This window comes from Tropicimonas aquimaris (genome assembly GCF_042676185.1).
GTDB lineage: Bacteria > Pseudomonadota > Alphaproteobacteria > Rhodobacterales > Rhodobacteraceae > Tropicimonas > Tropicimonas aquimaris.
The window spans coordinates 55526-112902 of record NZ_JBHTJT010000032.1 but is presented as its reverse complement, the minus strand read 5'-3'; the positions used below and the strand labels follow the sequence as shown (position 1 = coordinate 112902).

49 protein-coding genes and 2 pseudogenes (2 of these 51 running past the window's edge) are annotated in these 57377 nt (G+C 63.8%); 29 read left to right on the top strand and 22 right to left on the bottom strand.

The window, feature by feature from the left end:
• The 5 genes in view from ACFQ2S_RS15745 to ACFQ2S_RS15725 are tightly spaced (at most 35 nt apart) and all read right to left on the bottom strand, a layout consistent with a single transcriptional unit that may run on beyond the window.
• Positions 1-492 carry the 5' portion of an SDR family NAD(P)-dependent oxidoreductase gene (locus ACFQ2S_RS15745; RefSeq protein ID WP_386075882.1) on the bottom strand. It extends 267 nt beyond the left edge of the window, so only the first 492 of its 759 coding nucleotides appear in the window; its start codon is at positions 490-492; the stop codon falls past the left edge of the window.
• Between the two features lie 29 nt (positions 493-521).
• Positions 522-1340, bottom strand: a complete 819-nt coding sequence (locus ACFQ2S_RS15740) for an ABC transporter permease (RefSeq protein ID WP_386075880.1) — start codon at positions 1338-1340, stop codon at positions 522-524.
• 7 nt (positions 1341-1347) lie between these two features.
• Entirely contained in the window at positions 1348-2199 is an 852-nt protein-coding gene (locus ACFQ2S_RS15735) for an ABC transporter permease (protein ID WP_386075878.1), read from the bottom strand.
• A gap of 35 nt (positions 2200-2234) precedes the next feature.
• Entirely contained in the window at positions 2235-3398 is a 1164-nt protein-coding gene (locus ACFQ2S_RS15730; protein ID WP_386075876.1) for an ABC transporter substrate-binding protein, read from the bottom strand.
• Between the two features lie 35 nt (positions 3399-3433).
• Positions 3434-4534, bottom strand: coding sequence for an ABC transporter ATP-binding protein (locus ACFQ2S_RS15725; RefSeq protein WP_386075875.1), 1101 nt, complete (start codon positions 4532-4534; stop codon positions 3434-3436).
• A 148-nt stretch (positions 4535-4682) separates the two neighbouring features.
• Between ACFQ2S_RS15725 and ACFQ2S_RS15720 the strand changes: the two genes are divergently transcribed.
• From ACFQ2S_RS15720 to ACFQ2S_RS15675, 10 genes and pseudogenes are all read left to right on the top strand, one after another.
• On the top strand, positions 4683-5459 hold the full coding sequence (locus tag ACFQ2S_RS15720) for a helix-turn-helix transcriptional regulator (RefSeq protein ID WP_386075874.1): 777 nt from the start codon (positions 4683-4685) through the stop codon (positions 5457-5459).
• 134 nt (positions 5460-5593) lie between these two features.
• Positions 5594-6457 carry an FAD binding domain-containing protein gene (locus tag ACFQ2S_RS15715; RefSeq protein WP_386075872.1) on the top strand — a complete coding sequence of 288 codons (864 nt, stop codon included), beginning with the start codon at positions 5594-5596 and terminating at the stop codon, positions 6455-6457.
• Positions 6454-6936, top strand: a complete 483-nt coding sequence (locus ACFQ2S_RS15710) for a (2Fe-2S)-binding protein (RefSeq protein ID WP_386075871.1) — start codon at positions 6454-6456, stop codon at positions 6934-6936. The genes ACFQ2S_RS15715 and ACFQ2S_RS15710 overlap by 4 nt, the downstream gene beginning before the upstream one ends.
• Entirely contained in the window at positions 6936-9176 is a 2241-nt protein-coding gene (locus ACFQ2S_RS15705) for a xanthine dehydrogenase family protein molybdopterin-binding subunit (RefSeq protein WP_386075870.1), read from the top strand. The genes ACFQ2S_RS15710 and ACFQ2S_RS15705 overlap by 1 nt, the downstream gene beginning before the upstream one ends.
• Positions 9169-9414: a MoaD/ThiS family protein gene (locus ACFQ2S_RS15700; protein WP_386075868.1), complete on the top strand. Its 246-nt coding sequence runs from the start codon at positions 9169-9171 to the stop codon at positions 9412-9414. The genes ACFQ2S_RS15705 and ACFQ2S_RS15700 overlap by 8 nt, the downstream gene beginning before the upstream one ends.
• A 350-nt stretch (positions 9415-9764) precedes the next feature.
• Entirely contained in the window at positions 9765-10472 is a 708-nt protein-coding gene (locus tag ACFQ2S_RS15695) for an IS6 family transposase (protein WP_386075866.1), read from the top strand.
• A 236-nt stretch (positions 10473-10708) separates the two neighbouring features.
• Positions 10709-11417, top strand: a pseudogene (locus tag ACFQ2S_RS15690) (IS6 family transposase).
• Positions 11418-11557: 140 nt separating this feature from the next.
• A complete protein-coding gene (locus ACFQ2S_RS15685; RefSeq protein WP_386075865.1) occupies positions 11558-12925 on the top strand; it encodes an aspartate aminotransferase family protein in 1368 nt (455 codons plus the stop codon).
• A 25-nt stretch (positions 12926-12950) separates the two neighbouring features.
• Complete coding sequence (locus ACFQ2S_RS15680; RefSeq protein WP_386075863.1) at positions 12951-14345, top strand: glutamine synthetase family protein; 1395 nt, start codon at positions 12951-12953, stop codon at positions 14343-14345.
• Positions 14346-14411: 66 nt separating this feature from the next.
• A pseudogene (locus tag ACFQ2S_RS15675) lies at positions 14412-15119 on the top strand (IS6 family transposase).
• Positions 15120-15466: 347 nt separating this feature from the next.
• Here ACFQ2S_RS15675 and ACFQ2S_RS15670 read toward each other — a convergent pair.
• The 7 genes from ACFQ2S_RS15670 to ACFQ2S_RS15640 form a co-directional block, all read right to left on the bottom strand.
• Complete coding sequence (locus tag ACFQ2S_RS15670) at positions 15467-16459, bottom strand: lysylphosphatidylglycerol synthase transmembrane domain-containing protein (protein ID WP_386075861.1); 993 nt, start codon at positions 16457-16459, stop codon at positions 15467-15469.
• A 37-nt stretch (positions 16460-16496) separates the two neighbouring features.
• Positions 16497-17213 carry an acyltransferase gene (locus ACFQ2S_RS15665; RefSeq protein ID WP_386075860.1) on the bottom strand — a complete coding sequence of 239 codons (717 nt, stop codon included), beginning with the start codon at positions 17211-17213 and terminating at the stop codon, positions 16497-16499.
• A gap of 74 nt (positions 17214-17287) precedes the next feature.
• Positions 17288-18274: an NAD-dependent epimerase/dehydratase family protein gene (locus ACFQ2S_RS15660; RefSeq protein ID WP_386075858.1), complete on the bottom strand. Its 987-nt coding sequence runs from the start codon at positions 18272-18274 to the stop codon at positions 17288-17290.
• Between the two features lie 376 nt (positions 18275-18650).
• The gene (locus ACFQ2S_RS15655; RefSeq protein ID WP_386075857.1) at positions 18651-19820 is read right to left on the bottom strand and encodes a M24 family metallopeptidase; all 1170 of its coding nucleotides are present in this window, start codon (positions 19818-19820) and stop codon (positions 18651-18653) included.
• Positions 19810-20769, bottom strand: a complete 960-nt coding sequence (locus ACFQ2S_RS15650; RefSeq protein WP_386075855.1) for a D-2-hydroxyacid dehydrogenase — start codon at positions 20767-20769, stop codon at positions 19810-19812. The genes ACFQ2S_RS15655 and ACFQ2S_RS15650 overlap by 11 nt, the downstream gene beginning before the upstream one ends.
• A 426-nt stretch (positions 20770-21195) precedes the next feature.
• Complete coding sequence (locus ACFQ2S_RS15645; RefSeq protein ID WP_386075854.1) at positions 21196-21780, bottom strand: NADPH-dependent FMN reductase; 585 nt, start codon at positions 21778-21780, stop codon at positions 21196-21198.
• Positions 21777-22475 carry a GntR family transcriptional regulator gene (locus ACFQ2S_RS15640; RefSeq protein WP_386075852.1) on the bottom strand — a complete coding sequence of 233 codons (699 nt, stop codon included), beginning with the start codon at positions 22473-22475 and terminating at the stop codon, positions 21777-21779. The genes ACFQ2S_RS15645 and ACFQ2S_RS15640 overlap by 4 nt, the downstream gene beginning before the upstream one ends.
• Before the next feature lie 172 nt (positions 22476-22647).
• Between ACFQ2S_RS15640 and ACFQ2S_RS15635 the strand changes: the two genes are divergently transcribed.
• The 7 genes from ACFQ2S_RS15635 (at position 22648) to ACFQ2S_RS15605 (ending at position 30914) form a co-directional block, all read left to right on the top strand.
• Positions 22648-23553, top strand: a complete 906-nt coding sequence (locus ACFQ2S_RS15635; RefSeq protein ID WP_386075850.1) for a fumarylacetoacetate hydrolase family protein — start codon at positions 22648-22650, stop codon at positions 23551-23553.
• A complete protein-coding gene (locus ACFQ2S_RS15630; RefSeq protein ID WP_386075848.1) occupies positions 23550-24446 on the top strand; it encodes a VOC family protein in 897 nt (298 codons plus the stop codon). The genes ACFQ2S_RS15635 and ACFQ2S_RS15630 overlap by 4 nt, the downstream gene beginning before the upstream one ends.
• Before the next feature lie 143 nt (positions 24447-24589).
• Entirely contained in the window at positions 24590-25759 is a 1170-nt protein-coding gene (locus ACFQ2S_RS15625) for an extracellular solute-binding protein (protein WP_386075846.1), read from the top strand.
• A gap of 71 nt (positions 25760-25830) precedes the next feature.
• Positions 25831-27609 carry an ABC transporter permease gene (locus ACFQ2S_RS15620; protein ID WP_386075844.1) on the top strand — a complete coding sequence of 593 codons (1779 nt, stop codon included), beginning with the start codon at positions 25831-25833 and terminating at the stop codon, positions 27607-27609.
• The gene (locus ACFQ2S_RS15615; protein ID WP_386075843.1) at positions 27606-28694 is read left to right on the top strand and encodes an ABC transporter ATP-binding protein; all 1089 of its coding nucleotides are present in this window, start codon (positions 27606-27608) and stop codon (positions 28692-28694) included. The genes ACFQ2S_RS15620 and ACFQ2S_RS15615 overlap by 4 nt, the downstream gene beginning before the upstream one ends.
• Entirely contained in the window at positions 28691-30052 is a 1362-nt protein-coding gene (locus tag ACFQ2S_RS15610; protein ID WP_386075841.1) for an MFS transporter, read from the top strand. The genes ACFQ2S_RS15615 and ACFQ2S_RS15610 overlap by 4 nt, the downstream gene beginning before the upstream one ends.
• A 34-nt stretch (positions 30053-30086) precedes the next feature.
• Complete coding sequence (locus ACFQ2S_RS15605; RefSeq protein WP_386075839.1) at positions 30087-30914, top strand: glutathione S-transferase family protein; 828 nt, start codon at positions 30087-30089, stop codon at positions 30912-30914.
• Between the two features lie 195 nt (positions 30915-31109).
• On the opposite strand, the gene ACFQ2S_RS15600 is transcribed toward ACFQ2S_RS15605, so the two are convergent.
• Entirely contained in the window at positions 31110-31748 is a 639-nt protein-coding gene (locus ACFQ2S_RS15600) for a hypothetical protein (RefSeq protein WP_386075838.1), read from the bottom strand.
• Positions 31749-31973: 225 nt separating this feature from the next.
• Between ACFQ2S_RS15600 and ACFQ2S_RS15595 the strand changes: the two genes are divergently transcribed.
• Both ACFQ2S_RS15595 and ACFQ2S_RS15590 read left to right on the top strand, forming a co-directional pair.
• Entirely contained in the window at positions 31974-33155 is a 1182-nt protein-coding gene (locus ACFQ2S_RS15595) for a polysaccharide biosynthesis/export family protein (protein WP_386075837.1), read from the top strand.
• A gap of 256 nt (positions 33156-33411) precedes the next feature.
• The gene (locus ACFQ2S_RS15590) at positions 33412-34101 is read left to right on the top strand and encodes a sugar transferase (protein ID WP_386075835.1); all 690 of its coding nucleotides are present in this window, start codon (positions 33412-33414) and stop codon (positions 34099-34101) included.
• Positions 34102-34146: 45 nt separating this feature from the next.
• Here ACFQ2S_RS15590 and fcl read toward each other — a convergent pair whose 3' ends face one another.
• From fcl to parA, 4 genes are all read right to left on the bottom strand, one after another.
• Entirely contained in the window at positions 34147-35109 is a 963-nt protein-coding gene (fcl, locus tag ACFQ2S_RS15585) for a GDP-L-fucose synthase (protein WP_386075834.1), read from the bottom strand.
• Positions 35110-35119: 10 nt separating this feature from the next.
• Complete coding sequence (gmd, locus tag ACFQ2S_RS15580) at positions 35120-36241, bottom strand: GDP-mannose 4,6-dehydratase (protein WP_386075832.1); 1122 nt, start codon at positions 36239-36241, stop codon at positions 35120-35122.
• Positions 36242-36256: 15 nt separating this feature from the next.
• Positions 36257-36997, bottom strand: coding sequence for a glycosyltransferase family 2 protein (locus tag ACFQ2S_RS15575; RefSeq protein ID WP_386075831.1), 741 nt, complete (start codon positions 36995-36997; stop codon positions 36257-36259).
• Between the two features lie 169 nt (positions 36998-37166).
• Complete coding sequence (gene parA / locus ACFQ2S_RS15570; RefSeq protein ID WP_386075829.1) at positions 37167-37805, bottom strand: ParA family partition ATPase; 639 nt, start codon at positions 37803-37805, stop codon at positions 37167-37169.
• A gap of 260 nt (positions 37806-38065) precedes the next feature.
• On the opposite strand from parA, the gene ACFQ2S_RS15565 reads away from it, so the two are divergent.
• Together ACFQ2S_RS15565 and ACFQ2S_RS15560 are read left to right on the top strand one after the other, a co-directional pair.
• Positions 38066-39943 (top strand): autotransporter assembly complex protein TamA, encoded by a 1878-nt coding sequence (locus ACFQ2S_RS15565; RefSeq protein WP_386075827.1) that lies wholly within the window; start codon positions 38066-38068, stop codon positions 39941-39943.
• Positions 39943-44475, top strand: a complete 4533-nt coding sequence (locus ACFQ2S_RS15560; RefSeq protein ID WP_386075825.1) for a translocation/assembly module TamB domain-containing protein — start codon at positions 39943-39945, stop codon at positions 44473-44475. The genes ACFQ2S_RS15565 and ACFQ2S_RS15560 overlap by 1 nt, the downstream gene beginning before the upstream one ends.
• A 24-nt stretch (positions 44476-44499) precedes the next feature.
• On the opposite strand, the gene uraH is transcribed toward ACFQ2S_RS15560, so the two are convergent.
• Complete coding sequence (uraH, locus tag ACFQ2S_RS15555; RefSeq protein WP_386075824.1) at positions 44500-44853, bottom strand: hydroxyisourate hydrolase; 354 nt, start codon at positions 44851-44853, stop codon at positions 44500-44502.
• A gap of 101 nt (positions 44854-44954) precedes the next feature.
• Here uraH and puuE point away from each other — a divergent pair, with 101 nt between their 5' ends.
• Positions 44955-46373 carry an allantoinase PuuE gene (puuE, locus tag ACFQ2S_RS15550; RefSeq protein WP_386075822.1) on the top strand — a complete coding sequence of 473 codons (1419 nt, stop codon included), beginning with the start codon at positions 44955-44957 and terminating at the stop codon, positions 46371-46373.
• Positions 46370-46861, top strand: coding sequence for an ureidoglycolate lyase (locus ACFQ2S_RS15545; protein ID WP_386075821.1), 492 nt, complete (start codon positions 46370-46372; stop codon positions 46859-46861). Before puuE ends, ACFQ2S_RS15545 begins: the two co-directional genes overlap by 4 nt.
• Positions 46862-46927: 66 nt before the next feature.
• Here the strand turns inward: ACFQ2S_RS15545 and ACFQ2S_RS15540 are convergent, their stop codons facing one another.
• The 3 genes from ACFQ2S_RS15540 to ACFQ2S_RS15530 all read right to left on the bottom strand — a co-directional run bounded on the left by ACFQ2S_RS15540 (position 46928) and on the right by ACFQ2S_RS15530 (position 50340).
• Positions 46928-48376, bottom strand: coding sequence for a TRAP transporter large permease (locus tag ACFQ2S_RS15540; RefSeq protein ID WP_386075819.1), 1449 nt, complete (start codon positions 48374-48376; stop codon positions 46928-46930).
• A gap of 3 nt (positions 48377-48379) precedes the next feature.
• Positions 48380-49180: a TRAP transporter small permease subunit gene (locus tag ACFQ2S_RS15535; protein WP_386075817.1), complete on the bottom strand. Its 801-nt coding sequence runs from the start codon at positions 49178-49180 to the stop codon at positions 48380-48382.
• Positions 49181-49293: 113 nt separating this feature from the next.
• Positions 49294-50340 (bottom strand): TRAP transporter substrate-binding protein, encoded by a 1047-nt coding sequence (locus ACFQ2S_RS15530; protein WP_386075816.1) that lies wholly within the window; start codon positions 50338-50340, stop codon positions 49294-49296.
• Positions 50341-50447: 107 nt separating this feature from the next.
• Between ACFQ2S_RS15530 and ACFQ2S_RS15525 the strand changes: the two genes are divergently transcribed.
• The 5 genes from ACFQ2S_RS15525 to arsB all read left to right on the top strand — a co-directional run bounded on the left by ACFQ2S_RS15525 (position 50448) and on the right by arsB (position 55400).
• The gene (locus ACFQ2S_RS15525; protein WP_386075815.1) at positions 50448-50618 is read left to right on the top strand and encodes a hypothetical protein; all 171 of its coding nucleotides are present in this window, start codon (positions 50448-50450) and stop codon (positions 50616-50618) included.
• Positions 50619-51098: 480 nt separating this feature from the next.
• A complete protein-coding gene (locus ACFQ2S_RS15520; protein ID WP_386075814.1) occupies positions 51099-51956 on the top strand; it encodes an arsenate reductase/protein-tyrosine-phosphatase family protein in 858 nt (285 codons plus the stop codon).
• 96 nt (positions 51957-52052) lie between these two features.
• On the top strand, positions 52053-53063 hold the full coding sequence (locus ACFQ2S_RS15515) for an ArsJ-associated glyceraldehyde-3-phosphate dehydrogenase (RefSeq protein ID WP_386075812.1): 1011 nt from the start codon (positions 52053-52055) through the stop codon (positions 53061-53063).
• On the top strand, positions 53063-54331 hold the full coding sequence (arsJ, locus tag ACFQ2S_RS15510; RefSeq protein ID WP_386075810.1) for an organoarsenical effux MFS transporter ArsJ: 1269 nt from the start codon (positions 53063-53065) through the stop codon (positions 54329-54331). The genes ACFQ2S_RS15515 and arsJ overlap by 1 nt, the downstream gene beginning before the upstream one ends.
• 19 nt (positions 54332-54350) lie before the next feature.
• Complete coding sequence (gene arsB, locus ACFQ2S_RS15505) at positions 54351-55400, top strand: ACR3 family arsenite efflux transporter (RefSeq protein WP_386075808.1); 1050 nt, start codon at positions 54351-54353, stop codon at positions 55398-55400.
• Between the two features lie 525 nt (positions 55401-55925).
• On the opposite strand, the gene ACFQ2S_RS15500 is transcribed toward arsB, so the two are convergent.
• Positions 55926-56261, bottom strand: coding sequence for a hypothetical protein (locus ACFQ2S_RS15500; protein WP_386075807.1), 336 nt, complete (start codon positions 56259-56261; stop codon positions 55926-55928).
• 185 nt (positions 56262-56446) lie between these two features.
• Between ACFQ2S_RS15500 and ACFQ2S_RS15495 the strand changes: the two genes are divergently transcribed.
• A protein-coding gene (locus ACFQ2S_RS15495; protein WP_386075805.1) for an O-antigen ligase family protein crosses the window boundary here: on the top strand, positions 56447-57377 show its 5' portion. It continues 509 nt past the right edge of the window; 931 of the gene's 1440 nt are visible here — the first part of the coding sequence; it begins with the start codon at positions 56447-56449; the stop codon falls past the right edge of the window.

The following is a 57377-nucleotide window of genomic DNA, read 5'->3' as shown; positions in this document are numbered from 1 at the left end:
CATCGCGACGGCGGCGTGCTTGGTCGTGGCGTAGGCGATCATGCCCCGGTCGTACTGGACGCCGGAGTTGGAGGCGGTCACGATAATGCTGCCGCCGCCCTGGGCCTTCATGTGCGGAACCGCCGCCCGCGCCGCGATGAAATGCGCCCGGACGTTGACGGCCCAGGAGGCATCCATCCCCGCAACATCGACCTCTTCCAGGGTGCCTTCCACCTGAAGTCCGGCATGGGAGTGCAGGATATCGAGGCGCCCGAACTCCCGCGCGGCAGCATCGATGGCTGCGGCAAGCGCGTCGTCCTCGGTCACGTCGAGCTGTCGCGCGCCGGCGGCTCCGCCGGCCGCCGAGATCTCGTCCGCGGCCCTGCGCGCCAGTTCGCCATCGCGGTCGGTGACGATGACCCGGGCGCCTTCCCGCGCCATTGCGATGGCGCCCGCCCTGCCAATGCCCGATCCCGCGCCCGTCACGAGCGCGACCTTGGATGAAAGCCGCATGTTTGGCGTCTCCGTCGTCATTGTTCGTTCTAGTCCGGCTTTCTCGTGCCCCGCTGCAGAAGGGCCTGGGCGGCCACAAGCAGCAGCAGCGAGGCCGCCATCACCATCGTTCCGATTGCATTGATCTCCGGGGTCACGCCGCGCCGGATCGACGAGAAGATGTAGATCGGCAGCGTGGTCTCCGATCCGGCAACGAAGAACGCGATGATGAAATCGTCAAAGGAAAACGTGAAGCTCAGCAGGAAACCGGCGAGGATCCCCGGGGCGATCAGTGGCAGGGTCACCTGCCGAAAGGTTCCCCACGGGGTTGCAAACAGATCCGCCGATGCCTCCATCAGCGAACGATCCATGCCCGAGACGCGCGCGCGGACTATGATGATCACCAGAGCCATGGTGAACATCGTGTGAGCGGCGATCAGCGTTCCCATGCCCATCGACAACTGGGGCGGCTGTGCGCCCTCGGGCCACAGGCTGGCTATCATCGGGTTGAACCAGCCGAACACCGTCACCAGTGCGACAAGCGTGGCGATGCCGATGACGATGCCGGGGATCATCACGGCGATGTAGATCAGCGCATCGAAGACTGTGCGGAGCCACCCGGTCACGCCCTGAAGGGCAATCGCAGCCATGGTTCCGAAAACCGAGGCGAGGCAGGCCGTCACGAAGGCGGCGATCAGGCTCGTTTCGAGCGCATCCATCACGAAGGGATTGCTCAGTGCCTTGCCATACCACTGGGTCGAGAAGCCGGTGAACTCGCTGGCATGCCGACCGGCGTTGAAGCTGAACAGCGCGATCACGCCGATCGGGACATAAAGGAAGAGATAGACGCAGAGGGCGTAGATACGCATCGGGGCCTCACATCAGGGAAACATCGTCGCGCTGGCCGCCCAGGCGCGAGATGAATCTCATGTAGAGTGTGACGGTGATCAGCATGATGATCACCAGTGTCATGGCCACCGCCGAGCCGTAGGCCCAGTTGCGCGACTGTAGGAAGAGGTCCACCAGGGCATTGCCGACGAAGAAGACCTTTCCGCCCCCCAGGATTGCCGGGATCAGGAACTCGCCCATGAGCAGGATGAAGACCAGCATGCAGCCGGTCGCGATGCCGGGGATCGACAGTGGTAGCGTGACCTGGAGGAAAGTGCGCCAGGGCGTCGATCCGAGGTCGTCGGAGGCCTCCAGCAGCCGCTTGTCGAGCTTGTCGAGGCTTACGAAGATGGGGAAGACCATGAGCGGCAGGTAGCCGTAGACAATGCCGACCAGCACCGCGAAGGGCGTGTTGATGAGTCGGACGTCGTCGATCCCGATCGAGGCCAGAAGCGCGGGAATGCCGCGGCCGCCAAGAATGAAGATCCAAGCGTAGGACCGGATCAGGATCGAGGTCCAGAACGGCACGATCACCAGGATCAGCAGCGAGGTGCGCCACTTCGGAGCGCAGCGCACCGCTAGGAAGTAGGCGAGAGGGTAGGCGATCAGGAGCGCCGCAAGCGTTCCGAGCGGCGCGAGGATGAGGGTATTCTTGAACGCGGTCCAGCGCGCCGGAAGTTTGGCATATTGCTCGATTGTGAGCGCGGGAACGTACCCGCCGGCCGCGCCACGCTCGCCGAACGAGAAGATGAAGACCACGGTCAGTGGCAGGACCAGCATTACCAGCAGCCACAGACCGGCCGGCGCCAGCAGGAACCCGTTCCTGGCCTTCTGAGTCATGCGGTCTTCATCCCCTCGTCAGGTGTTGGCCGGTCTCAGGCCGACTTGAAGCGGGCGAGCAGTTCGGCCCGGTTCGGATCGGTCAGCGTCGCCGCCGCGCCGAATTCCAGCGCGTCGAGCAGTTCGGCCGCGGGATAAAGGATCGGATCTTCCAGCAGTTCCTTCGGCAGCAGCGCATTCGTGCGGGCATCGGCCGAGGGATAGCCGTGGGCCAGCACTTCCTTCGCGTTGACCTCCGGGTTCAACAGGAAGTCTATCAGCGCGTAGGCGGCGTCCATGTGCGGCGCGCCCTTCGGGATGGCGTAGTAGTCCGACCAGAGCTCGCCGCCTTCCTTGCCCAGGACGAAGGCGATCTCGGGCATGTCGACGTTCAGCTGCTTTCCGTCGCCCGTCCAGCACATCGTCATCCAAGCATCGCCGCTACGCATCGGCGGCTGGTAGTCCGACGAGATCGCGAAGAGGTGCGGCTTTGCGTCAAGCAGCAGCTTCTCGGCATCCGCCAGCTCGTTGGGGTCCACCGAGTTGAAGGAATAGTCAAAGTATTTCAGTGCGTTGCCGATGGTGGTGAGCTGGTAGTCGTGAACCATCGTGCGGCCGGAGAAACCCGCCATGGTCAGGTCCCAGAACTCCTTCCAGGTCGTCGGCGTCGGCGCGCCGTCAAGCTTGCTGGTGTTCACCGCGAAGCCGGTGGTGCCCCAGTTCTTGGGCACGGCGTAAAGCGTGCCATCGACCGAGCCAGCGTCCGAGAAGCGCTGTTCGAAAGAGCCGTCGTCGTAGTTCGGCAGTTTCGCGGTGTCGAGCGGGATGATCAGGTCTTCGCCCACATAGGTGGTGATCGTGTAGTTGGTCGGCACGAAGACGTCCCATCCCGATCCGCCGGCCTGCAGTTTGGCCAGCATCTCCTCGTTCGAGCCAAAGACGTTGACCTGGACGTACGCTCCCGTCGCTTCGGTGAACGCCTCGAAGTTCATCTCGTCGTGGTAGTTGGGCCAGGTAGCGAGGATCACGCGGTCACCGATGTCGCTGGCCGCGAAGGCCGGGCGCGGGCGCAGGCCGGGCACCGCGCTGCCCAGAACGGCGGTCGCCATGCCGAGTCCGGTCACGCCGAGGAAGTGCCGACGCGTTACGGATCCCTTCTGGTAGCGGCGCAGTTCCTCAATGAAACGCTTCTTGGAGATCGTTTCGTTGTCCTTTGTCATCTTGAACCTCTCTCTGTTGCAGGAGTTCGGGATTTTCATTTTTCCAGGATCAGCAGGGAAGCTTCGTCCCAGGAGACAAAGGCCTGCTCACCCTCATTGAACGTTCCCTCGTTCAATTCCGCCTGCCGCGGCACGAGCACCAGGAAATCTCCGAGTGCTTCGTTTCGGGCGAGGTATTCGGTGTGTTCGCCAAGAAAGATCCGGTTCCGGATCGTGACCGGAAGCACCATTTCCGCCGGGGGCGTCGCCCGTGTCAGGGCAATCTGCTCCGGACGAATGCTGACGCATACCTCCTGCCCGCGCTCGATCGGGATCTCGGGCGTTCCGTGAAGTTGCTGCCCGCTGGCCATGCGCACGGTGATGTGCTTCGGAGAGGCATCGGTGACGGTTGCGTCGAAGAAATTGGACGTGCCGACGAACCCTGCCACGTACCGGCTTCGCGGCGTGTCATAGAGATCGCGCGGGGAGCCCACCTGGACGATCCGGCCGCCGTCCATCACACAGACCCGGTCGGACATCGACAGGGCCTCTTCCTGGTCGTGGGTGACCAGAACGAAGGTGATGCCCAGCTGGCGCTGAAGCGTCTGCAGTTCGATCTGCATCTCCTTGCGCAACTTGCGGTCGAGCGCCGCCATCGGTTCGTCCAGCAGCAGAACCTTGGGCTCGTTCACGATGGCGCGGGCCAGGGCCACGCGCTGCTGCTGCCCGCCGGACATTTCCCAGATCCTACGAGACCCGTACCCTTCCAGCCGCACGGTGGCCAAGGCGCGTTCGACCTTTTCGTAGATGACCTGCCGGCCCGGGCGCGGTCGCCGCTGCCGCAGGCCGTAGGCGATGTTGTCGAAGACGTTCAGGTGGGGAAACAGGGCATAGTGCTGGAACACCATGTTGACCGGCCGCCGGTGCGCTTCGAGGTCGTTGACGACCTGCCCGTCGATCAGGACCTGGCCCGCCGTGGGCGACTCGAACCCGGCCAGCAATCGAAGCGCTGTCGTCTTGCCGCATCCCGAGGGACCGAGGAAAGACAGGAACTCTCCCTTCCCAATGGACAGGTTCAGGTCGCTGGCGGCCACCACTTCACCGTACGTCTTGGTCACGTTCCGGAGTTCGGCAATGGACTGCACAGTTTCGCTCATATCGAAACTCATATGCTGCCATATTCCATTTGCTTGTTTTTTTGGCACTCGCAGGCATACCATCCAAACAAGAAAAACTAATCAGATTGTAGAATTGGTGTATATACCACGTTTTTGATATGCCGTTGTGCATAGTCAGGAGGCGCGCATGTACGAATGGGTGGAAGAGGCCGGGCGCATCGTGGCCAGCATCGGGACGGCTGAGTTTCCGTCACAACTGGCGGCCTCGCTCCGGACGGTCGCTCCCTTCGACTACACGGTGGTGTTCGGCTACGCGGGCAGCAAGGCGCCGATCGACCTATTCGACGATTTTCCCAGAAACAAGCGACGCATCTTCGTGGAGGACTATCAGGCGGGCCCTTACGTGCTCGATCCGTTCTTTCTGGCTGCGACCAAGCCGATTGCTCCGGGGCTCTACAGGATGCGCGACATCGCTCCGGACCGGTTCTATCAGGGCGAGTATTTTCGCAGTTACTACGTGCAGACCGGTCTTGCCGAGGAGATCGGGTATTTCATTGATGTCCCCTCCGTCGCTGTCGTTGTCGTGTCGCTGATGCGGGCTGAAAAACCGTTCTCGGCCAAGGAAGTCCGCCACCTTCGTGCACTCTGGCCGCTGATCGGGGCGATGTGCCGGAAACACTGGGCGGAGTATCCGAACTGGTTCGGCGAGACGATGCATCTTCCGCCGCCGGACAGGGAAAGCGTGGACCAGGCGTTCCAGACTTTTGGCGAAGGAACACTGACGCCGCGGGAGCGCGAGGTGGTCGAATACACCCTCAAGGGGCATTCGGCGGATGCTGTCGGCACGATTCTCGGTATTTCCCCGGGAACGGTGCGCATTCATCGGCGCAACATCTACGCGAAACTGAGGATCAACTCGCAAGGGGAGCTGTTCTCCAAGTTCATCGACGAGATCGTCGCCTGATCGCCGTCTGGCGTTCAAGGCACGAGGCGGCTGGGGCCTCGTTCGAAGGGTGTTGGAATCGACCTCTGCCGGAACTAGTGTCCACTGACCCGCAGACGGGTGTCGCGCGCATCAGCCAGACGACGGGAGAAGCAATGCGATATCATACGCCAATAAGTTTCGAAGAAGCATCGGCCATCGCCGCCCAGGCGCCCGGAACGACCAGGTTTCTCGCCGGCGGCACCGACGTGCTGGTGCAGATGCGGTCCGATGTCGTCGAACCCGACGACCTGATCGACATCAAGCACATCCCCGAAAGCGGCGAGATCACCCGCACGGACGACGGAGGCTGGATCATCGGCGCGGCGGTTCCAAGCGCGGTCATGGCGGAAAATGCCGCGCTGTGCGCCGATTGGCCCGGTGTTGTGGAGGGCATGGCACTCGTCGGCTCGACACAGGTGCAGGGGCGCGCGACTCTCGCCGGCAACCTCTGCAACGGCTCGCCGGCGGCGGACTCGGTGCCCGGCATGATCGCAGCCGGTGCGAGCGTCACGCTCCTCGGGCCGAATGGGACCCGCCGCATCGCGGTCGAATCCATTCCCACGGGCCCGGGAAGGACCTGCCTTGATAAGGGCGAGGTGGTCGTGACGATCCACCTGCCGCCGCGCGGTTCAGGGGGCGGCGATGCCTATGAACGTTTCATCCCTCGCACCGAAATGGACATTGCCGTCGTGGGCGTGGCGGTGAACCTGCGGCGTGATGGCGAGGTCATCACTGAAGCGCGGGTGGCTCTTGGGGCGGTTGCGCCGACGGCGCTGCTGGTGCCGGAGGCCGCTGCGGCGCTGGTCGGCAGAAGGCTGGACGGACGGGCCCTCGCAGCCCTCGCCGAAGCCGCCTCGGCCGCCTGCAAGCCGATCGACGACAAGCGCGGAACGATCGAGTTCCGCACCCATGTGGCAGGCGTACTTGCACGGCGCGTCGCGCGCACGGCCTACGATCGCGCGGGGGGCGCAAGATGAGCACAATCCACGTAACGACTTCAGTGAACGGCGACGAGGTCGAATTCCTCTGCGACAGCCGCGAGACGCTTCTGGATGCCCTGCGCGACCGGGTCGGGCTGACCGGCGCCAAGGAGGGCTGCGGCACCGGCGACTGCGGCGCCTGTTCTGTGACGCTGGATGGACGTCTCGTCTGCGCTTGCCTCGTGCTTGCAGCCGAAGCGCAGGGGCGGCAGATCGGCACCGTCGAAGGCATCGCCCCCGACGGCGAGACCCTGCACCCGCTGCAGCGCAAGTTCATCGAGCATGCCGCGCTGCAATGCGGGATCTGCACCCCGGGAATCCTGGTCGCTGCCAAGGCCCTGCTGGAACGCAATCCGGACCCGACCGAGACCGAGGTACGTTACTGGCTGGCGGGAAACCTGTGCCGATGCACCGGCTACGACAAGATCGTGCGCGCCGTGCTCGACGCGGCCGCCGAGATGCGGGAGGACGCGTGATGGCGCTCGACGATCGAAAGCAGAGGTTCACCTATATCGGGACGACCCCGGACCGTCCGGATGGTCTCGACAAGGTCACGGGGCGTGCTCGCTATGGCGCCGACGCCTATGCGCCCGGCATGCTCCACGGCGTCATCGTCCGTTCCCCGCACGCCCACGCGAGGATCCTGAAGATCGACGCCAGCAAGGCGCTGGCTCTCAAGGGCGTGAAGGCCGTGGTCACCCGCGCCGATTTTCCCACGGGCCTGACCGGCGAGGACTGGAACCTGCAGGAAAACGTGATGGCGGGGGAAAAGGCACTCTACGATGGGCACGCGGTGGCGGCCGTGGCCGCGACGTCGCAGCTCATCGCCCGCGACGCGGCCAAGCTGATCGAGGTGGACTACGAGCCGCTCCCCCATGTCACCGACGTGGACGCGGCGATGGAGCCTGGTGCGCCGGTGATCCGCGAGGGCGTGGCGGATTACTCCGTCCCGGAAGGGATGCACCCGAATGTCGCGCGCCGCTACGAATTCGGCCACGGCGATATCGAGGCCGGCTTTGCCGCAGCCGACGAGATTCTGGAGGAGAGCTACCGGACCGAAGCCACCCACCAGGGATATATCGAGCCGCACGCCTGCCTCGCGCAGCTTGGGTCCGACGGCAAGGGCGAGCTGTGGTGCTGCACGCAGGGGCATTGGTTCGTGCGCCGCATGTGCGCGTCGGTTCTGGGGCTTGAGACAAGTCAGCTGCGCGTGACCCCGTCCGAGATCGGTGGCGGTTTCGGCGGCAAGACGACCGTCTTCATCGATCCGGTGGCGCTGGCGCTGTCGCGCAAGGCGGGCAGGCCGGTGAAGATCGTGATGTCTCGCTCCGAAGTTCTGCGGGCCACGGGCCCGACGGCCTCGGCCTCGATGGACATCAGGATCGGCATGAAGCGCAACGGCACGATTACCGCGGCGCAGGGGACCTTCCGGCTGCAAGGGGGCGCCTTCCCCGGCGCACCGACGCCGGAAACCATGCAATGCGCCTTTGCCTGCTACGAGATCCCTGCCGTGTACGAGCTGGGTTATGACGTAATCACCAACCGCCCGAAACAGGCGGCCTACCGGGCACCCGGTGCGCCGATGGGGGCCTTTGCCGCGGAAAGCGCCATCGACGAGCTCTGTCGCCGCATGAACCTCGATCCTCTCGAGGTTCGCCTGAGGAATGCGGTCAAGGAAGGTAGCCGATCGAGCTACGGACCGACGTTTCAGCGAATTGGCCTGGTGGAAACGCTCGAAGCGGCCAGGGCGCACCCGCACTACAGCGCCCCGCTTGGTCCGAACCAGGGGCGCGGCGTGGCCTCGGGCTACTGGTTCAACTGGGGCGGGGAAACTTCCGTGTCGATGGCGGTGTCGGAAGATGGAACCGTGCAGGTCAGCGTCGGTACGCCCGACATTGGTGGATCCCGCGCTTCGATCTCGCTGATGGCGGCCGAAGCGCTCGGGGTTCCCTACGAGAACGTGCGCTGCAACGTCGTCGATACGGGTGCGCTTGGCGTCAACGAGCCGACACATGGGAGCCGCGCAACCTACGCCAGTGGGCTGGCAACGATCGAGGCCGCCCGCGAGATCGCCCGCAAGCTCTGCCGCCGCGCGGCGGACAAGTGGGGGATAGATCCGGAGGCCGTCGTCTGGGAGGACGGGCGCGCGAGGCCTTCGGGGCCCAATGCCGGGCAGTTTCCGCCGATGTCGATTGCCGAGATCGCGGCGGAAATGGGCGAGACCGGGGGGCCGATCTCCGGTCATTTCGAGGCCACACCCAACGGCCATGGTCCGAGCTTCGGAACCCATATCGTTGACGTCGAGGTTGATCCGGAGACCGGGCGAACGACGGTTCTGCGCTACACGGTGGTTCAGGACGCGGGCAAGGCCATTCACCCGGCCTATGTCGAAGGTCAGTTCCAGGGAGGCGCCGCGCAGGGCATCGGCTGGGCGCTCAACGAGGAGTACATCTACGGAGCTAATGGACGGCTGCAGAATCCGGTCTTCCTGGATTATCGCATCCCCGTCGCGTCAGATCTTCCGATGATCGACACCGTGATCGTGGAGGTACCGAACCCTGGCCATCCCTACGGTGTTCGCGGTGTCGGCGAAACCGGGATCACACCGCCGCTTCCGGCGATCGCCAATGCTGTCGCCGGTGCGGCCGGCGTGCGCCTGAGATGTCTGCCCATGACGCCGCCGCGCATCCTTGCGGCGATCCGTTCCCATGGTTGAGGTCAACCTCTGGTCCGGCCTTCGTCCCCTCGCCGATGGGCGTGACCGGGTGGAGGTCGACGCCGGGACTGTCCGGGAAATGCTGGCGGGGCTCGTTGCAGCCTATCCGGGCCTCGAACCGGCGATCTCAGCCGGGGTTTCGGTGGCCATCGACGGCCGTATCGTGACCGGTGGACTGAACGAAGCGGTAGCGCCGGACAGCGAGGTCTTCCTGCTGCAGCGCATCAAGGGCGGCTAGGCACAGGGCAGCTTCGCCACGTTGCCCTGCCTTGAAGGGCGGCCACGCTGTGGCTGGGAACGGCCTTCGTCAACCGTCACCCGCACATGGCGCAACGGCCTTGCGTCGAGGGTCAACGGTGCGTCGTCGAGCGGCAATCCCTCCGGCGCGGAAACCTTTGCGCGGGCCACGGCCCGCCGCTTTCAGAGCACGCTGGGTAACAGAACAACGTCGTCAGGGCGACCGCTGGTGATGTCAGAAGAACCTGGCTTGTGACGGGGCATGGGGCCGACTAGGTGTTCAGTCCCGGCATCGGCGGTGTCAGAGCAACTTGGCTTGCGACGGGGCAGGGGGCTGACTACCTGCCTTGGATGACAAGACCTGACCCGTTCAAGTATTTCAAGACGAGCCGCGAGATCATCCGTCTGGCGGTGATGATGTATGTCCGTTTCCCGCTTTCGCTTCGCAACGTCGAGGATCTGCTGCACGAGCGCGGGATCGAGATCAGCCATGAATCGGTCCGGTTCTGGTGGCAGCGTTTCGCGCCGATGTTCGCCGCCGAGATCCGCCAGAAGCGCGCCGAGCCCCTGCGTTCTGGACCGGAGTGGTATTGGCACCTCGACGAGATGTTCGTGAGGATCAACGGCGTGCGGCACTATTTGTGGCGGGCCGTCGACCAGGAGGGCGAGGTCCTCGAAAGCTTCGTGACGAAGACGCGGGACAAGAAGGCGGCATTGAAATTCTTAAAGAAAACAATGAAGCGCTATGGTCGGCCGCACATCTTCGTCACCGACAAACTTCGGTCCTACGGTGCGGCGCTGAGGGAAGTCGGCGCGGCTGGCCGGCAGGAAACTGGGCGCTGGACCAACAACAGGGTGGAGAATTCACACCTGCCGTTCCGACGACAAGAACGGGCAATGCAACGGTTCCGGCGGATGCGAAGTTTGCAGATGTTCGCCGCCGTCCACGCCTCGGTCTTCAATCATTTCAACTCGGAGCGCAGCTTCTACTCAAGGGCAGATTTCAAGAAGAACCGCGCCGCCGCTCTCGCCGAGTGGCGTCAGCTCGGCGCGGCATAAGGGGCAGGGATCCTGCCCTTGCGGAGACGAGTTCGAATTGGTCTGACACCTCCGCCACTTGCACATTGCAAACCCGAAAACAGGTCCCTCGCGGGGCCTTTTTCTTTATGCGCCAAAGTGGTTTGCAGGGACCATCCGCCCTTCGGAGCCTGGGCAACCCTGCGAAATCGGTCTCCGGAGGTCTTGTCAGATGAACTTGGCTTGAGGCCGGGCAGGGGGCTAGGTAGCGTGCCGGCATGACGAAACGCGACCTTTTCAAATACTTTAAGGCGAGCCGCGAGATCATCCGCCTGGCGGTGATGATGTACGTTCGCTTCCCGCTTTCGCTTCGCAACGTCGAGGATTTGCTCCACGAACGCGGCATCGAGATCAGCCGTGAAGCCGTCCGTTTCTGGTGGCATAGATTTGGCCCGATGTTCACCTCTGAGATCCGCCAGAAACGCGCCGAGCGGCTGCGTTCCGGGCCGCAATGGCGGTGGCATCTGGACGAGATGTTCGTGAAGATCAACGGCGAACGGCACTACTTGTGGCGGGCCGTCGATCGCGAAGGTGAAGTTCTGGAGAGCTTCGTCACCAAGAAGCGTGACCGGAAAGCGGCATTGAAATTCATGAGAAAATCAATGAAACGCTACGGCCGGCCGGAAATCATCTTGACCGACAAGCTTCGGTCGTATGGTGCCGCGATGAGGGAGATCGGCGCGGCGGACCGGCAGGAAAACTGGCCGTTGGCTCAACAATCGGGTGGAGAGATCGCACCTGCCATTCCGACGACGAGAGCGAGCGATGCAACGCTTCCGCCGAATGCAAAGTCTACAGAAATTCGCCGCCGTCCACGCTTCTGCCTTCAACCATTTCAACTCGGAGCGCAGCCTCTCCTCCAGAGCAAACTTTAAGAAGAACCGTGCCGCCGCTCTCGCTGAGTGGCGCAATCTCTGCGTGGCATAAGGGCAAGCTCACTGTCCATTCGGAGACTGGTTCGAATTTGTCTGGCAGCACCCTGGCTATTGCTTCCGCCCCCATCGCCCCGGTAACTGGAGCGGCTGCCATGCGCTCTCTGGCGGCTCCGTCTGTGAAGGAACAGAATCATGTCGCGCACGTCTCTTGCGGGTGTTCCGCGTGGCCGCTTGCAGGCTCTCGAGGCCCGCGAGAAAAGCAGGTTCATCGCAAATCGACCCAGGGCCGCGGAGGCGCTCGCCCGCGGAGCGTGGCCTTTTCTCGACGGGGTGCCGATGCACTGGATGCGCGACTGGCCGATGCCACACCTGCCGCTGGTCTCCCACGCAAAAGGCGCCAGTCTTACGGACATCGATGGCAACCAGCTGCACGACTTCTGCCTGGGCGACACCGGATCGATGTTCGGCCATTCCCCGGAGCCCGTCGCCGAAGCGATCCGCCGGCAGGCCGGAAACGGTCTGACCTACATGCTTCCGACCGAAGATGCGCTGGAAGCGGGGCGTCTGCTGACCGAGCGTTTCGGTCCTTTCCGGTGGCAGATCGCCACGACGGCGACCGACGCCAACCGCTTCTGCATCCGGGTCGCACGCGCTCTGACCGACCGGCCGAAGATCCTGGTGTTCAATGGCTGCTACCATGGCACCGTCGACGACGCGATGGTCGAGCTTGCGGACGGTCGGACCGTGGCGCGCCGGGGCCTCGTCGGGCAGGTCCAGGATCTGACCAGAGGTGCCGTGGCGTGTGAGTTCAACGACCTTGAAGGCGTTGAGACGGCGCTGGCGGCGGGCGACGTTGCGGCGATCCTGACCGAACCCGTGATGACCAACTCGTGCATGGTGTTGCCTGCGCCAGGCTTCCACGAGGGACTGCGAGATCTGTCGCGAAGGTACGGCGCCCTTCTGATCATTGACGAGACGCACACGATCTCCTCGGGGCTGGGTGGCTATACCAATGTCCATGGCCTTGAGCCGGATATGTTTGTGGCCGGCAAATGCGTGGCCGGCGGAATGCCAACGGCCGTCTGGGGCATGACCAATGACCTCGCCGACCGTTTCCACGCCTACGACGAAACCCGGCCGCCGGGGCATTCCGGCATGGGCACGACCCTCTCGGCCAATCCGATGCAGTTTGCCTGCCTGCGTGCGACTCTTTCCGAGGTGATGACAGCGGCCAACTATGCCCACATGGAGGCGGGCGCAGCGCGGCTTTCTGCCGGGCTTCGGGACGCGATCGAGCGGCACGCCGCGCCCTGGCATGTGGTGCGTGTCGGTGCGCGCGTCGAATTCATCTGTGCGCCGGGACCGCTGCGAAATGGCGCCGAGGCGGCACTTGCCCACGAACCCGAGCTGGAAGGCGTGATCCATACAGCCCTTCTGAACCGAGGCTGCCTGATTGCGCCCTTCCACAACATGATGCTGGTCAGCCCGGCCACCACCAACGATCAGATCGACCGCCTCGTCGACGCATTCGACGAGGTTCTGACCGAGTTCTTTGCCTGATCGCACGACACAAGCGAGACACCACATGACCACCACCGCCAGTCCATCGGGATCCATCGTCCAGGAGGCGCGGGATTTCCTTCAGGCGCATCCCGACATCGAAGCCATCGACATCGTGCTGCACGACTCCAATGGGGTTGGCCGCGGAAAGATCATCCGGCGTCACGAGCTGGAATCCTTCTACGAATCCGGGCGCCATCTGCCGATCTCAATCCTCGGACTCGATATCGTCGGCGAGGATGTCGACGAGACCGGCCTGATCTGGGACCACGGCGACAACGACCTGCGCGCCTGGCCGATTCCCGGCACGCTCAAGGCGTTGCATGGCACCCAACCACCACGAGGCGAGGTGTTTATGTCGATGTATGAACTCGACGGACGACCGATGACGTCTGACCCCCGCCACGCTCTGACGCGGCAGGTGGACCTGCTCGCGGACGAAGGGCTACACCCGACTGGCGCGTTCGAGCTCGAATTCTTCCTGCTCTCGAACGAGCGGGGTCAGGACGGTGGGATCAAGCCCGCCGGCGACGTGCTGGATGGGCGCGAAAGCCACAAGACCGAGGTCTACTCGGTGGACCACCTGCATGGCATGTTGCCGCTGTTCTCGGAGATCTACGCCGCCGCGGAGCAGGCCGGGATCAAGGCCGAGACGATGATCTCCGAGTATGCGCCGGGCCAGTACGAACTGACCTTGCACTACCGCACCGACGTGATGCAGGCCGCCGACGACCTGATGCGCCTGAAACGGATCGTTCGCCTCAAGGCGCGGCAGAACGGCATCACCGCCTGTTTCATGGCGAAGCCCTTTGCCGATTTCGCCGGGTCCGGCATGCATTTCCACGTGTCGCTCCGGGACGGCGAGGGCCGGAACGTCTTCGTGGAGCCCGTCGAAGGCGAGTGGTCCGAAACGATCCTGCATGCGATCGGCGGGCTGAGGGCGACGATGGGGGAATCGATGCTGGTCTTTGCGCCGCATGCCAATTCCTGGAGGCGGTTCGCCAGTCAGTCCTATGCGCCGGTCAGCCCAACCTGGGGTTTCAACAATCGCTCGGTCGCCCTGCGAATTCCGGCCGGCAATCCCAACGCGCGGCGGATCGAGCATCGTCCCTCGGGCGTCGACGCGAACCCTTACCTGGTTGCGACGACTGTCCTCGCGGGAATTCGCCACGGTCTGCGTCATCGCGTCGATCCGGGGCCGAGGACGACGGGAAACGGGTATGCGGATGCCCAGGGCGCCCATCCCATTCCGGTCGACTGGCGTTCAGCCATAGAGGAGGCACGGGCCTCGGATTTCCTGAAAGACGCGCTCGGTGAAGACATGCACCGCACGTTCACGGCAATCAAGGCAGCGGAATACGCCCGCGTCGCCGGCACGATCAGCGACGTCGATTTCGACCTCTACCTGCACCGGGTCTGAGGGGCGACAGGTCATGTCAGGGGAACGCGGGTTGCGGTAGGTTAGGGCGCCGATTGGCTTCCCCTGGTGTCGAAACCTGACCCGTTCAAATAGTTCAGGACGAGCCGAGAGATCATCCGGGTGGCGGTGATGATGTACGTGCGTTTCCCACTCTCACTACGGAATGCCGAGGATCTGCTGCACGAGCGCGGGATCGACATCAGCCATGAATCCGTCCGGTTCTGGTGCTATCGTTTCTGCCCGATGTTTGCCGCCGAGATCCGCCAGCGGCGCGCCGAGCGTTTGCGTTCTGGACCGCAGTGGAATTGGCATCTCGACGAGATGTTCGTGAAAATCAACGGCGAGCGCCACTGCCTTTGGCGAGCCGTCGACCACGAAGGAGAGGTTCTCGAAAGCTTCGTGACAAAGTCTCGCGACAAGAAGGCGGCGCTGAAATCCATAAGGAAATCAATTAAGCGCCAAGGCCGGCCAGAAGCCATCGTGACCGACCGGCTTCGATCCTTCGGTGCCGCGCTGAGGGAAATCGGAGCGGCGGATCGACAGGAAACCGGACGTTGGCTCAACAATCGAGTGGAGAATTCGCACCTGCTGTTCCGACGACGGGATCGGGCGATGCAGCGCTTCCGGCGGATGCGAAGTTTGCAGATGTTCGCTGCCGTCCTCGGCTCGGTCTTCAACCATTTCAATTCGGAGCGTAGCCTCTCCCCCAGAGACAACTTCAAGAAGAACCGCGCCGCTGCGCTCGCCGAGTGGCGCAGTCTCTGCGCGGCATAAGGGGCAGACATCCTGCCCTTGGTGAGACTGGTTCGAATTAGTCTGCCAGCACCCCGCGCAAACGTCGATCTGCTCAGAGCGCGCCTCATCGCGCAACCACAGTTATGAAGGTGCATCAACTTTGAGGCAGAGCCACTTTCTCATGCCGGTTCACAGTCTTGTGATGCTGGTCGGCATTACTGCCAATGCGCGGCAGGAGGCCTGCAAGGAGACGGTACTAAAGACAAACTCCACGCCGTAAAGCAGTCACCGGTTTCCCGGTTCAAGCGTCGACGCAAGGCGCCTGACAGCCCCCCTTGCAGGGACGGTGATCGCACGCTCCGCAAGCGCCTTTGGAGACGCGGTCGTCAGGCCTCGCCGGATGTGATCGTGGCGGGCCGCCTGGATTTCCTGAGCATCAAGAAGGTAATGGCGGGCAAGCTGATTAGGGTCTGGATGGCAAAGGAAACCAGTCCGACGGCAACGCTCACGTCGGCCGGGATGCTTGCACTTTGAAACCCAATTACGAGAAGCCATTCACGAATGCCAAAATTCCCCAGCGTGACCGGAACCATCAAAGCGATCAGCATGACGGAAATTGCGAAGATCGCCAGAGAGATTGGCACGGAATAGCCGAAGGCATTGTAAAGGCTTACGAACACGGCAACGCGAAACAAGGTCACCAGTGTCGAGATCAGGACGGCAGGGACAAGGCCGTGGACCAGCATGCCCGGGTGCCGCAGATAGTCGACGACCGCGGCAAGTTTCGATCGCGCGCGTTTCAAAGGCCCGGGCGTCAATGTGCGGATCACGGTATCGGCCGAAACCATCATCAGCGCCGTAACGAACGCCACGGCCGCGACAGCGGCGGCCATTCCCATCGCCACCGCCCAGTTCCCAATAGCGACGGCGCCGAAGGCCGCAACGATCAGCGTCGCGATGGTTGCTGCGTAGCGGTCTATCGCAAGGCTCGACACGACGAGCGCATTCGTGGTCTCGCCCGCCGAGGTGGCGCGAGTTCTGAGAAGGATCCCTCGTGCGATATCCGGGCCGAGCGAGGTCGGGATCAGTGCTCCCAGCCCCATGCCGGCGGACACGACCACCCCGAGCGGAAGCAACTTGGTGCGAAATCCGATCGCTCGCAGGATCTGCCACCACCGCCAGGTGATTGCTGTCCGGGTGCCCACCACGCTCATCGCGGCTGCAAAGATCCATATTGGGTCCATCTGCGGCAGGAGTTGGAACACCTCTTGCCAGTCCACCAAGAATCCGAGCGGCAAAAGCAGGGCGAGCGTTGCGAAAAGTTTCACGGCCTTGCGCGCAAATCCCTTCCTGGCAGGTTTCTGGGCATCTGGGGACACGAATGATCCTTCCAATGAAATGCTTGCCAAGCGATCGCTAGGTGGATGTTTCCGCTTTGGCCTCTTCGGATTCGCCTCGGATCCGTTGCACGCGCGCGGGCACACCGAAGCTGACGGATCTTGGCGGAAGCGTCCGTGCCACGACCGCACCAGCGCCGACGATCGCGTCATCGCCGACCTCCACGCCGCCAAGGACACTAGCGCTTGCGCCGAGCCACACGCCGCGACCGATGCGCGTTCCGCCCATGTCCCGAACGCCCTGCTGGGCAATCGGAACGTCAAGGCGATCCACGTTGTAATTTCCGCCGCCGGCGATGTAGCAGCGAACGCCGATAACCGTGTCCTCGCCGATGCGGACCGCGTTTTGAGCCTCGGCAGCGCCGGTCGACTGGATCACCGTGTACGCCCCGATCCCGCAACGCTCGCCGACGGAAATCGCGCCGTTCTTGCAGGACATCATCACGCCGTGCGAGAGCATGACGTGATCGGCGATGCGCAAACAAGGATCACCAGTAGCGGAGCGCGCGTCGAGAATGCAGTTGTCTCCCAAGACGACCTTGCGGCCAATCTCCATCTTGCCGGGGCACATCAGCGAGATGTTGCTGCCAAAGACGACGCCTTTCCCGCAAGAGGCAAACAATCCGGGCCAGAACAGTTTCCGCAGCACGATGCCGAGCGCACCCGGAAATGGCGCCAACAGCCTGCAGAACTCGAAGTAGATCAGCGACCAGATGGACCCGCTGCCCACGATCATCCGCCGATAGCTCGCAAGTGCGGACGAACCTTCGACGATCTCGCGGTGGGTCTTGCCGTGGCGGTCGGGTGCGGTCATGACGGGATGATGCTGTTGGCGCGGTACCACTCGCCCGTTCGGCGCAGGCCCTCATCAAGCGACACCGAAGCAGTGTAGCCGAAGTCTCGCTGTGCCTTGTCGATGCGGAACGCACGGTTTTGACGGTACCAGTCGACCCGGCGCGGAAAGATTGGCGGTGCGATTCCGAATGGCTTGCAAATGGTTTCGCAAACGTGCCCGGCCACGATCAAAGGTCCAATCGGCATACGACGGATAGTCACATCGCGATCCAGTGCTTTCGCCACACGGGTGATGAGATCGTTGAGCGTCACGTATTCCTTGTCGGCGATCAGGTATGCCTCGTAGGCCCCGACGCCGCTCGGCATGACAGCGATCAGTGCTTCAACGAGGTTGTCGATGTAGACCGGGTGATAGGTTGTCTTCCCATTGCCAAACATCGGAAACGTTCCCGCGGCGACGCGCTTGAAGATCATCGAGAAGCGCTCCGGATCGCCGGGGCCGAAGATCGCGGCAGGCCGGATGATCGTGTACTCGATCCGATCCCGAAATGCCTCCAGGGCGACCTCACCCTCGTATTTCGTCTGTTGGTAATAGTCCGCAGGCGCAATCGGAGCGTCTTCGCCGGCGGGCGGGTTCTCAACATTGCCGTGGACGCCGCAGGTGCTGCAATAAACGAGCTTGCGCACGCCTGCCTTCACCGAGGCCTCCGCGACGATCTCGGTGCCCCGGACATTCACCTCGCGGTATTTCTCGTCCGATGCCCCCACATCACGGAACGCGGCAGCGAGGTGCTGGACGACTTCGCAACCCTCTACGGCCTCTTCAACGCATGCCCGGTCTGTCACGCTGCCGTAGATGATCTTACCGCCTGCGTTCCGGATCGTGTCGTCATCAAGACCGGGCTTGTTGTCCAGCGCGACGACCTCATGACCGTCCTGCAAAAGCCTCATGACCAATGCATGTCCGCTGAAGCCGGTCCCACCCGTTACCAAAATTCTCATATTGTTCCTCAAAATTTACGCGAACCGTCTCGCAGATGAAGACAAGTGAATTTGTCTTTACTATGGAATATCTCCGGACCTGCTGGAAATTGTCGATGGGTCAGGCAGACGCGTCGGTTTGACAATTCCTACATTGCGATTCTTCGCACGGTGCGGTCGTCACCGGGGATTTTTCGGAAAGTCATCCGGAAGCTAGCGGCAAGGCTGAATGGCCTTGGTGCGGCGCAATCCGAACCGGTCCGCCGTCTCATTCAGCGAACGGAGGACAAGAGACGGCGCACAGGCGCCACAAGCCGGAGGATGCAGTTCGGAAGCTGCTGGCGGTCACCGCAGCCTGCCGTGACAGCCCCGGCGCGAGTGAAATGTGGCTGTTCGCCTAGAGTTCGAAGATCCTTTTTTCGGTCATGTGCAGGCAGTCGCTGACGCCGTCGGGCGTCACGATATAGTTGTCGCAGATCACCGCAAAGACACGTCCGTCGTCGTACCCGGGATGGATTGCCAACAGCATTCCCTCCTCAAGCGGTAGCGTCTCGTCGCGGCGGATGAGAGGCCGCTCGACCATTTCGCAGCCCTGTCCATGTGCGTAGAGACGGGTCTCGGGCGGCAGGCCGCGGCTCTGCATCCAAGCGTCGTGCTTCGCGGCAATGGTCGCGGGATCTGCGCCGGGCCGGATCAGCGACAATGTGTGGTCCTGTGCTGCCTTGACGTTGGCGAAGGCCTGCAGCAGGTGGTCATCTGCCTTTCCCAGCACCATGGTCCGCGCGATCTCAAGATAGAGTCCACCGGGACCGCTGGTTTCAATCAGCAGGGACATGTGATCCCCTGCCTTCAGCTCCCGTGTCTGAAATGGCCGGTTCATGAAGCGTGATGGCTCGCCCAGCGGAGACGACAGACCCAGGTGGATGCCTTGGTCGGAGCCGAGCCAACGTCCGACGGCCTCCGCGTGGGCGGCGACATCGCGGTCGGTCTTGCCGGGGCGAATGAAATCGCACACCTCGGCAAACACCTTGTCCTGAAGGGCAGCCGTGGCACGTATCAGATCGATCTCTTCGGCGCTCTTGATCGCCTTGACCCGGTCGAGCGCGTCTGTTGCGTCGATTGTCTCGAACTGCGCATTGAGCCCTTTCACCAGTCCGAAGGGCTGGGCCTGCGGACAGAGAAGCCCGACCCGGGTCGCGCCGGAATCGACGAGCGTTCTCACGGCAAGATCGGTATCGTAGTCGATGCTGTAGCCGACCGAAACAAACGACGGTGTGCCGAGAACCCGGTTCACGCCGCGCGTAGCCGGGGCCATCGGGTCGGTCATCCTGTCTGTCCCGAAGGCACCCATTTCGATCACCGTCATCGGCCGGTCGCGATGGAAGATCACCGTGCGTGGATAGCCGTTGTTGGCTGGTACGTCCGTCAGCCAGCGCACATAGCCGCCCATCCAGTCTTCGCGGGCCTGGGTCACCAGGGCGTCGAGGCCCAGTTCGTCCATCACACCGCGCGTCAGCCGCCAGCGACGCTGCATCTCGGTGTCGGAAATCGGGGAATTAGTCCGCATCGCATCTCCTCACTGCGCCAGTCAGCGCATCCGGGCCGTTTTCCAGATAGGTCCGCATGTTGGTGAGAACCGTGGGAAAACACTGCTCGTGGTAGGTGTCCGCGAAACCGCCAATATGGGGGGTCAGGATCGCGTTTGGCGCTGTCCGGAGCGGATTGTCGGCGGGCAGCGGCTCCTGTTCAAAAACGTCGATGCCAGCGCCTGCGATGCTGCCGCGATGGAGCGCGTCGAGAAGAGCGGCCTCGTCCACGCAACCGCCGCGCGCTATGTTGATCAGGAAGGCCGAGGGCTTCATCGCGTCCAGAACGGACCGCCCGATGATATGCCGGGTTTCTGCCGACAGCGGAACGAGCACAACGAGGAAATCCGCCTCGGCTGCAGCCTGCTCGAGCTGCGCCCGCGGGTAGATCCGATCGACGTGCGGGGCGTTGCCACGGCCGGAAACACCGATCACGCGCATGCCCAGAGTCGAGCAATAAAGGGCCAGCGTCTCGGCGATACTTCCCAGGCCGACGAGACAGACGGTCTTGCCAAGCAGCAGCGGTTGCGGCTCACGGTGCCAGGCGCCGGTCGTCTGCGCCTGCAGCGCCTCGGGCAGGCGCCGTGCCAGCGCCAGCATGAACGTGAGGGCCAATTCCGCCATCTGAGGCCCATGAACACCGCTGCACCTGCTGATCGGGACCGTTACGGGCAGCGCCTGCATCGCCAGCAGGTTGTCGACGCCCGTGCTTAGCGACTGCACCCACTCGAGCCCAGGCATTGCGGCGACGAGTTCGGAGGTCATCTTCGGACCTATGCCGACGAATGCATTGGCATCTCGCGCCAATGCCATCGCGTCCTCCATGGTATGGGCCGCCCGGAACAGGTGCTCGGGGAATGCGTCCGAGAGTTTGTCGACATACCAGTCGGCCCAGTCGGGAAGCTCGTGCTGCACGATGATGGTCTTCATTCTTGACCTTTCAGTTGAGAGGGGCAGGAAGCCGGAACGCGAGCGCCGCGACGGGAAACAGAGCCGCGACCAGGTTCGGAAGAATGGAGGCGAAGAACGTCATCGTCGGCACTTCGGGCACCCCGCGCTGAGGATGAACGGGGGTATGCCGACCGGCGGGGGCATGCGCCGCAACGCGACAGGCACCATGACACTCTCGGCAGAAGCCCGTCGCGCAGCCGCCAGGCTCAGTCCAATCTGGCTCATGATGTCCCCTCCCTTCTGATCGCCTGGCGTGCCCGCCTTGCCGACCGCCGCTCCTCCGGCGGGTTGGTCCGAGGTGCTGCGGGCCTTGGCCCGCCACAATGTGTCCTTTACCCGGGTGCGGTGGCCCCCCGCTGGCGGTTTGCGCTGTTCCTGGGAGTCCGATCCTCGATGCCTTGCATGTCAGACACGCTGCGATCGAAGCGGGGCGAGACCTGTCGCAAGGATCGCCAGTTCCTTCAGAAGCCCGCGCGCCTCCTTTTCGAGCTCGTCGGTGCCCACGAATCTGTCGCCGTCAAGAAACGTCTTCACCATTGGTACGACGACCCCGTTCTTGGTCGGATACATCTTGAGCGCACTGAGAATGGGTTTGGTGAGCTGCGCGGCGCGCAGGCCGCCGGAGCGTCCGCCATAGCTGACGAATCCCGCGGGCTTCAATGCCCATTCCGGCCCCAGATAGGTCAACGCGTTAACCAGGGCAGGTGTCGGCCCGTGATTGTATTCCGGCGCAACGAAAGCAAATCCGTCAGCTGCCGCGACCGAGCGCGCCCAGCGTTTGGTGTGTTCGTGCTGGTATTCCCCAAGCTTCGGATGGCGAGGCTCATCGAACAGGGGCAAGCCGAAATCGCGAATATCGACGAGCCTCGCCTCGACTGTGCCGTCCTCTGCGGCGATCTTGTGAAACCATGTAGCAACCCGATCACCTATGCGTCCGGGCCGCGTGCTGCAAATCACGACGTCGATCGTCGGCCGTTTGTCCTGAGTCAACTTTTCCACGCTCCCACGACGGTCTGAACCAATTGCGCCGTCCGCTGAAAGTGATCCGTCAAGAGCGTCGCGGCCCTGTCGGCATCCCTGTCCAGCGCGGCGGTCATGATCTCATGATGTTCGTCACGCGGGTCGCTGCGGGAAACGCCTGCCAGTCGAGCCAGGCTTCTGTAGCGTTCGGCCGAGTCGTAGAGCTGACTACAGGTTTCGATCAGCCAGTTCGAACCGCAGGCCGATACAAGGGCCTGGTGAAACGACTTGTGAGCGGCGTTCCATGCAGGATCTGGCCCGCGAGAGCCGTCTGCGGCGTCGCGCGGCGTGCGAGAGAGGCGATGACAGCTTAGCAGGACTTGCTCTTCCCATCCCGCGTCGCCGAATTCGATGGACCGCCGAATCCCGAGGTCGTTCATCCAGCAACGCGCCTGCGTGAGATCCTGTAGCTCTGGCACGCTGACCGGCGGAACAAAGAAGCCCCGATTGTCGGTGTGATCCGCCAGGCCCTCCATCGCGAGCCGATTCAGCGCCTCGCGAACCGGGCTCAGCCCTGTGTCGAACTGTGCGCTGAGGTCGCGCACATTGAGCTTGGTGCCCGGTCGCAATGAACCATCGAGAATGCTGCTGCGAAGATCTCCATAGATCACGCTCGTGCGCGTCGTCTTTGGTTCGGGTCCGTCAAGAATCTGTCGCTCGTGCATGTGCCTGATCCGATTTCTGATGAGAGATCTACCTACGATTTTAGAGATAATAAACCATAAAGGGAACGTTTCGACCATTTGATCGATCATTGTTGACATGAATATGGATCATGGATCAAGCTTGCTCCCAGACGGACATTATCCGGTGATCTGGCCTTGGGAGGGGATTGCAATGCGCTTTGCGTGCGTTCGGAATGGCGGAGCGACGGAACCAGGCGTTCTTGACAACGAAGAAATCGTTCTTGTCGGCGATCTTTTCCGGGATCTTACAGCGGTTATCGAGGCCGGGCGGGATGGGCTTGCCGCGGCAGAGCGCGCGTGTCAGGAGGCCGGTCGCAGACGGATACCGGCGGGAACGGCGGAACTCGCCGCTCCAATCAGCCGCTTCAAGCGCGACGTGCTTTGCACCGGCTGGAACTACTGGGATCATTTCGAAGAGGGCAAGGGGCGCCGCGACGGTCAGGACGTGGACAGGCCGGCAGCGCCTACCTTCTTCACCAAGGCGCCGAATGCCATCATCGGACCGTATGACCAGATTGCGTGGGACGAGCGGTGCTCCCGGAAATGGGATTACGAAGCCGAACTGGCGCTGGTGATCGGCACCGCGGGGCGTTCGATCCCGGCAGGCCGGGCGCATGAGCACATCTTTGGCTTCTGCCTGGCAAACGACATCTCTCAGCGCGATATCCAGCGCCGGCACGGCGGGCAATGGATGCGCGGAAAGAGCCCCGACGAGACGACGCCGCTTGGCCCGTTCCTGGTGACTGCGGACGAGATCGAGGATCTGGGAGCGGTAAGGATCGAATGCGAGCTGAACGGCGAGACCATGCAATCCGCTCTCGTGGCGCAGATGGCTTTCGACATTCCCACGCTGATCGCGGAACTCTCCTTCGGAATGACGCTCAATGCCGGCGACGTCCTCCTGACCGGGACGCCCGCCGGCGTTGGCAACGGGCGGACCCCTCCTGTTTTTCTCAAGCCGGGCGACGTTGTCGTGACCCGCGCAACCGGGCTCGGCGAACTCCGCAACACGGTGGTCGAGCGCAATCTTTATGGCGATGCGGAGATCGTGCTTTGACGACAGGGTTTCCGATCTCCGGGATCGTCAGCGTCGATCTCCTGTCCCGGGACCTGGCAAGTCACACGGCCTTCTACCGGGACGTCTGGGGCCTCGAGCCGGTCGATCATCCTGGCGATGCACGTTTCTTTTCGGGAACCGGCGGTGATCCGTTCCTTCTCGCGTTGTTGCCCGCAGACGCACACGGCCTTGCCGCCATCACCTTCCGCTGTGTGTCGGAGGAGGCAATGCTGGATGTCGCCGCGCGGGCGGCGCAGGCGGGATGCACGATATCTGATGGACCGGCCGCCGCCACGCGTCCGGGGGGCGGACGGATGATCGATCTCGGCCTCCCGAGCGGCTGTGTGGTGCGACTTGTCCACGGCGATACCCCGGGCAACCTGCGCCCTGAGCAGATCGACAGGGCCGTCCGCTTGTCGCACGTCAACATCAACACGCGGGATGTCGACGCGCTCGCGGGATTCTACGAAACCGTTCTTGGCTTCCGGCTCAGCGACCGCTCGAAAGCCATGGCCTTCCTGCGGTGCAACAGCGACCATCATGCCGTGGTGCTGGCCGAGGCCCCGGTTGAGGGGCTGAATCACGTCGCCTTTTTGTTGCCGGAACTCGAAGGCGTGATGTTCGCGTCTGGCCGGATGCGCGACCACGGGTTCGAGATCGGTTGGGGGGTCGGGCGTCATGGGCCGGGCAACAATGTCTTCGCCTATTTCGTCGACCCCGAAGGCTACGTGGTCGAACACACCGCCGACATCCTCCAGGTCGACGATTCCTATCGGGTTGGCATGCCCGAGGACTGGACATGGCCTCCGGGCCGGACAGACCGGTGGGGAATTGCGCCGCCGAAGAGCGAAACATGCAAGGCGGCTCAGATCGCCACGGGGTTCGCTGGATAATCGAAGTTCGTGCCGGCCCCAGTCCGGACGGCACGGCAAACAAGGGAAGGAGACGACGGTGGAGGGAGCCCCGAAAGGGCTGAATTGAGACCCGGATCGCGGGCTGACCTCGAGACGGGATGACCCAAGGGAGGAGAATCAATATGACAACTTATTCGAAGTCCAGTTGGCTGAGTTGCTCTGTCGTGGCGCTTGTGGCCATGTCGGCGGCGGCATCGGCACAGATGACCGATGAGGCGCGCGCCTTTCTGTCGGAAAACGGGATCAGCGAAGCACTGATCGAACAGGCGGATGCCAGCACGGCCACCGAACTCGCCGTGCCGGCCGAATGGCTGGAGAAGGCGGCGGCCGAAGGCACGATCGACTTCAGCACGAACGACGCCTCCGAGCATGTCGCGCGGTGGTTGCCTGTGTTCAATGCGCGGTATCCCGACATCGAAATCATTGCGACGGAAACGTCTGGAGCGGCCCGCGCTGTCCAGCCACTTCTTGCCTACAAGGCTGGCCAGCTGGTGCGTCACATCGTGGTCAGCTTCGAGGGATCCCTGCAGGATTACGTCGAGGCCGACGCGCTGGCGGAAATCGACGACCTGCCGGCGTGGGACGGCATTCCTGAAGATCGGCGCGCACCGAATGGCACCTTCTCAGGAATGCAGAACACGACCTGGTGCATGATCTACAACAAGGATCGCGTGAGCGAGGAGGAATTGCCCGCGACCTGGTGGGATCTCGTCTCGGAGGATTCTCCGCTGAAAGGCGGGCGGGTAGGGGCTGCCAACCGGGCGCAACTCTGGACGCTCAATCTCTGGACCCATCCCGACTATGGCCCGGAGCGTATGACCAACGAGTTCCTGCCGGCATTCTTCAGCACGCTCCAGCCGCAACTCCGCGCCGAAGGGGTCGGCGGCATGATCAACCTGCCGCTTGTCGGAGAATTCGACGTCGGTCTGCCGACGCCGAACGACGAGACAGCCGAAATCATGGAAACGGGGGCCCCGGTCGGGTGGCACTGCCCCGAACCGGTCCCGCAGTACTTCAACCTCATTGGAATGTTCCGCGACTCGCCGACCCATTACTCCTCGAAGGTTTTCATCAACTGGCTGCTCAGCCAGGAAGGCCAGTTGGTCCGTCTTGCAGCTGGCGGTGACGGCCCGGTGCACAAGGACCTTCAGATCGAAGGTGCTGCGCCACTGGCCGAAGAATTTGCCGGCAAGGATATCGCCCTCCGGACGTTGGATGGCATGCTGACGGAACTGCCCAAGGTCTACGAGGTCTGGAACCCGATCTGGGCGCAGGCCGGCGGTCCCGAGTGAGGTCGATCTCAGACTTTGAACGGAGCTCCCCGGGCCGATGCCGGCCCGGGGCCACCACACGGAGTTAGCCGATGACCAACATCACAACGAGCACGCCGATGGATGCAGAGCGACCTGCCGGCGCTCCCAAGCGGGACATTATCGGCCGCGTTTTCCCCTGGGCCGTCCTGATCATCCTCGCGGCGTTGGTCATCGCGCCTATCTTCTCGTTGGTTGCGGGTGCATTCAGCCTGTCGCGGTTGCCCAATGAATTCTCCTTCGACAACCTGGGGCTCGCGAATTTCTACGCGGTCTGGGTCGAGCAACGTATCGACAAGGTGATCTGGAACACCGCGATCTACGTTATTGGCGCGACCGTGTTCGGAATCTTCACGGCTGCGGTTCTGGCCTGGCTCGTGGAGCGGTCCGACATGCCGGGCAAGATGTGGATCTATGCCGGCGTGCCCCTTGGCATTGCGGTCCCGGGCATTCTCCACGCCATTGCCTGGGTGCTGCTGCTCAGCCCGCGATCCGGCTTCATCAACCGCGCCTATATGGACATGACAGGCAGCGCGACGCCGCTTTTCGACATCTACACCATGGGCGGACTGATCTTCGCGGAAGGGCTGCGGCTCGTTCCGGTCGCGTTCCTGATGCTGGTGCCTCTCATGCGCAGCATGGATCCTTCGCTGGAGGAGGCCGCTGCGGCGAGCGGCGCCAGCCCGTTGCGTGCAACGCGGCGGATCACCATAGCCTTGCTGCTTCCGGGGATCCTTGCCATCAGCATCTTCCAGGCGATCACTGCAATCGAGAACTTCGAGGTTCCCGGCGTCCTCGGCATGCCCGTCAACCTCCATGTATTCAGCACGCGCGTCTACAACCTGATCGACAACATCGGCACCATCCCGGCGTTCGGGCAAGCCAACGCCGCGGCGGTCTTCTACCTCGCGATCGCGCTTGTAATCTCGTTCCTCTACCTCCGGCTGGTCCGGCATTCGGAGCGCTATTCGATCATTACAGGTAAGGGCTACACGCCTCGTCAGGTGCGACTCGGCCATTGGCGGAAGCCCGCGCTCGCGTTGTCGCTCCTGTTCCTGTTCGTGACCATCGTGCTGCCGTTCCTCGTGTTGCTGTACGTGTCACTCGTGAATTACCTGCGTCCCCCCAGCTGGGAAGCATTCACGAGCTTGACGTTCAAGCACTACATCGCGGTCTTCAATCAGCCTCGGGTCGCCCAGACCTTGTTCAACACGATCTATGTCACCCTCATGTCGGCGACCTGCGTCACCCTCGTGTCGTTCATTGTGGCCTACATCATCGTGCGCACCCGCTTCGCCGGACGCTATGCGCTCGACATGCTGTCCTTCCTGCCGCATTCCATTCCCGGGATCGTGCTGGGGCTCGCCCTCTTCTGGCTTCTGATGCAGTTCGACGCGATCACGGGCGCAAGCACATTCGGCTCGATATACGCCCTCGTGCTGGGCTTCACGATCCTCTTTCTTTCATATGCCGTGCGCGCGATGAGCGTTGCGATGATACAGGTGCATCCCGATCTCGAAGATGCGGCGAAACTTTCCGGCGCACCGCCTTGGCGGATCGCATTGCGGATCTTCGGCCCGCTCCTGCTTCCCACGCTGGTTGGGATCTGGATCTACGTGGCGATGCTGAGCGTTCGGTTCATCAGCTTGCCGCTGATCCTTTCGCAAGGCGGCAGCAACGAGGTGCTGGGAGTCATGATCTGGTCGCTTTGGGACAACGGCAATATCAGCTCGGTAGGAGCCGTCGGGATCATGCTCATGGGATTCATGTTCGCACTCGCTCTGGGCCTGCGCCTGTTCGGGTTTGGTGGTCAACGCGGAGGAGCGCTATGATCAGTATCGAGGATCTTCGGGTCCGCTACGAGTCCGACAGGGGCGTGGTGGATGCGGTCCGAGGGGTCAGCATTTCCGTTGACGCCGGAGAATTCTACACGCTGCTTGGACCGAGCGGATGCGGCAAGACAACCACTCTGCGGTGTCTGGCCGGGCTGGAGCGGCCGACAAGCGGGCGCATCTCGATCGGCAACACGGTTGTCCACGATTCGGATAGGGGGCTGGCGGTGCCCACGCACAAACGTGACATCGGAATGGTGTTTCAGTCCTATGCGATCTGGCCGCACCTGACAGTGTTCGAGAACGTCGCCTTTCCGCTCCGCGAGATGCGTCCCAGGATCGACGAGGCGCAGATCGTGTCGCGGGTCGGGAAGGCGCTGGAACTCGTCCAGCTCTCCGGCTACGAAAGCCGTCCCGCGCCGTTTCTCAGCGGCGGACAGCAGCAACGGTTGGCACTGGCGCGAGCGATCGTGCGGGAGGCGACGGTCGTGCTGTTCGACGAACCCCTGTCGAACCTCGACGCCAAGCTTCGCGCGGAAACACGGCTCGAACTGCGCAACCTCGTTAAGCGGCTAGGCATGACCGCGCTCTACGTCACCCACGACCAGACAGAGGCGCTGACCATGGCCGATCGCGTTGCGGTGATGCGCGATGGCGAGATTGTGCAGGAAGCTTCGCCGGTCGAGATCTACAAACATCCGAATTCGCGCTTCGTGGCCAGCTTCATCGGTCAGTGCAATTTCGCGTCCGGAAAGGTCGGGGCCATTGCAAATGGCGCCGGACCGGGCCGGATAGAGACCGAGTGGGGGCAGATCAGGTTCGCGTCACCCTCCGACGTTCCGGTCGGAAAAGACGTGACGATTGCTGTTCGCCCCGAAAACGTCACGCTGGTTTCTCACGGCTCGGAGGATGCCGCCGCCGGTGAAGTGCTTGAGACGGTTTTTCTGGGTGACTCGGTGGAATGCCGGGTCCGGCTGGGCAATTCGGACATTGTCGCGCGCGTTCACCCCAATCAGCCATTGGGCGTGGGCGACAAGATCGGTGTCGTTGTTCGTCCCGATGACGTTGCGATCCTCAAAGCGTGACCGCAGCGCAGGATCAGCATGAAGGCAGAAAGGCCGCATTGGCGCTCGCCGCCCTGATGTGCGCGGTCAGTGTAACGGTGCTCGAAAGCATGGCTGTCAGTGTCACGTTGCCTGCCATTGCCCGGGACTTCGCGGTCCCGGCCACAGCATCGACCTGGGTCATGGGCTCGGCGCAACTGGTAATCGTTGCGCTGCTTCTGCCAATGGCTTCCCTGGGAGGCGTTGTCGGCTATCGCAAGGTCTACCTCACCTCGCTCGCGGTGTTCGCAACGGCGACCATGGCCTGCATGCTCGCGCCGAACTTTCCGGCATTGGTTGCTGCGCGCGGGCTGCAGGCGATAGGCACCGCCGGCGCCATGAGCCTCGGCCTTGCCCTGCTGCGCACCGTCTGTTCCGATGCGCGCCTGGGGACCGCGATCGGCCTGATGGCCACGACGGTCGCGCTCGCGTCGTCGCTCGGGCCGGCCGTGTCCGGGCTGATCCTTACGGTGGCGAGCTGGCGGGCGGTATTCGGGTTGCTTGTCGTGATGAGCCTGATCGCCCTCGTGGCCGGCAGTATAGCGCTCCCGCGGGTGCCGCCATCAGGCGGAAAATTCGATCTGTTGGGGGCTGTACTGGTAGCCGCATTGTTGACGGCTGCGCTTGTCGTGATCAACGGCCTGGCGAACGGATGGTCCGCGACGGTGCTCCTGTCGGCTGCCGCGATCTTTGCGTTGGCGCTTGTGGCGGTTCTTGCGCGATCGCGCGGCGCTGCGGCCCCAGTCTTCCCGACAGATCTTCTCGCAAGACCCGTTTTCGCGTTGTCGATCGTCGCATCGATCTGCGCTTTCACGGCACAGACCCTCGGGTTCATCCTGCTGCCTTTCTACCTGCTCTACGGCGCCGGGTTCGGTGAATTGCAGATGGCCGTCACGCTCAGCGTCTGGCCGGCCGCAACGGCAATTCTGGCTCCGCTGATCGGCCGCTTCTCTGACCGGTTTCCCGCAGGGCACACAGGGGCGGCAGGTTTGGCGGTTCTGGCGATTGGGTTTCTACTGATCTCCGGTATGGACGCAACGCCGACCGCGGCCAGCATCGCCATCCCCTTCGCGATCTGCGGCATGGGTTTCGCAATATTCCAGACGCCGAACAACCGTTTGATCATGCTGGCCGCGCCACGGGAGCGAAGCGCGGCGGCCAGCGGATCGGTTTCCGTTGCGCGACAATTCGGCCGCGCCGTCGGAACGGCAATCGCCGCGTTCGCGCTGCTGTCGGGACCGACGGCGTCGATCGATGCCATGGCCGCCGCCGCCGCGATCGCGGGCCTAGGCGCCGTTGCAAGCATGAGCCGCACCTGGGTGAGGCGGACTATTTCCTGACGGGAAACGGCCAGATATCAATGGAGAATTTCTGATGCGGAAACTGTATCACGGACCGACCAGCGTATGCTCGCAGAAGGTGCGCGTGGCTCTCGCCGAGATCGGGCTCGACTATGAAAGCCAGATGCTGGATCTGCAAAAGGGCGATCAATTCGCACCGGCATATATGCGTCTGAACCCCGAGGCCGTGGTGCCGACACTGATCGACAGGGATCTTGTCCTGGTGGAGTCGAGCCTGATCGCCGAGTATCTCGACAAGACCTACAATGGCAGCGCGTTCATGCCGGACGACCCCGGGCTTGAAATGCGCGTCCGGCACTGGCTGTTGCGCTGCCTGGCTGTGCATGCCGCAATCAACACGCTCTCCTTCTCGACCTTCATGCGAGACAAGGCTCTGGAGACGAAGTCCCTCAAGGAGATCGAAGCTGCGATCAGCCGGATGCCTGATCCCGTACTCCGCGCCAAGCGACGCGATCTCTACGCAAATGCGTTGAAGTCAGACCACGTTGCGCAAGCCTTGCGACACCTTCTGCGAACATTCGAGGACATGAGCGAGCATATCGGTGGTGGCGCCTGGGTATCGGGCCCCGCTTTCGGCCTCGCCGATATCGGACTCGTTTCCTACATCGACAGGCTGGACAGGCTGGGATTCTCCGGACTCTGGACCGATGACTTCCCTATGATCGCCACCTGGCTCGACGCGATGCGCGCACGAACCAGCTACGCGGTCGCTATTGCGGAATTCATTCCCGAGGCGACGGCGCTGGCACAACGCGCCGGAGGCGCCGTACATTGGCCCATGCTCGCGTTGCGCTGGCGAGAAACCATTGCAGAAAGCGAGCGTAGCACTGCCGCGAGTTGAGCGGTGGCTTGGCGCTCGCTGAGTGGTGCGAGTGGTCAGGGGGAACTGGCGCAGACCAAGCCTCGGCTCCGGCGGACCCGGGGGGCGTCCACGTGACGCCTGTTCATGAAGACCAATTGGATCGTGCATTGCACTGGCGTCCATCGCCGCGTCCCGACGAGGTGAGCCAAGTCCACCGGTGCGCAAGCCCGGCATTCACTCGGCGGTCGGGATGCGGGCCTCGACGGTATCGACGATCTCCGGGAAAGATTCCCTTGCAGCGTCGATCTGCTGGGGCCGGAATGTCAGGACAGTTTCCACGTCTCTTTCGATGCCGGCCCGGATCTGCGGATCGGATACCGCCTCCTCGCTCTGGCCGGCCGCGAAACGCAGCCGTCTGGATGCCAGCGACGAGGAGTAGGGTGCGAGTTCATAGGACAATCTGAACGCCTCGAGCCCGCGTTCAGGCTGCCGCGTGCCGCGCAGGCTCTCGGCAAGCAATTGCCAAGCGTGCGCACTCGCAGGGTTCAGTTCAAGGCTCGCTTCGGCGAGCGAGGCGGCGCGAGCGGTGTGCTCGCGCATCGTGTCCACCGTGATCGTCGACAGGTCTGCCCCCTGCATGAGGGCGTTCGCGATAAAATGCGCCTCCCCGTACCCCATCTGGTAGAGGTATCCTGCGGTGTCGTACATCGTAGCCGTCAGGATCGGGCGCGTGCCACCATAGGGGGCCTCCACGCGCAGCTCCCGGTTGAATGCCGGCGTGTCTCCGAGGGTCGACACGCCTTGCCAGGCGGCAAAGACCAGCACGGCGAGGCTGGCGACGGGGGCGAGGGACAGGGATCGGGAGGCAGGCATCTTCTCGCAGATCTAGCGGTGGGTCGGGCGGTCAGTGGCATAGGTTGTAATGAAGGATACATGACCACGACGCGGCCGAACTCGCAAACGGCTTTTCGCCCTGATTCACGCAGTCCCTTGCCGTGCAAAAATGGCGCACTTGCCGAAGCGTCACTTGGCTGTCACTTGAATTGAGGCAGGCAATTCCCGAGAAATAAACAAAAAACTCAAATTGAGGATATCGAGGTGATTCGGGCAAACGGAATTGTCCTGGCCAGTTGCATCGCGCTGGTCGGATGCGGTGGCGGTGGGCCAAGTTCCCGCGCCATTCTCCACGGAACGGATGTTGTCGTCGGCCGCGCCAAGAACGACGCCGCCGTCAACGATGCTCCCTATGTACTCATCAATGTCGACCGCGGCATCGCCACGTCGGTGACCCACGCCCGGCGCGCCGACGAGGCGCGCGGCTTTCATCCGGTAGGTTCTCCGGCCGGGGTGGTGATCGGCCGGGGCGACGTGCTGGAGATATCCATCGTCAGCACGGCCGAGACAGGCTTCATGGATTTCACCACGGCGTCGATCTCGCCGATCTCCCAGACCACCCTAGTTCCGCAGGAGGTGAGCAGCGACGGCATGGTGCGCGTTCCGCCGCTTGGCAGGATCAAGGCGCAGGGCATGACGGTGCAGCAGTTCGAGAACACCCTCACCCGGATGCTCAGCGATGTGCTGGTCGATCCGGCCGCCATCGTGCGCATCTCGGACCGGCAGAGCGCCAAGGTCTCGGTCGTGGGGCAGGTGGGCGTGCCCGGGAAATACGCGATCGACGAGTCCAACCTGCGGCTACTGGACATGATCTCCGCCGCCGGCGGCCCGGTCGAACGCTCCGAGAACCTGAGCGTCAAGGTCAGCCGCAACGGCGTGACCCAGAGCGCGCTGATGCGCGACGTGCTTTCGAACCCGCATCTCAACATCTACGTCCGCACCAACGACGTCATCGAGGTGGAGACCCCCGAGAACAGGATCACCATCCTCGGCTCGGGCGGGACGAAGAACGCAACGCTTTTGATGAACGAGCCGGACAGCACGGTCGTCGATGTTCTCGGCAATGGCGAGGGGCTTGCCAACCGGCAGGCGGACCGGTCGGGCGTGTTCCTCTATCGGGACGTGCCGACCAGCACGCTGAGCCAGCTCGGGATCGAGACCTATAGGTTCACGGCGCCGACGGTGCCGACCATCTTCCGATTCGATCTGACCCAGCCCGAGTCGCTGTTCGCGGCCAAGTCGTTCGAAGTTGCCGATGGCGACATCCTGTATCTGTCCACCAGCATCAAGGATGCCTTCGAGGCGCTGTCGACCTTCATCCCGGTCCCGGCGGATTACATCGCCGACTGGACGATCGACGGCACCAACGTCATCCTCGCGGACTGACATTGAGATCCCGGCGTCGGGCCCGATACTCGGACCGACCTCGCACAAAAATCAGGCAGTCCCCCGTCCGTTGCATTCGGATGCGGTGGCTGCCCATTCATTTTGCAACAAGTCCACTGTGGTGCGCCGAGGTGTCATTTACCCGTCAACATCGGTTTGCTAACAAAACTCTGAAAATCGTCAACGTATTGCCGGGTTTTAAAGGTTTTTGAGAATCGCCGAGGAAATGCGGCGTTAGGATTATTCGGGGATTTTTATGAGACAGCACGCGGTTGCACTTTCGGTTCCGAGGATCTTCCAGGGTCCCAGCCAGCACTTCTATACCGAAGATCAGACCGACGTTACTCACTGGAGTCTGCGTTTCAAGGTTGGAAAATTCATATTTGACAAAGTGTTGGCCCTCACCGGCATTTCCCTGATGGTGGTCGTCGCGCTTGTTCTCCTGATCCTGAACCCGCTGCTCAACCCGGGGCCGCTGTTCTTCCGGCAGACCCGCATGGGCAAGAACGGCACCGAATTCAGGATGTGGAAGTTCCGGACGATGATTCCCGTCGACGAGTCGCAGATGCGCAAGGCGGACGGGGCCCTGGAACAGGATCGGATCACCCCTCTGGGACAATTCCTGCGGACCTACCGCATCGATGAGCTTCCCAACTTCCTGAACGTGCTGCGCGGCGACATGAGCGTTATCGGGCCGCGCCCGGATTCGGCCTCCCACGCGAAGCACTTCGCCAAGGTCATCCCGCATTACAACTATCGCTTCAAGGTGAAGCCGGGGATCACCGGCCTCGCCCAGATCGAGTCCGGCTATGCCGAGGGGATCGAGGCGACCGAGATCAAGGCGCATTACGACCAGATCTATGTCGAGACGTCCTCCGGGCGGCTGGACCTCTACATCGCCGTGCGCACGATCCTCGTAATGTTGACCGGTTACGGCGCACGCTGACGACCGGAGCGGGCGGCACGTCGCGCCGCCCTTTCGCCTTGCGCCCTAGATCCTGAGGTCGGCCGCGTTCTCCAGGTACCAGTCGTAGGTTTCGCGGATGCCGGCCTCCAGCGCGATCTGGGCTTGCCAGCCCATCTGCGCGAGCCGGGAGACGTCCATCAGCTTGCGCGGCGTTCCGTCCGGCTTGCTGCGGTCGCAGACGATGCGGCCCTGAAACCCTGTGACGCCCGCAACCATCCCCGCCAGATCCGCGATGCTGATGTCCGTCCCGGTGCCGACATTGATGTGGCTCAGCATCGGGTCGGTGTTGGCCGTGTAGGTCTCCCGGTCCAGCCCGAGCACGAAGAGCGAGGCGCGGGCCATGTCGTCGACGTGCAGGAACTCCCGCCGCGGTGTGCCCGACCCCCAGATCACGACCTCTTCCGCACCCTCGCGGGCCGCTTCGTGGAAGCGCCGCATGAGTGCCGGCAGGACGTGGCTGTTGGACGGGTGGAAGTTGTCTCCCGGGCCGTAGAGGTTCGTCGGCATCACGGACCGGTAGTCGACGCCGTATTGCCGGTTGTAGCTCTCGCACAGTTTGATACCCGCGATCTTCGCGATGGCGTAGGGCTCGTTGGTGGGCTCCAGCGTGCCGGTGAGCAGCGCGTCCTCGGCCATCGGCTGCGGCGCCATCTTGGGGTAGATGCAGGAGCTGCCGAGGAACAGCAGCCGGCGCACCCCGGCCTCGTAGGCATGATGGATGATATTGGCCTCCATCATCAGGTTCTGGTAGATGAACTCCGCTGGGTAGGTATTGTTGGCGTGAATGCCGCCGACCTTGGCCGCGGCGAGGATCACCTGATCCGGCGTCTCGTCGCGGAAGAAAGCGCGCACCGCCGCCTGGTCGGTCAGGTCGAGCTCCGCGTGGGTCCGGGTCAGGATCTGCTGCGCCGGCGTGCCGGCCGCCAGCATCTGGCGATGGATGGCAGAGCCGACCATGCCGCGGTGACCGGCGAGAAAGGTCTTCATCTCGTTTCCCTCAGAGTTCGAGCGACACCGGCATGTCCATGCCGTGTTCGCGCAGCAGGGCGTGGCGGCGGGCGGATCTCAGGTCTTCCGCCACCATCTCGGCGCACATCTCCTGGACGGTGATCTGCGGCTCCCAGCCGAGCCGCTCCTTGGCGCGGGTCGGGTCGCCCAAGAGGGTCTCGACCTCTGCGGGGCGGAAGTAGCGCGGGTCGATCCGGACGATGACCTGGCCGGGCTTCACCGCCGGGGCCATGTCGCTGGTCACGGCGACGACCGTGCCGATCTCGCTCTCGCCTTCGCCGGAGAACGCGATCTCGATCCCGAGTTCGGCCGCCGACCAAGTGATGAAGTCGCGCACGGAATACTGCACGCCGGTGGCGATCACGAAATCCTCAGCCACGTCCTGCTGCAGCATCATCCACTGCATCCGCACGTAGTCCTTGGCGTGGCCCCAGTCGCGCAGCGCCGAGATGTTGCCCATGTAGAGGCAATCCTCGAGGCCCTGGGCGATGTTGGCGAGGCCGCGGGTGATCTTGCGGGTCACGAAGGTCTCCCCGCGGCGCGGGGACTCGTGGTTGAAGAGGATGCCGTTGCAGGCATACATCCCGTAGGCCTCCCGGTAGTTCACCGTGATCCAGTAGGAATAGAGCTTGGCGACGGCATAGGGCGAACGCGGGTGAAACGGCGTCGTCTCCTTCTGCGGGATCTCCTGAACGAGGCCGTAGAGTTCCGAGGTCGAGGCCTGGTAGAAGCGCGTCTTTTTCTCCAGCCCGAGGAAGCGGATCCCCTCCAGCAGCCGCAGCGTGCCGATGGCGTCGACGTCGGCGGTGTACTCCGGCGCCTCGAAGCTCACCGCGACATGGCTCTGCGCACCGAGGTTGTAGACCTCGTCAGGCTCCACCTCGCGCAGGATGCGAGTGAGGTTCGAGGTGTCGCTCAGGTCGCCGTAGTGCAACTTCAGCCGTGGGTTCGGCTCGTGCGGGTCCTGGTAGATGTGGTCGATCCGCTGGGTGTTGAACATCGATGCGCGCCGCTTGATGCCATGCACCTCGTAGCCCTTCTCGAGCAGGAACTCCGCGAGATACGATCCGTCCTGCCCGGTGATGCCGGTGATGAGTGCCTTCTTCGTCATGCGTCCCAAAATCCCTTAAAAGAACTGCCCGACCTTGCTCAGGTTCTTGCGTGCCAGGACCCCGATACCGCCGACCCCGTTCTTTCGCAACGCGCGGTAGTCCTCGAGGCTCTTGCGCATCACCCGCTCGACCGAGCGGTTGCTCTCGCCGCCGACGCGCATCTTGACGAACACTTTGGGCACATAGACCGCCCGGAACCCCGGCTGGCTGAAGTAGCGCAGGACGGAATCGTAATCCGCCGCGATGGAGAAGCTGGTGTCGTAGGCGCCACGCGCCTCGACCACCCGGCGGCGCAGGAAGAGCGCGGGATGCGGTGGCATCCAGCCGGCCTTGAGCCGGGCGGGCGTAAAGGCGCCGGACACCCAGTTGCGGACCACGCGGTCGGGGTCGTCCTTGCGGACATAGTGGAGATCGCCAAAGACGGCGTCCACCTCCGGGTCCGCAAAGGCGGCGGCGGCCAGCTCGAGCACCCGGTCGCTCGCCAGGAAGTCGTCCGAATGCAGGAGCCCGATGACATCGCCGCTGGCCCGAGCGGTGGCGCGGTTGAGCGCATCGTAGATGCCGCTGTCGCGTTCCGAGACCGCCCTGGTCCGGTGGTCGGCCATCCGCTCGACGATGGCCATCGTGCCGTCGCGCGAACCGCCGTCCTGCACGAGATGCTCGTAATCGGCGTAGGTCTGGCTCTGCAGGCTTCGAATGGCGTCGGCGACCGTTGCTTCGCGGTCGAACGTGGCCGTGATGATGGAGAATTTCATCGCTGATGCGGTCTTTACAATGCCTTGGCTGGCCGCAGGTGACACGGCCCGGCCCCGCTTGGCCAGCCTCTGGATGCGTGTGGAAGGGCAGGCGTGGCCGGGAAACCTCAGTCAGCGGGGCCCCTGGTTGCGCGACGCCTGCAAACCGGGCGCGCCGCGTGTACATCGGTCAGGCTTCGAGCATCCCGGCGATTTCCGCGGCGAGCGCCGCGATTTCTCCGGCCGCGGCTCCGCGGCGCTGCCGTTCGGTGACGCCGAAGCCCAGGCCGAGCGCCTCGGCAAAGACCACCCGGTTGCCGAGGATGGTCTCGGCCACCGGCGCCTCCAGTCCGCGCATCTGCTCGACGATGTCGGCGGTCAGCCGGGTGCCGGTGCGGGCCCGATTCAGAACCGTCAGCGCCGGTTTGCGGGTGCGCTCGACCAGTTCCAGCACCGCTTCGGTGGCCCAGAGGTCGAGCTGACTGGCGGAGACCGGCACGATTACCAGGTCCGCTTCGCGCAGGGCAGGGCGCAGGTCGCTGTCGGCCTTGGGGGGCGTGTCGACGATCACGAAGTCATTGGTTCGCTTGAGCTTGTCGCATTCATAGCCCACGCCCCATGCCGAGGCGGTGGAGAAATCCAGGCCCGGCGCGCCGCCCGTCGCCTCGTTACGGGTCATGAACCAGCGCCCCATCGACCCCTGCGGGTCGGTATCGAGCACCGCAACGGAATGGCCTGCGTCCAGAAGATGAACAGCCAGATTGACGGCAACGGTCGTCTTGCCCGACCCGCCCTTCTGCTGCGCCACGGTAATCGTGTATCCGGCCATGTCGTCCCCCGGGCTGACCTGCGCGACTCGCCAAGATATCGTGGCGTAACTGTCGTGGTTCCACAATAGGCGGTGATGCGGCGGGCATCGAACGGATCGGTTGCAGCGGCTCCGCAACGGTGGGCCGGAGAAGGACGTAACGGCAACAATCCGGCTCGACGCCGCATGTTGTATCGCTGTAACAAGAATGCGCGAAACCCCGACGACGCCGCCGCGCCAGCATTGGCAAGCCGGTCTGGCACAGGCTAGGAATGGGCGCCATGAGAAAACCTAAGCTCTTCTTGAAACCGATTGGCGCCGCAACGCTTCTGGCGTTGACTGCTCTGCCAACGGCCGCGCTCGAAACCGTCACCGTGAATGTGGTCGGGGGCGACGAGGATCTGCAGAAGCAGCTTGAAGGCGCCTCCAAGCTGGTGCGCGCGCTCGATGAGCAGCAGGCGGCGGAGAAACAGGCGCAGCGGAAACGGTTCTGGAATCGCAACCAGGAAGCGCCGCAGCCGCCGACCAGCTCCGAAGTGCTCGCCACCGCCCGCGCGGAATACAAGCAGATGATCTCCGTTCTTTACGGAGAGGGCTTCTACGGCGGCGTCATCAACGTGACGCTCGACGGGCGCGAAGCCGCAGACATCTCGCCGCTCAACGCACCGGCGAACATCCGCAACGCGGTGATCACGGTGCGGCCCGGACCGGTCTTCAAGTTCTCCGAGGCCAGCGTCGGCCCGCTCGCGCCCGAGACCGAGATCCCCGAAGGCTACGCGCGCGGCGAGATCGCCCAAGCCTCGATGATCAGCGACGCGGCGCGCTCGGCAACCTCCGCCTGGCGCAATGCCGGCCATGCCAAGGTCGACCTTGCTTCCGAAGACGTCACCGCGAACCACGGCAGTTCCACGATCTCCTCCCGCCTGACGATGGATCCCGGCCCGCGACTGCGCTTCGGCCCGACTGTCGTCAGCGGCAACCAGCGCGTTCGTACGGAGCGGGTCGTCGCGATCGCGGGGATTCCGACCGGCGAGGTCTACAGTCCAGAAGAGGTAAACGACGCCGCCGAGCGCCTGCGCCGCTCGGGCGCGTTCCGCTCGGTCTCTCTGCGCGAGGCCGAAGCGGTCGGTCCCGGCGACCAGCTCGCCATCGAGGCGGAGGTACTGGAGGACAAGCGGCGGCGGATCGGTGCCGGCGCGGAGATCACTACCCAGGAAGGCGGGCGATTCAATGCCTACTGGATGCACCGCAACCTGCTCGGCGGGGCGGAGAACCTGCGCTTCGACCTCGATATCCAGAACATCGGCACCTCCGTCGCCAATAACGGCGTCGACTACAAACTCAGTGGTGTGCTGCGCCGCCCGGCGACGTTCCGCCCGGATACCGACCTGTTCTTCGGCGGCTACATCGAGCATGAGGACGAACCCGGCTACCTTGCCGACACGGCCGAGATCGGCGGCGGCGTGACCTGGATTGTCTCGGACACGTTCGAGCTCACGGCAGGCCTCAACTACCGCGCCAGCTCCGTCGAGGATGCGTTCGGCGAGCGCGACTACCAGCTGGTGTCCTTTCCGCTGAACCTCGAATGGGACACGCGCGACGAGGAGTTCGACGCTACGCAGGGTTTCTTCGTCGACACCACGCTCACGCCTTTCGCCGGCATCGTCGACATGCCCAATGGCGGCCTTCTGGAGCTCGACGCACGGACCTACTGGGGCTTCGGCGAGAAGCGCAACACGGTGCTGGCCGGGCGCATGCAGTTCGGCAGCCTTTATGGTCCGGAGATTTCCGAAGCGCCGGCGGACTACCTGTTCTTCGCCGGCGGCGGCGGTTCGGTCCGGGGCCAGCCCTACCAGTCGCTCGGCACCGGAGAAATCGACGACACAATCATCGGTGGCCGCTCCTATGTCGCGCTCTCGGGCGAGATCCGCAGCTATGTGCGCGGCAACATCGGCGTCGTCGGCTTTATCGACGCTGGGTACGTCGGCGCCGAGGAATTCTATGACGGTTCCGGCAGCTGGATGAGCGGCGGCGGCATCGGCGTGCGCTACAAGACCGGCTTCGGCCCGATCCGCGTGGATATCGCGACTCCGATCGACGGCGGGCCCGACGATGCCGACGCCGTGCAACTCTACATCGGTATCGGGCAGGCATTCTGATGACGTTCGTTCGCTACGCCGCCCCGACCGCCCTGATCCTGTTCGTCGCCGCCCCGGCCGGGGCGCAGGACGACGGCGGGGGCTTCATCCAGCGTTTCCTGCAGGACAAGCTGTCCAGCGCTGGCCGCGAGGTCTCCATCAGCGCGTTCGAGGGGCTTCTGGCCGGTCAGGCCCGCCTCGGCGAGCTGACCATCGCCGATGACGACGGCGTCTGGCTGATCCTGCGCGGGGCCGTTCTGGACTGGAGCCGCGCCGCGCTGCTGCGTGGCAACCTTTCGGTGTCGGAGCTGTCGGCGGAAGAACTGATCGTCGTGCGCAAGCCGATCCCCGGGCCGGATACCGCCGTGCCCGATGCGCCGAGCGCCGAGGCGTCCGGTTTCTCGCTGCCGGAACTGCCGGTCGCGATCCGCGTCGACAAGCTGGCGATCGCACGCGCGGAACTGGGCGAGGCGCTTCTCGGTGAGGCCGCGGTGCTCTCGCTCGACGGCTCGGTCCAGTTGGCAGGCGGCGACGGCAGCGTCGACATTCGCACCGAACGGCTGGACGGGCCTTCCGACACAATCTCGCTTCAGGGCGCCTTTGCCAACGAGAGCCGCGAGCTGTCGCTCGACCTCGCGCTGAAGGAAGAGCCTGGCGGACTGGTCGGCAACCTGATCAACCTGCCCGGCGCGCCATCGCTCGATCTGTCGGTCCAGGGGGCCGGCCCGCTAAGCGATTTCGCCGCCGACATCGCCCTGCGCACCGACGACCAGGACCGGATCGCCGGCACCGTGACGCTGACCGGCACCGACGCTGGCAGCACCGATTTCGCGGCCGATATCGGGGGCGACATCACCCCCCTCCTGCCGGCTGAGTTCCACGACTTCTTCGGCGAGGACATCCGCCTCGCGACCCGTGGCAACCGGAGCGCCGAGGGCGCGATCGACCTGTCCGAACTCACGCTCGCCGCGCAGAGCCTGTCCCTGGAAGGCAGCGCCCGGATCGGCGCCAACGGTCTGCCGGAAGCCTTCGCCCTAGACGGCACGATGGCGAACCGGGACGGCACCGCCCTGCGCCTTCCGGTTTCCGGCCCCGGGATCTTCGTCGGTGAGGTGACCCTCGACGCGGCGTTCGACTCCGCCACCAGCGACCGCTGGACGCTCGAGGCCGATCTCGCCGGGCTCGAGACGGAAGCCGCGACGCTTGGCAGTCTCGATCTGAACGGGGAGGGGACGATCACCACCGAGCCCCGCGCCGTGACCGCGAACATTCAGTTCGACCTTGCCGAACTCTTGCTGGCGGACGCCGCCCTGGCCCAGGCGGTGGGCGACGCACTGAATGGCGTGGCTGTCCTCGCCTGGGAAGACGGCGCGCCGCTGAGCATCTCCAGCCTCCAGGTCAACGGTGCGGATTACGGCCTGACAGTGGCCGGAGATCTGCAGACCGAAGGCCGGAGCATGCAGGTCGACGGCGAGGCCAGCCTGCGGGCGGATGACCTGTCCCGCTTCTCCACGATCTCGGGCCAGACGCTCACAGGCCAGGTCACTGCCGACCTCACCGGCTCGGCCGACGTGCTGGGCGGGCAGTTCGATATCGCGCTCGACCTCGAAGGCGACGGACTGTCGATCGGTCAGGAAACGGCCGACCGGCTGCTGACCGAACCGGTCACGCTTTCCACGGCCGTGCGTCGCGACACCGCCGGCACCACGCTCGAAAAGTTCGAGCTGCGCAGCCGCGCGATCACCGCGGATGCCCAGGGGGCGGTCGGAGGCGGTACCTCCGACATCGGTTTCACCGCCGCGCTGAGCGACATCGGCCTGGTCATGCCCGGCCAGGAAGGTGCGCTGACGCTTTCGGGCGACGCGCGCGAGGAGGCCGCCGGCGACTGGCAGGTCGGCCTCGACCTTGACGGCCCGTGGGATCTGACCGGCACCGTTGACGGCCGGGTGAAATCCGGGGAGAGCGACGTGACGCTCGACCTGTCGCTGCCCGATATCGCGCCGCTGGTGCCCGGTCATACCGGCCCCGTCAGCGTGAAGGGCCAGGCGGCAGAGACCGGAGCCGCGGGTGCCTGGGACCTCGATCTTGATGTCGGCGGTCCCTATGACCTCGCCGCCGCGGTCGAAGGGCTCTACGCCCCGGGCGAGACCGACGTGTCGCTCGACCTGTCGCTGCCCGACATCGCCCCGCTCGTCCCCGGCCATGAAGGCGCGGTGAACCTTTCCGGAAACGCAGCCGAGACCGACACCGGCGGCTGGCAGTTCCAGTTCGGCGGTACCGGCCCTTACGATGCCGAACTCGATCTGGGCGGCAACATCGAACCCGATCAGCCTGGCAAGATCACCCTGAGCGCCGGCCTGCCCGACATCGCGCCTCTGGTGCCGAGCCTCTCCGGCCCGGTCCGTGCCGAGGGCACGGCGACCGACGCAGGCGAAGGCCTGTGGCAGATCGATTTCAACGCCGGCGGGCCGCTCGATGCGGAAGCCTCGGTGGATGGCGTGGTCGGTGGCGGTCAGAGCGATCTGTCGCTCGATGTTTCCGTGCCCGACCTCTCGCCGCTGGTTCCGCAGCTCTCCGGTCCGCTCGATGCGAGCGGCACCGCGAAGGAAATCGGCGATGGCCGTTGGGATGTCGATTTCGACGTGGACGGCCCGAACGGTGCGACCGCCGGGATCGCCGGCGCGGTGGGAAGCATCGGCACGGACGTGGACCTGAGCATTGCCGTGCCCGACGTCTCGCCCTTTGCGCCGGGCATCACCGGCGCCCTGCGCGCCGATGCCTCGGCCGCGCAGGCAGAAGATGGTGCCTGGGATCTCGCGGTCGATGCGACCGGCCCCTACAGCAGCACCGTCTCCGCCGGCGGCACTTACGGAAACGGCGCCTCCGAGCTGTCGTTCGAAGCCGCGATGCCGAATGTCGCGCCGCTCGCCGGCAGCATCTCCGGACCGCTCTCGCTCAGCGGCACCGCGAGCGAGGCCGAGGCCGGTGCCTGGAACGTGGCTGTCGATGCGGGCGGCCCGTACAACACCACGGCCACGGTCAACGGCCAGGTTGGCAACGCGGCGACGGCGCTCGACCTCGCCCTCTCGGTGCCCTCGTTGTCGCCCTTCGCGCCCGGTGTCACCGGCGGCGTCGAGGCCACGGGCAGCGTGCGCCAGCAGGACAACGGCTACACCGTGGACCTGACGACCAGCGGACCGCAGGGCGCCTCCACGGCCATCGGCGGCACTGTCGCCAGCGATTTCTCGACCCTCGAGCTGTCTGTCAACGGCAACGCCCCGCTCGGCCTCGCGAACCTCGCGATCCAGCCAGCCGCCATACTCGGAACGGCCAATTTCGATCTTGCCGTCAATGGCCCGCCGTCGCTGGACGCTGTCTCGGGCACCGTCACGATCAATGGTGCACGGCTCACCAACCCCGGCACGCCGCGCGGTCTGGACGGCATCAACGTGCAGGTGAACCTGAACGGCCAGTCGCTCCAGCTCGACGCCAGCGCTAACGGTCCGGACGGCGGCAGCCTCGGGGCGCAGGGCTCGCTGCAACTGGACACCATGAACGCCGACCTTCAGGCGACTCTCAACGAATTCGTCCTCACCGACCCGCTGCTCTATCGTACCTCGCTCGGCGGCAGGGTTTCGGTCACTGGTCCGCTGACCGGCGGAGCGACGATTGACGGACGCATCAACGTCGGACGCACCGAGGTCCAGATCCCCGAAGGCAGCCTCGGCTACGGCGGCGCGATCCCCAACATAACCCATATCGGTGAGCCGGCCGACGTTTTCCTGACCCGGGAGCGCGCCGGTCTTGTCGTGACCGAGAAGGACTCCGGGTCTGGCAGTGGTGGTGGCGGTGGGCCGGTCTACAACTTGAATGTGCAGGTGAACGTGCCGGGCCCGGTCTTCATCCGTGGACGCGGTCTCGACACCGAAATGGGCGGTGCCCTGCGGCTGACGGGCACCACGGCAAACCCGAATCCCGTTGGAGAGATCGACGTGATCCGCGGTCGCCTCGACATTCTCGGCAAACGGCTCGATGTGGAAGACGGACAGGTGTCACTCGCGGGCGGTCTGCAACCCTATATCGACATCTCCGCTTCTTCCTCGCGGGACGATTTCGAGTTTGTCGCGCGGATCTCCGGCCCGATCGACGATCCGGAGTTCGATCTTACTTCCGTGCCCTCGCTGCCTGACGACGAGGTGCTTGCCCGCTTCCTGTTCAACAAGGGACTGGATGACCTGTCGCCCTTGCAGGCGGTTCAACTTGCCAATGCGGTCGCGATCCTGACCGGCCGCGGCGGTGTTGGCGTGCTCGGCAACCTGCGCGAAGGCATCGGTCTTGATGACCTCGACGTCGCAACGACCGAAGAGGGCGATGCAGAAGTCCGCGCCGGCAAGTACATCAGCGACAATGTGTACACAGAGTTCGTCGCCGACAGCGAAGGCGACACGGAGATCGACATCAACATCGATCTGACGAAGAACTTCACCATCAAGGGTACGGCCGAATCCTCCGGCGACAGCTCGATCGGCATCTACTGGGAGCGGGATTACTGATCCCGCGCCCGGAAACCTGACTCCTCAGCTTCCCCGATAGGTCGCGTAGCCGTAGGGCGAGAGCAGGAGCGGCACGTGATAGTGGTCGGGCTCGGCCATCCCGAAGCGGATAGGCACCGCGTCGAGAAACAGTGGCTCGCCCCCGGCCTGCCCAGTGCGGCGCAGGTAGTCCCCCGCGTGAAAGACCAACTCGTAGCTGCCGGTCTGGAAGGCGTTCTCCGGCAGGATCGGCGCATCGGTCCGCCCGTCGCTGTTGGTGACCGCCTCGGCGATGCTCTCCCGATCCGCCCCGGAAATTCGAAACAGCTCGATCCTTATGCCTTCGGCCGGTCGGCCAAGCGCGGTATCGAGCACATGCGTCGTCAGGTATCCTGCCATCGGGGTCTCCAGCTTGCGTTGCCCCCATGAAGGCGGGAAACTGCGGCCCAGGCAAGCCGCCATCCGGCGGAGCGGAAAATTCAGGCAGAAGAGGGACTTTGATGGAGCGTTATACCCGCGACATGCACGGACACGGCGCCACGCCGCCAGCCGCCGACTGGCCCGGCGGCGCGAAGATCGCCGTGCAGATCGTCCTCAACTACGAGGAGGGCGGCGAGAACTGCCTGTTGCATGGCGATGCCGCCTCCGAGGCGTTCCTGTCCGAAATCGTCGGCGCCGCACCCTGGCCTGGGCAGCGGCACTGGAACATGGAGTCGATCTACGAATACGGCGCCCGCGCGGGTTTCTGGCGCCTGCACCGGCTGTTCACCGCAATGGTGATCCCGATCACCGTCTACGGCGTGGCAACCGCGCTCGCCCGCTCGCCGGCCCAGGTGAAGGCGATGCAGGAAGCCGGCTGGGAGATCGCCTCGCACGGGCTGAAATGGATCGAATACAAGGATTACTCCCCCGAGGACGAGGCCGCCCACATGGCCGAGGCGATCCGGTTGCACACCGAGGTGACCGGCGAACGCCCGTATGGCTGGTACACCGGGCGCAGTTCCATGAACACGGTGGAGCTTGCCGCCCGCGAGGGGGGCTTCGATTACATCGCCGATGTCTATTCCGACGATCTGCCCTACTGGATCCGCGTCGACGGCCGCGACCAGCTGCTCGTGCCCTACACGCTCGACGCGAACGACATGCGCTTCGCCACGCCGCAGGGCTTCAACTCCGGCGATCAGTTCTTTTCCTACCTCAAGGACAGCTTCGATTGCCTGATGGCCGAAGGGGAGGCTGGCGCGCCCAAGATGCTCTCGATCGGTCTGCACTGCCGCCTGATCGGCCGCCCGGGGCGGTTCATGGCGCTCAAGAGGTTCCTCGACTACGCCGCCGGTCATTCCGGCGTCTGGTTCGCGCGCCGCGTGGACATCGCCCGCCACTGGGCTGAACGGCACCCACCCCGCAAGGCCCCACGTCCCAGCGAAATGCCGCGGGACGCCTTCGTCGCGCAGTTCGGCGGCGTCTTCGAGCATTCTCCGTGGATCGCCGAGCGGGCGCATGGCCTGGAACTTGGCCCGGCGCACGACACCGCCACCGGGGTGCACTCGGCCCTTGCCCGCGCCTTCCGCTCCGCGAGCGATGAGGAGCGGCTCGGCGTGTTGCAGGCCCATCCTGACCTCGCCGGAAAAATCGCCACCGCGAAACGGCTCACCGCCGACAGCACCGCCGAGCAGGCGAGCGCCGGCCTTGACGCCCTGACCGACGCCGAGCGCGACGCCTTCACCGAGCTCAACGCCGCCTACACGGAGAAGTTCGGGTTCCCCTTCATCATCGCCGTGCGTGACCACGACAAGGCCGGCATCCTCGCCGGCTTCCGCCGTCGCCTCGACAACGACCGCGCCACTGAGTTCGCCGAGGCCTGCACCCAGGTCGAGCGGATCGCCGAGTTGCGCCTGAAGGCGATGGACCTCGCATGAGCCACCTCACCGCCAGGCCGATCACCGCCGCGGCCTTCTCGCCCTTCGGCGACCTGCTGGAGGCCTCGGGCCCGCCGGACAAGTTGATCAACGAGGGGGCCTGCGGGCGCTTCCATGACCGTGCGAAACTCGATTTCGCGGATGGGCGCGCCGGCATCAGCCTGTTCAAGGCCGAACCCCGGGCCTTGCCCTACAGCTTCGACCTCGTCGAACGCCACCCGGAGGGCAGCCAGGCCTTTATCCCGATGTCGCGGCATCCGTTCCTGGTGATCGTCGCCCCCGACGAGGACGGCCGCCCCGGCACGCCGCAGGCCTTCTTCACCAGTCCGGGCCAGGCGATCAACTACCACCGCAGCACCTGGCATGGCGTTCTCACCCCGTTGCACGCGCCCGGCCTCTTCGCCGTGGTCGACCGCATCGGCGCGGGGGCGAACCTCGAGGAATACCGCTACCCCGTCCTCTGGACGATCGAAGGGGGGCCGCTTTAGGCCCCCTTCCATTCTTCTTGGCGAAAATACCCTCGCCGGAGGCCGGCCGCGCAAGCGGCCTCCCCGTCAGTTTCCGTAGGCGACCGAGGGCAACCAGGTGACCAGCGCCGGGAACTCGAACACGATGAACAGCCCCAGCAATTGAAGCGCCACGAAGGGCACGACCCCGCGGTAGATATGCCCCAGGGTGATCCCCGGCGGGCAGACGCCCTTGAGGTAGAACAGCGCAAATCCCACCGGTGGCGTCAGGAACGAGGTCTGCAGGGTCACCGCGACCAGGATCGCGAACCAGACGATCGAGGGATCGCGCACCACGTCATACCCCGGCACCGCCAGTTCCAGCCCGCTGATGATCGGCAGCATCAGCGGCATAATGATGATGGTGATCTCGATCCAGTCCAGCAGAAAGCCGAGCAGGAACACGATGAACAGGATGAAGACGACGATCATGTAGGGGTTCTCGAAGGTCGAGAGGACCATGTGCTGCACGATCTCGTCCCCGCCATAGCGCCGAAGGATGAAGGCGAAGAAGTTGGCCGCAAGGAAGATGCCAACGATGTAGCCCGAGGTGTTGAGCGTCGAGCGGCTGACCTCCTTCAGCACCTTGTAGTTGAGCTTGCCGTTGAAGAGCGCCAGCAGCGTCGCGCCGAGCGCGCCGAGCCCGGATGCCTCGGTCGGCGTTGCGAAACCGGCAAAGATCGATCCCAGCACCAGCAGGATGAGGAACATCGGCGGCACCACGGCGAGCAGCACCTCCTTCACCACCGGCCAGCCGACATGCTCGGACTTCTCCGGCGGCGGCATAGAACCGGGCGAGATCAGGCCGTAGATCACGATGAAGATGATGTAGAGCGCGCCCAGGATCAGGCCGGGGAACAGCGCTCCCATGAAGAGATCACCCAGCGAAATCGCGAGCTGATCGGACATGATGACCAGCATGATCGACGGCGGGATCAGAATCCCCAGCGTCCCTGCGCTCGCGATCGTGCCGGTGGCGATCGGCTTGGAATAGTTCTGCGCCATCATCGAGGGCAGCGCCATCACGCCGAGAAGCGTCACAGAGGCGCCGATCACGCCGGTGGACGCCGCCAGGATGATGCCGATCAGCAGCACTGTCAGCGACAGCCCGCCGCGCAAGCCCCCGAAGAGCTTCTGCATCGACTGCATCATCCGCTGCGCCACGCCCGACTGGTCCAGCATCAGCCCCATGAAGATGAACATGGGCAGGGCCACCAGCACCGGGTTCTTGACTGTCGAGCCGAAGATCCGCCCCGAGATCGCGGCGAGCCGCCGATAGTCCATGCCGATCCGGTCGAAGTCGATGATGTCCTTGAACAGCGACCGGTGCGGGTCGAGCAGGATCTCGGCCACCAGCACGAAGATCAGGCTGACCCCGACTAGGGCATAGGCCACCGGCACGCCGCGAAAGAGCAGGAAGATGAAGGTCAGAAACATCGCCAGAACGGCGAGTTCGTTAAGGGTCAGCACGTTGCCGATCGCTTCAAGAAGTCCCATCGGTTACTCCCCCGAGGCGCGGTCGCGCAGCCAGAATACGACGATCAGCAGAAGGGTGAGCGCCAGCGAGATCAGGATCGTGTAGGGGATTTCCTGGCTGCCGACGTCCCAGGTGCCGAAGATCGGCTCCTTGGTGATCGAGCGATCGTCGGTATCGGCAGGGAGGCTGAGCCGGGTGCCCCACCAGAGCGCGTAGTAGACCAGAAGGTTGGCCAGATACATGGTCGAAGGGAACGCAAAGAGCAGGCGTTTCCAGCGTACCGGACGGGTCAGTCGCCCGAGAAGGCGCACATAGGCGGCCCAGGCCGCGACGCCCATCAGCACGAAGCCCAGGTTCATCAGGACCTTGAGAATCCACAGGTTGTGCAATCCGTTCGGGCTGTCGGAGCGCTCCCAGGCCGAGATCGACGAGATTGCGTAATGAAGCGTCATGTCCCAGCACAGGATCACAAAGGGTAGGAACAGCCAGACAAGGCCGAAGATGTCGATCCGGGTCTTCCGTTCGTCGGAATAGTTGTCGAAGAGGATGTCCACCCTGACATGGCTGTTCGTGGTCACGGCATAGGCAACGCCCGTCAGAACGGCGATCCCGTAGAGCCACCATTGCAGATCGTCGAGCCACGCCTGGTTGTGCCCGGCAGAGCGGAGCAGCACCTGGGCGCAGATCGCCACGACAAGGATCGGGAACAGCCAAGCCACGATGTTGCCGACACCGATGACAAATCTGTCGGCGCGGTTGTGTTCCTCCCGTCCGATCTCGCCCGGATCGTAGAGGGCAACGACAGGTTCCTGGTGGTCGGACATCTCGGAGGGCCTCTTATGGCTGTGAAAAGGGTATCAGCGGCACCGGGCCGCGCAGGGCCCGTGCCTGGTGGACGGAGCCCTGAGGCCCCGTCCGATCGCCGCGTGCCGGCGGATCAGCGCGGGCGCGGCAGGTAGATGTTGTTGAACCAGGTGGCGTAACCTTCGCGGAACTCCTGAAGATCGGCCCAGGTCTTGGCGAAGTGCTCATCCTTGGCGGCCAGTTCCTCCGCCACCTCAAGCCAGGCGGCTTCGAAGGCTTCGAGGAACTCGGGCTCCCACTGCTTGATCGTCACGCCGTGCTGTTCGACGTTCTCGACCATGGCGGGGAAGTTCTTGGCTTCTCCCTCGGCAAAGTTGGTCGCAAGGTTGGCGGTGCAGGCCACGTTGATCTGGTTCTGCGACAGCTCGTCCAGTTCTTCCCAGCGATCCTTGTTCACCAGAAGTTCAAAGATCGTCGCCGGCTGGTGCCAGCCGGGGAAGTAATTGAACTTGGCGATCTGGTAGAAGCCGAGCCGGGCGTCGACCAGCGGCATGGAGAATTCGGTCGCATCGATCGCGCCGCGCTCAAGTGCCGGGAAGATGTCGCCACCGGCGAGCAGCGAGGTCGAGACGCCTAGTTTCTGCATGACCTCGGCACCGAGGCCGAAGAAGCGCATGTTCAGACCCTGAAGGTCGTCGAGGGAGGTGATCTCCTCCTTGAACCAGCCCGAGGTCTCGGGCGCGTACATGCCGCAGGGGATGACGTGAACGTCGTAGCCGTTCATGTCGTACATCTCCTGGTAGAGCGCGAGCCCGTCGTCATACATCATCCAGGCCAGCATCTCGCCCGGCTCCGGGCCAAAAGGCACGGCCGCGAACAGGCCGGCGGAGGCCATCTTGCCCTGCCAGTAGCCAGCGGTCGTAAAGGCCGCATCGACCGAGCCGTTGGATACGGCGTCCAGCGCCTCCAGCGTCGGGACCAGTTCACCGGGGTCGAAATGCTCGAACTCCACGCCTTCCGAGATCGAGTTGATCTTGTCGACGAAATCGACGCCGGCCGTGCCGAGGATCGGCAGGTTCTTCCCGAAGGCCGAGGTCATCTCGAAGGTTTCCTGTGCCGTGGCGGCCCCCGCGACCGCGACAGTCGTGCCGGCAAGGAAGCCGAAAAGCTTGGTGTTCATTGTTGTCCTCCCTAGACATGCGATATTGGTCTGCTTTTCTTTCCAATATCATCTGTTCTGCCCGGTCTCGGTGCAGAATTTCAATACCAACAAACCCGTATGCGGCCATGGCGACCGTCACAGCGGGTTATGTGGCTGATCTCCCCTCCTTTTCGCCGACGCTGCGTTTCCGCTTCGTCGGCTCTCCCTGGTCCGAGTATGGCCGTCTCGACCCTCGCCCTGTCAACCGCGTGCGCGACGGCAAAATGGGCATTACTCAAATCAATCGATTGACTTGAGCGGTTGTGACCGGGCGCATGGGGCGATTGGAGGATATCGACAGAAGTTGGGCCGTCTGAAACGACGAAGGCCGCCGGGGGTGCCGGCGGCCCTGCGTTTGTTCAGGATCTGACCGTTCGCCAGAACAAGCGAATTGGAGCGGCAAGATCCTTCATGCTGCCGAACATCATCCGGGCGCGGTGGCGCCGAACTCCGGTCAGCATCTGGTAGCCATGGTTAGGATGCATTGTGCACCTCCTGCTCTTATTGCTGCCTTGCCGCACAGGATAAAGCTCGAGGCCCCGGAATGGCAACCCAGGAATTATTTAAATGTACCTAAGGTATCAAATCTGGTTCCGGATGCCGTGCTGCAGAGCAGCGCGACACGGCCAGGCTCTTGTCGGCTGCACGGTATTAAACGCTCGAAACTGGAGAAGGTTCCGTCGCGCGGGCCGCGAAATCCGGTTGACCGAGCCTAACGCTTCCATTATTCGTGAATTATGGAAAAGCAAACGGCATCCGAGGCGTTCTTCGCTCTCTCTCAGCCACTGAGGCTCGATATTTTTCGAATCCTCGTGCAGTCCGGCGCGCATGGCCGTCTGCCGGGGGAGATCGCTGAAACGCTCGGAATTCGCCTCAACACCCTGTCGAACAACCTGTCCGTCCTGCTAAACGCCGGGTTGATCCGTCGGGTCCGGGAAGGGCGCAACCTGCGATACACCGCCAATACCGACGAGATCCGGGATCTGTTGTCCTTCCTGCTGGAGGGCTGTTGCCAGTCGCGCCCGGAGCTCTGCTACCCCGTCGCCGAACGTTCCAAGAAATTGTTGGAGGCCCCCATGGCCCAGGATACATATAATGTCCTTTTTCTCTGTACGGGTAACTCCGCCCGCTCCCTGATCGCCGAATCCATCATGAACGAAGAGGGGGAGGGCCGTTTCCGTGCATTCTCCGCCGGGTCGATGCCTGCCTCGACAGGCCCGCACCCGTTCACCTTGGAGTTGCTCGCGAACCTCGAGCACGACACCTCGGCGCTCCGCACCAAGAACTGGGAAGAGTTCTCGGGCGTCGACGCGCCGCGGCTCGATTTCGTCTTTACCGTCTGCGACAAGGCCGCCGCCGAGATCTGCCCCGTCTGGCCCGGCCAGCCGATGTCGGCCCATTGGGGCGTTCCCGACCCGGTTCGGGCCGATGGCAACGAAGCGGAGCGGCGGCTCGCCTTTGCCGAGACCTACCGGATGCTGCGCAACCGGATCTCGATCTTCATGAACCTGCCCATCGCGACGCTCGACAAGTTCTCGCTGCAGGCGCGGCTGGACGACATCGGGCAGGTCTCGGACGTTCCCGAGCAGGCGTAATCAAAGCTTCACAAGGAGATCGCGGCGCGGCCAGCTATGCGTGGCCGCGCCGACCTTTGAAAATCCACGAACACAAGTGAAACGGACCACGACACCATGACGAGAATCGCAATCAACGGGTTGGGGCGTATGGGCAAGCTGGCGATGCGGTCCTTCATCGACCGGGGCCTGAACGGCGAGATCGTGCTGCTGAACGACGCGGCAGGCGACCCGGAACAGCACGCGCTTCTGATGGAGTTCGACACCGTCCACGGCCGTTGGCTTGCCGATATCTCGCATGACGCGGACAGCCTGACCATCGATGGCCAGAAAATGCGGCTGACCCGTGAGAAGCGGATCGAGGATCTGCCGCTCAAGGAGATGGGGATCGACGTGGTGGTGGACTGCACCGGGGTCTTCAAGACCGGCGAGAAGGTGCAGCCCTATTACGATGCCGGCGTGAAGAAAGTCGTCGTGTCCGCCCCGGTCAAGGATGGTGGCGCGGTGAACCTCGTCTATGGCGTCAACCACGACATCTACGACCCCACGCAGCACAACCTCGTCACCGCCGCTTCCTGCACCACCAACTGCCTCGCGCCGGTGGTCAAGGTCATCCATGAGGGGATCGGCATCAAGCACGGCTCGATGACCACGATCCACGACGTGACCAACACCCAGACCATCGTCGACAAGCCCGCCAAGGACATGCGCCGCGCCCGCTCCGCGCTGAACTCGCTGATCCCGACCACCACCGGATCGGCCACCGCGATCACGCTGATCTACCCGGAGCTGAAGGGTAGGCTGAACGGCCATGCCGTGCGCGTGCCGCTCCTGAACGCCTCGCTCACCGATTGCGTGTTCGAGGTCGAACGCGAGACCAGCGTCGAGGAGGTCAACGCCCTTTTCGAGGCCGCCTCCGAGGGCGAGCTTGCCGGCATCCTCGGCTACGAAACCCGCCCGCTGGTGTCCTGCGACTACATCAACGACGAGCGGTCCTCGATCATCGATGCGCTATCGACCATGGTCGTGAACGGCACCCAGGTGAAGATCTATGCCTGGTACGACAACGAATTCGGCTATGCCTTCCGCCTGGCCGATGTCACCCGGCTTGTCGTGGACAACCTGTGATGGACGACCGCAAACAGGGCCTCTCGGCCTATATCGCCGTAACCGCCGCCTACTGGGCCTTCATGCTCACCGATGGCGCGCTGCGGATGCTGGTGCTGCTGCACTTCCACACGCTGGGCTTCTCGCCGATCCAGCTGGCCTACCTGTTCCTGCTCTACGAGTTCATGGGCATGGTGACGAACCTCTCGGCGGGCTGGATCGCGGCGCGGTTCGGGCTGACCTCGACGCTCTACGCGGGGCTCGGCATCCAGATCGTGGCGCTGCTGGCGCTCGCCGGGTTGGACCCGGAATGGGGGCTTGCGGCCTCGGTCGTCTACGTGATGGTCGTGCAGGGGCTGTCTGGCGTGGCCAAGGACCTCTCCAAGATGTCCTCCAAATCGGCCGTGAAACTGCTGGCGCCCAACACGGGCGATGGGCTGTTCCGCTGGGTTGCCTATCTCACCGGGTCGAAGAACGCGGTGAAGGGCGTGGGCTTCCTGCTCGGCACGGTGCTGCTCGGCACGGTCGGGTTCATCGGATCGGTTATCGCCATGGCGGCGGTGCTGGCGGCGATCCTTGTCGCCATCGCGATCTTCATGCCGAGCGGTCTGCCGCAGGGCCGCAAGGGGGCGAAGTTCAAGGAGGTCTTCTCCAAAGAACGCAACGTGAACCTGCTCTCGCTGGCCCGGGTGTTCCTGTTCGGCGCGCGCGACGTCTGGTTCGTGGTCGGCATCCCGATCTACTTCTACGCGGTGCTCTCCGACGGCTCAGAGGCCGGCAACCGCATGGCCTTCTTCCAGATCGGCACCTTCATGGCGCTCTGGATCATCGCCTATGGCGCGGTGCAGGCCTGGGCGCCGGGGTTGCTGAAAGCGAAGGACAAGACCACCGACCAGATCGTCGCGCTGGCAGTGCAATGGGTGGGTCTGCTCACGCTGATCCCTGCGGCGCTCGCGCTCTGCGCGCTGGTGGCAGGCGCGCCGACCAACTGGCTGACAATCACGCTGGTGGCGGGGCTGATGGTGTTCGGCTTCGTCTTCGCCGTCAATTCCTCGGTCCATTCCTACCTGATCCTTGCCTTCACGCGGGATGACCGGGTCACGATGGACGTGGGTTTCTACTACATGTCGAACGCCGCCGGGCGGCTGCTCGGCACCCTCCTGTCCGGTCTGAGCTACCAGGTCGGCGGCTTGCCCCTGACGCTGGGCACCGCCGCGCTGATGGCCGGCCTCTCCTGGCTCGCGACGCGCCAGCTCCACGCGGGCGCGCCCCGGACCGCACCTACCTGAACTATCGAAAGTCCCTCCAATGTCCCGTTTCGAACGTTACCTCACGATCTGGGTCGGGCTGGCCATGCTCGCCGGCCTCGTCCTCGGCAATGTCGCCCCCGGCCTCGTCACCTTTGTCGCCGGCGCGGAGCTCTTCTCGGTGAACCTGGTGGTCGCGGTGCTGATCTGGGCGATGGTCTACCCGATGATGATCGGTGTCGATCTCGGCTCGATCCACGATGTCGCCAAGGCTCCCAGGGGGCTGATCATCACGCTGGTGGTCAACTGGCTGATCAAGCCCTTCACCATGGCGCTGCTCGCCGTGCTGTTCTTCGAGCACATCTTCGCCCCCTGGATCGCCCCCGCCGACGCCCAGCAATACATCGCCGGGCTGATCCTGCTCGGCGCGGCACCCTGTACGGCGATGGTCTTCGTCTGGTCGAACCTGACCCGGGGCGATCCGAACTACACGCTCGTGCAGGTGACGGTGAACGACCTCATCATGGTCGTGGCCTTCGCCCCGATCGTGGCCTTCCTGCTGGGCGTAACCGAGATCGCCGTCCCGTGGGAGACGCTGCTGCTGTCGGTCGTGCTCTACATCGTGCTGCCGCTCGTCGCGGGCCTGATGACCCGCCGCCATCTCGGCACGCCCGATGCCATCGCCGCCTTCAAGGCCAGGGTCTCGCCCGTCTCCGCCGTGGCGCTGGCCGTGACCGTGGTGATCCTCTTTGCCCTGCAGGCCGAGATCATCGTCGCAAAGCCGGCAGCGATCCTGCTGATCGCGGTTCCGATCGTCCTGCAGAGCTACTCGATCTTCGCGCTCGCCTACGGCGCCGCCTGGGCGCTAAAGGTGCCGCACCGGATCGCCGCGCCCTGCGCGATGATCGGCACGTCGAACTTCTTTGAACTGGCGGTCGCCGTTGCGATCAGCCTCTTCGGCCTCGGCTCCGGGGCGGCCCTGGCGACCGTGGTCGGAGTGCTGGTCGAGGTGCCTGTTATGCTCTCGCTCGTGGCCTTCGCCAACCGTACGCGGCAGAAGTTCGACGTGGGGGAGGCAGACCAGGCCTATGAGGCCGCACCGCCACGGTAAGCGCGGCAAGGCGCGCTTGCAGGGGGGGGCGGAACTGCTCTCCCTGAGTGCGCCTATCCGCAGACGCCGGTGACAGGGCTGGCGACGTTGGGGCTGTGGCAGAGGCAAGTGCTCGTGTCGCTGCTTTCGACACAGCAGTTCAGCAGCCATGTCCGGCTGCCGGTATAGAGTTGATAGGCATCCTGATTGCCGAACAACGCTGCAAACAACGCGTAGACTCCCAGCGTGTTGTAGGCCCTGTTAACGTTGGGATCCTGGCAACTCGCCTGCTGCGCGCTTGCGCCGGAAACGCTGATGGCCACTGCCAGTATGGCTGTGCCTACACTCCGTCCGATCATTGCCTACCCTTTGCCTCGCCGGGATAGCCCGTTTGCGTGGCCTATACCGGGAACCAAAAAATAATTTTCGGCTGAAGGAATGCAACAATTAAGATGCCATCCTTTTAAGGCTGGCACGAAGTGTAGTTGAGTGGCAACGCCTGCTAGGCAAGATGTTGCATGTTTCTAGAACTCTCGACAGCGGTCGCTAGCCCGAGGTGCAATTTTGCTGGTTATAAGTCAAAGATACGGCACTTGCGACACTCGGACTATGGCAGGCGCAAAGCTTTTGAGGGCTGGTAGTGCCGCAACACGTGTTGAGATACGTCGCCTGATTTGCGTAGATCTGTTGCAACTCGTCGTCGCCTGCCGCAGCGTCAAACAGGGCTTCGAGAGCATCGTAAGCGTTTCTCATGTCGCTTCCGGTGCACGAAGAAGTGGGGAAGTCTACTGCGAAAGCGCTTCCAGCCATCAAAGCCGACACTGCAGCGGCCAAAAACAACCTGTTCAGCAAGCCCACGAGTAAATCCTCAAGCTTCGTCATCTCAAACGGCTCCAATCGAAAGTTTTGGAGATTGACTAGCATGGGGCAAAGTTTGCGGTCAAACGAACAATGTGGCTTCGGGTTGATTGCGTGTGGGTAATGCGTTCTATGGTCAGAATCCTATCGTTCGGGAGCCTCTTGCCCTATAGCCTGCGCTGAAAGATTGAGCGGACGGAACCTTTGCGATGGCAAGTGGACGATTTTCGGCGAGCGGCTTCGGCGTCGGGCACGACAACGGGTCGCTGAAGCTCGGGGAGATTGCACAGTCCATCATCGGATGGGCGATGCTCGCACTGGCGCTCGCCGTGTCATTTCTGAACGGTGGCATGACCCCGATCGCTTGGGCTTTCCTCTACGCGGGAACGCTTTTCCTGTTCGGCTTCCAGGTTCTGCTCGACTTCCACAACGGTGTTCCATCGGTTGCGCGAAGGGTATTGCCCGTGGCTCTGCTCTATTTCGCGGCGCTGGTCTGGCTGCAGGTTCAGACTGTCGGCGGCATGGCGGAGCCAATGGCGCATCCGATCTGGCAGATCGCCCCGGGTGGCGGGGGGCAGTCGATCTCGGCCCGGCCGGAGCTCGGGCAGCAGGTGGTGTTGCGGCTGACCTGCTACGCGATGATCTTCTGGGTCATTCTGCGTAGCGCGGGCTCGAGTGCCTTGGCGACGGATTTCATCCGGGCCATCGCCGTCTTCTCGACGGTGCTGGCCGTCTACGGCATCCAGGCGCAGATTTCCGGGGTCAACCCGCTGATCGGGTCGGAGGCCGAGGGCAACGCCGTGCGTGCGAGCTTTACCAACCGGAATTCCTACGCGACCTATGCGGCCTTCGGCGTGCTCGCCAATTTTGCCGCCTACACCGGCATCACGGCGGGGGGCGAGGGCGGTACGGCGCTGGCGAGCCTGCGCAATTTTCTCGAACGTTTCTTTGCCGGTGGGTGGCTGTTCGGGCTCGGCGGGCTGATCTGCCTTGCGGCGCTGATCCTGACCGGTTCCCGGGCCGGTGGCGCCTCCGGGCTGATCGGTCTGCTGGTGTTCGCCCTGGCGCTCCGCAGCCCGAAGGGCGGCAACATGCGGATGGTCTGGGCGATGGTGGCGGCAATCGCCGCCTTCGTGCTCC

What these genes read in the sequence shown, in the direction of transcription:
- ACFQ2S_RS15575 (WP_386075831.1), bottom strand. Translation starts at nt 36,997, where the DNA reads ATGAAATTCTCCATCATCACGGCCACGTTCGACCGCGAAGCAACGGTC.
- ACFQ2S_RS15685 (WP_386075865.1), top strand. Translation starts at nt 11,558, where the DNA reads ATGTCGCGCACGTCTCTTGCGGGTGTTCCGCGTGGCCGCTTGCAGGCT.
- uraH (WP_386075824.1), bottom strand. Translation starts at nt 44,853, where the DNA reads ATGGCAGGATACCTGACGACGCATGTGCTCGATACCGCGCTTGGCCGA.
- parA (WP_386075829.1), bottom strand. Translation starts at nt 37,805, where the DNA reads ATGGCCGGATACACGATTACCGTGGCGCAGCAGAAGGGCGGGTCGGGC.
- arsJ (WP_386075810.1), top strand. Translation starts at nt 53,063, where the DNA reads ATGGACGACCGCAAACAGGGCCTCTCGGCCTATATCGCCGTAACCGCC.
- fcl (WP_386075834.1), bottom strand. Translation starts at nt 35,109, where the DNA reads ATGAAGACCTTTCTCGCCGGTCACCGCGGCATGGTCGGCTCTGCCATC.
- ACFQ2S_RS15615 (WP_386075843.1), top strand. Translation starts at nt 27,606, where the DNA reads ATGATCAGTATCGAGGATCTTCGGGTCCGCTACGAGTCCGACAGGGGC.
- ACFQ2S_RS15740 (WP_386075880.1), bottom strand. Translation starts at nt 1,340, where the DNA reads ATGCGTATCTACGCCCTCTGCGTCTATCTCTTCCTTTATGTCCCGATC.
- ACFQ2S_RS15565 (WP_386075827.1), top strand. Translation starts at nt 38,066, where the DNA reads ATGAGAAAACCTAAGCTCTTCTTGAAACCGATTGGCGCCGCAACGCTT.
- ACFQ2S_RS15660 (WP_386075858.1), bottom strand. Translation starts at nt 18,274, where the DNA reads ATGAGAATTTTGGTAACGGGTGGGACCGGCTTCAGCGGACATGCATTG.
- ACFQ2S_RS15530 (WP_386075816.1), bottom strand. Translation starts at nt 50,340, where the DNA reads ATGAACACCAAGCTTTTCGGCTTCCTTGCCGGCACGACTGTCGCGGTC.
- ACFQ2S_RS15665 (WP_386075860.1), bottom strand. Translation starts at nt 17,213, where the DNA reads ATGATCGTGGGCAGCGGGTCCATCTGGTCGCTGATCTACTTCGAGTTC.
- ACFQ2S_RS15635 (WP_386075850.1), top strand. Translation starts at nt 22,648, where the DNA reads ATGCGCTTTGCGTGCGTTCGGAATGGCGGAGCGACGGAACCAGGCGTT.
- ACFQ2S_RS15730 (WP_386075876.1), bottom strand. Translation starts at nt 3,398, where the DNA reads ATGACAAAGGACAACGAAACGATCTCCAAGAAGCGTTTCATTGAGGAA.
- ACFQ2S_RS15605 (WP_386075839.1), top strand. Translation starts at nt 30,087, where the DNA reads ATGCGGAAACTGTATCACGGACCGACCAGCGTATGCTCGCAGAAGGTG.
- ACFQ2S_RS15545 (WP_386075821.1), top strand. Translation starts at nt 46,370, where the DNA reads ATGAGCCACCTCACCGCCAGGCCGATCACCGCCGCGGCCTTCTCGCCC.
- ACFQ2S_RS15620 (WP_386075844.1), top strand. Translation starts at nt 25,831, where the DNA reads ATGACCAACATCACAACGAGCACGCCGATGGATGCAGAGCGACCTGCC.
- ACFQ2S_RS15695 (WP_386075866.1), top strand. Translation starts at nt 9,765, where the DNA reads ATGACAAGACCTGACCCGTTCAAGTATTTCAAGACGAGCCGCGAGATC.
- ACFQ2S_RS15655 (WP_386075857.1), bottom strand. Translation starts at nt 19,820, where the DNA reads ATGCGGACTAATTCCCCGATTTCCGACACCGAGATGCAGCGTCGCTGG.
- ACFQ2S_RS15625 (WP_386075846.1), top strand. Translation starts at nt 24,590, where the DNA reads ATGACAACTTATTCGAAGTCCAGTTGGCTGAGTTGCTCTGTCGTGGCG.
- ACFQ2S_RS15500 (WP_386075807.1), bottom strand. Translation starts at nt 56,261, where the DNA reads ATGACGAAGCTTGAGGATTTACTCGTGGGCTTGCTGAACAGGTTGTTT.
- ACFQ2S_RS15540 (WP_386075819.1), bottom strand. Translation starts at nt 48,376, where the DNA reads ATGGGACTTCTTGAAGCGATCGGCAACGTGCTGACCCTTAACGAACTC.
- gmd (WP_386075832.1), bottom strand. Translation starts at nt 36,241, where the DNA reads ATGACGAAGAAGGCACTCATCACCGGCATCACCGGGCAGGACGGATCG.
- ACFQ2S_RS15600 (WP_386075838.1), bottom strand. Translation starts at nt 31,748, where the DNA reads ATGCCTGCCTCCCGATCCCTGTCCCTCGCCCCCGTCGCCAGCCTCGCC.
- ACFQ2S_RS15710 (WP_386075871.1), top strand. Translation starts at nt 6,454, where the DNA reads ATGAGCACAATCCACGTAACGACTTCAGTGAACGGCGACGAGGTCGAA.
- ACFQ2S_RS15735 (WP_386075878.1), bottom strand. Translation starts at nt 2,199, where the DNA reads ATGACTCAGAAGGCCAGGAACGGGTTCCTGCTGGCGCCGGCCGGTCTG.
- ACFQ2S_RS15535 (WP_386075817.1), bottom strand. Translation starts at nt 49,180, where the DNA reads ATGTCCGACCACCAGGAACCTGTCGTTGCCCTCTACGATCCGGGCGAG.
- ACFQ2S_RS15700 (WP_386075868.1), top strand. Translation starts at nt 9,169, where the DNA reads ATGGTTGAGGTCAACCTCTGGTCCGGCCTTCGTCCCCTCGCCGATGGG.
- arsB (WP_386075808.1), top strand. Translation starts at nt 54,351, where the DNA reads ATGTCCCGTTTCGAACGTTACCTCACGATCTGGGTCGGGCTGGCCATG.
- ACFQ2S_RS15515 (WP_386075812.1), top strand. Translation starts at nt 52,053, where the DNA reads ATGACGAGAATCGCAATCAACGGGTTGGGGCGTATGGGCAAGCTGGCG.
- ACFQ2S_RS15560 (WP_386075825.1), top strand. Translation starts at nt 39,943, where the DNA reads ATGACGTTCGTTCGCTACGCCGCCCCGACCGCCCTGATCCTGTTCGTC.
- ACFQ2S_RS15715 (WP_386075872.1), top strand. Translation starts at nt 5,594, where the DNA reads ATGCGATATCATACGCCAATAAGTTTCGAAGAAGCATCGGCCATCGCC.
- ACFQ2S_RS15725 (WP_386075875.1), bottom strand. Translation starts at nt 4,534, where the DNA reads ATGAGCGAAACTGTGCAGTCCATTGCCGAACTCCGGAACGTGACCAAG.
- ACFQ2S_RS15525 (WP_386075815.1), top strand. Translation starts at nt 50,448, where the DNA reads ATGGCGACCGTCACAGCGGGTTATGTGGCTGATCTCCCCTCCTTTTCG.
- ACFQ2S_RS15640 (WP_386075852.1), bottom strand. Translation starts at nt 22,475, where the DNA reads ATGCACGAGCGACAGATTCTTGACGGACCCGAACCAAAGACGACGCGC.
- ACFQ2S_RS15705 (WP_386075870.1), top strand. Translation starts at nt 6,936, where the DNA reads ATGGCGCTCGACGATCGAAAGCAGAGGTTCACCTATATCGGGACGACC.
- ACFQ2S_RS15590 (WP_386075835.1), top strand. Translation starts at nt 33,412, where the DNA reads ATGAGACAGCACGCGGTTGCACTTTCGGTTCCGAGGATCTTCCAGGGT.
- ACFQ2S_RS15680 (WP_386075863.1), top strand. Translation starts at nt 12,951, where the DNA reads ATGACCACCACCGCCAGTCCATCGGGATCCATCGTCCAGGAGGCGCGG.
- ACFQ2S_RS15520 (WP_386075814.1), top strand. Translation starts at nt 51,099, where the DNA reads ATGGAAAAGCAAACGGCATCCGAGGCGTTCTTCGCTCTCTCTCAGCCA.
- ACFQ2S_RS15650 (WP_386075855.1), bottom strand. Translation starts at nt 20,769, where the DNA reads ATGAAGACCATCATCGTGCAGCACGAGCTTCCCGACTGGGCCGACTGG.
- ACFQ2S_RS15720 (WP_386075874.1), top strand. Translation starts at nt 4,683, where the DNA reads ATGTACGAATGGGTGGAAGAGGCCGGGCGCATCGTGGCCAGCATCGGG.
- puuE (WP_386075822.1), top strand. Translation starts at nt 44,955, where the DNA reads ATGGAGCGTTATACCCGCGACATGCACGGACACGGCGCCACGCCGCCA.